Genomic DNA, 56,697 nt, shown 5'->3' with positions numbered 1-56,697 from the left:
CAGGTCGAGGTCGTCCGGGATGCCGGCGGGTACGGCTGCACCCCCGGTGAGTGCCCGTAAAAAGGAGGCTGACCAAGCTGCCACATCGTTTTCGGCGACCTTGCGGCGCAGCGACCGCATGCGCCGGGTGCGTTCCCGTTTGGGCATCTCGACCGCGCGCACAATGGCGTCCTTCGTGCCGTCAATGTCGTGCGGGTTGATCAGGATGGCCTGTTTAAGTTCGTCGGCCGCACCGGCGAATTCGCTCAGCACGAGCACCCCGTCAACGTCGAAGCGCACGGCCACGTATTCCTTGGCGACGAGGTTCATGCCGTCGCGCAGCGCCGTAACGAGCATGACGTCGGCGGCGAGGTACATCGCGACCATTTCTTCGCGGGGGTAGCTGTGGTGGTGGTAGCTGATCGCGGTGTGGCTGATGGTGGAGAAATCGCCGTTGAGCCGGCCGACGGCGAGTTCGATCTCGTCGCGCAGGGCCATGTAGGTGCTGACCCGTTCGCGGGACGGGCTGGCGACCTGCACGAGAGTGACGTCTTCGACGCTCAGGCGTCCGTCGGCGAGCAGCTCGCCGAAGGCCTTGATGCGGTGGCCGATGCCCTTGGTGTAGTCCAGCCGGTCGACGCCGAGCATGAGCGTCTTCGGGTTGCCGAGATCCTCCCGAATCTGCCGTGCGCGGGCCTGAATGTCGGGGCGTCTGGCCAGTTCTTCGTAGGCGGCCGCGTCGATCGAGATGGGAAAGTGTTTGGCGATGACGCGGCGAGTCTCCCCGCTCTGGCCGCTCTGGCCATTCTCACCGGTCGGCACGTCGATAACGACGCCACGGGTGGCATAGCCATAGAGGCGACGCACCGCTTGGGAGAAATTACCGGCATCCGCTACCCGTTGAAAGCCGATGACGTCGGCACCGAGCAGGCCGTGCAGAATCTGTTTGCGCCACGGCAACTGCGCGAAGATGCCATATGGCGGAAATGGAATGTGGTTGAAGAAGCCGATGACAAGGTCGGGACGGGCTTCGCGCAGCATGCGTGGCACCAGCTGCAGCTGGTAGTCGTGCACCCAGACCGTGGCGCCGGGGGCAGCGACGGCGGCCGCGGCGGCGGCGAAACGACGATTGACGGTGACGTAGGCGTCCCAGGTTTCACGGTGATAGCTCGGCGGCGCAATGACGTCGTGGTACAGCGGCCACAGGGTGTCGTTGGAGAACCCCTCGTAATAGTCCTCGATGTCAGCTTCATTCAGCCGCACCGGCACGAGCGAGATTCCATCATTCTCGAACGGCTCGAAGTCGCGATCGGCAACGCCCGGCCAGCCGACCCAGGCGCCGTGCGAGGAGCGCATCAGCGGTTCGAGCGCGGTGACCAGCCCGCCGGGCGAGGTGCGCCAGGTGACGGCACCGTCAGTACTCTCTTCATAATCCACCGGCAGGCGGTTCGAGACGACGACAAGCGTGTAGGTGCCGGCCGGGGCATCGACGGGCACTATGGGTGCTGCTGGGTCAGTCTGGGACCGTGTGGATTCGGCTGAAGAAGTAATGGATCATCCGTTCCGGGCACACCGGAGGTGTACACCTGTGTTGCCGACCAAGGTTATCAGCCGGTCCGCGCCCATTCCCGGGTAACCTAAAGCCGGAGGTTCACATGCGAAAGTTCGTATTCAATAGTGCGATGATCGGCGTGATTGCCGGTGGCTGGAACACCGTGCAGGCCACGCGGCACGGCCCCCGGGATTGGCGCCTCGCGATGCTGTGGCTCGGCTGGGCTCTGAGCGCCGCTGTCGCCGTCGGCACGGTCATCGAAGATGCCAATAAACGCAAGATTGAGAGCTGATTTCCGCTCGATAACGGCGTGTCCCCCGCCGCACAGTCGTTCTGTCACCGAAACTGGGGGAAGCAGTTTGTTGCTGGCTGCAGCAGAGTGATCGCGTGTTCGGAAGGGGCTTGTCATGTTTGGTCGTCGACGCCGACGTTTGGCCGCGAGTGCAGCGATGAGTATCGCTCCGGCTCCGGTACTGCGCGACGAGCAAATCTTCGAGCTGCTGCACGACAAGCTCAGTGCTCTGGTCGGCGAGCACGGCGCCTGGACCATGGTGGCCCGCAGTGCGGAAGACACCGAGGTCATCTTTCATGGCTTGAAAGCCAGGGAGATCGCGACCGAACTCACCGAGGCTATTACGACCGAGCAAGCCACGCTTCGCGGCGAGAGCACTGGTGAGCCGACCGCACTGTCCTGGACTCCGGCACCGATCACCACCTGGAGCGAACCCGCCGTGGCCCAGCCGGTGCCGGCCCCGACGAGCGAGGCCGAGGTGGCCGAGGTGGCCGCGGCATCCGCTGCCTGGATCGACAAGGCGTCGGCAACGCTCGCGTCGGCTCGCCTGGTCGCCTGACCCAGCTGCCCACCGCGCCGATCCGGAGCGAATTCTCACCCGGCTGCTGACAGGATGGCCTGATGGCACTCAATATCGAGGACTACGCGCTTATCAGTGACTGCCACTCGGCGGCGCTCGTCGGACGAAACGGGAGCATCGACTGGCTCTGCCTGCCGCGCTACGACTCCGCCTCGCTGTTCGGCGCGTTGCTCGGTGACGAGAACCATGGCCGCTGGCTGCTGGCCCCGGCCGATACGACGGCCACGGCGGTGCGCAGTTATCTGGGCGACACCTTCGTGCTCTCGACGGTGTGGACCACGGCGACCGGCCAGGTTGAGGTGCTCGATTTCATGCCGCACGGCGATGGTCGGGCCGACCTGGTGCGGCGCGTGCGCGGCATCAGCGGTGCGGTTCAGATGACCCAGGACCTGCGTTTTCGCTTCGGCTACGCCAGCACCGTGCCGTGGGTGCGGCAATTGAAGGGTGAGCGCGTGCGCGGCCTCGTCGCGATCGCCGGGCCCGACGCGATCGTGGTGCGCGGCCCCCAGCTGCGCGCCTCGGATCACCGCCACGTGTCGCACTTCGAGGTCACCGCCGACGAGACGGTCGACGCGCAGATGACCTGGTATCCCTCGCACCGCGAGGTTCCACCGGCCATCGATATTGATGCGGTCTTGGCATCGACCTGTGCCTGGTGGCAGAGCTGGGCGTCGTGTTGCAGCCACGAGGGTCCACTGCGCGCCGAAGTCGTGCGCTCCCTGCTCGTGCTGCGCGCCCTGACCCACGAGCGGACCGGCGGCATCGTGGCGGCGGCGACGACGTCGCTGCCCGAGCAGGCCGGCGGCACTCGCAACTGGGACTATCGCTACGTCTGGCTCCGCGACGCGTCGCTCACGCTCGAAGTGCTGCTCAGCCACGGCTACGAGGTGGAAGCCGACGGCTGGCGGGCCTGGCTGCTGCGCGCCATTGCCGGCGACCCGGGCGACGTACAGATTATGTACGGACTCTCCGGCGAGCGCTACCTGCCCGAGCGGGAACTGACCAGCCTGCCCGGTTACGATGGCGCCGCCCCCGTGCGCGTCGGCAACGGTGCCGTTGACCAGTTTCAGTCGGATGTGATCGGTGAGGTCATGGTGGCCCTGCACGCCGCCCGCGCCGCCGGGGTGCAGGAGACGGAATTCTCCTGGCCGCTGCAGCGTGCCCTCATGAGCTTTCTCGAGAAAAATTGGCGCCGCGCTGACCAGGGCATCTGGGAGGTGCGCGGGCAGGCCCGCGAATTCACCCACTCGCGGGTGATGGTCTGGGCCGCCTTCGACCGCGCGGTGCGCGGCGTTGAGGAGTGCGGCCTCGACGGTCCGCTCGTTCGGTGGAAGACCCTGCGCGACGACGTGCGCGCCGACATCGAGAGCCGTGGCTTTGACCTGAATCGAAACAGCTATGTGCAGTACTACGGCAGTACCGAAGTGGATGCCTCCCTCCTCGTCCTCCCGCAGGTCGGCTTCTGCGCACCCACCGATCCGCGTATGCTCGGCACCGTGGCCGCGATTGAGGCCGACCTCATGCGGGATGGGCTGCTGCTGCGTTACCGCACCCACGCCGCGGTCGACGGACTGCCACCGGGTGAACATCAGTTTCTGGCCTGTTCTTTCTGGCTGGTCGAGCAATACGCCAAATCGGGAAGACTCGAAGATGCCAATGCGCTCATGGGCCGCCTAGTCGGTTTCGTGAACGATGTCGGGCTGCTCTCCGAGGAATACGACGTGACCAACGGACACCAAATGGGCAACACTCCGCAGGCGCTCTCTCACCTGGCACTGGTTCGGGCAGCGGATGCGATCGTCGCCGGCCAGGGCTCGGCCGCACGGGTCCTGACCCGCTCGGCTGAAAAATCATGACCTCTACAGTTCGCGGCAATTTGTTGTAGGTATTCTTCAGCGGCCGGTGGGCACCGAATTCTAGATTTGAAACCATGACCGACACCGTTCGCCCAATTACCCGTTCTCGAAGTATTCTGCCCGCCCGCGATCTCGCCCAGATCGCCATTTTCGCCGCCCTCATCGCGGCGCTCGGCCTGGCCGGACCGCTCAACATCGGGCCGGTACCGATCACCCTGCAGTCGCTTGGCGTCATGTTCGCCGGGGCCATTCTCGGCCCGCGCAAGGGAACCCTCGCCGTGCTGTTGTTTCTCGTACTGACGGCCGTGGGACTCCCTCTGCTGGCGGGAGCGCGCGGCGGCATCGGTGTATTCACGGTGAGCCCGGCCGCGGGCTATCTCTACGGCTGGCTGCTCGGTGCCTTCATCACCGGCTATCTCACCGCCAGACTGCTGCCAAAGTATCCGTTCTGGCTGGCTCTCGGCGCCACAATTTTGGGAGGCATCGTCGCCGTTTATCTGGTCGGAATTCCGGTCATGGCTCTGAACCTCGGCCTGCCGCTCTGGACCACGCTGGGCCTGAACGTCGCATTCATCCCAGGCGACCTGATCAAGGTCGTGCTGACCGTGCTCGTCGCCGGCCAGGTGCACAAGGCCTACCCCGGGCTGATCGCGAGGCCGTTGGGCCGCCAACACCCGTGAGCCTCATCCACTTCGAGCAGGTCGGGCAGTCCTTCGGCGACCGCACGGTGCTGCACGATGTGAACCTCACCCTAACCGAGCATCGCATCGGCATTGTCGGCGCCAATGGTTCGGGCAAGTCCACGCTCGTGCGCATGATCAATGGGCTCGTCACGCCAACCAGCGGCGCCGTAACGGTCGACGGGCAGAATGTGGCCCGCCACGCCCGCGAGGTGCGCCGCAAGGTCGGGTTCATCTTCACCAACCCCGACAACCAGATCGTGATGCCCACCGTGCAGGAAGACGTGGCCTTCACCCTGCGCCGTCGCGGCCTGTCCGCGGCCGAGATCGCCGAGCGCACGGCGGCGGCCCTCGAACAGTTCGGGCTGAGCGAGCACGCCGAACATCCGGCACATCGTCTCTCCGGTGGCCAGAAACAATTGCTCGCACTCGCCGCCGTGCTGGTGGCGGAGCCGGCCACTATCGTCGCCGACGAACCGACCACTCTGCTCGACGCCCGCAATGCCCGGCGCATCTCCGAACTGCTGCAGACGCTCCCCCAGCAGATCATCGTGGTCACCCACCACCTGCACCTAGTCGAAGAATTCGATCGCGTGATCGTGATCGAAGAGGGCGCCGTCGTCGCTGACGGCGCGCCCGCCGAGTCCCTCGCGGCCTACCGCGCCCTGTTGCAGTGAGAAGCCGCGCATGATCGGCCTGTACAGCCCCGGTACCTCACTGATCCACCGAGCCCCCACCCTGTTCAAGTTGCTTCTGCTCTCGCTCTGCGTGCTACTGATCGGCACCTCGTCTGACCCCCGGATCGTTGGCGGCGCAGCCGCCGGAGTCGTGCTGCTGTTCCTGATCGCCCGGGTTCCCCCGCGCGCGGCCGTGGCCCAGATCGCGCCGATTCTGCTGATCTTGTTGGTTGCCGTGCCGATTCAGGGGCTACTTTCGGGCTGGACCGTCGCCGCGCTGATGGCCGGCCGCCTGATCGTTGCGGTGGCCCTGGCCGCCCTGTTCACGATGACGACCACGGTCACCGCGGTGCTCGAAGCATTCCAGACCCTGCTGCGTCCGTTTAATCGGTTCATCGACGCCGACCGGGTGGGGCTGTTGGTGGCCCTGACCATCCGCTGCATTCCGTTGGTCTCCGACATCGTGCGCGAGGTGCTCGAAGCCCGCACGGCCCGCGGTACTCAGGGCTCACTGTTGTCAATAGCCGTTCCGGTGGTCGTGCGCTCGCTCTACGCCGCGGATGCCCTGGGCGAGGCCCTGATCGCCCGCGGTCTCGACGACTGATGGGGTGCCCGGCGGCGCGCCGACTCATCCACTCAGCCGGTTCATAGGCGAACCGTGGCAGAGTAAGCACTTGGCAGTCTGCGCCACCAAGACATTCACCAATCAGTGCTTGCCCACAGCTCCGTTCTCGAAAGAGGCCCCGTGTCGAAAATTCCCGCGCTCCTGTCCATTGTGGGCCTCACGCTCGCGCTGACCGCCTGCGGAAGCAGCGATACCCCCGCGGCAACGAGTACCCCGGCCGCAGCGGATGCCGCCTTCAGCGAGTGCACCGCGCCCGGCGCTGTTTCCGATGCCGTCGACGTGACCGGCGACTTCGGCGCCGTGCCCGCGTTTAAGTTCGCCGAGCCGTTGAAGCCGGCGACAACCCAGCGCACCGTGGCGATCAAGGGAACAGGCACCACCGAGGCTGGCGCGGGCTCGTTGGTCGGGGTGTCACTCTCGGTGTACAACGGCACGACCGGCGCGACCGTGCAGGAGACGAAATACTCGCCCGACAGCCACAATGAGGTCATCGCGGTCGCCGGGGGGTTTATCCCCGGCCTTGCGCGGGCAATCAACTGCTCCAGTGAAGGTGACCGCATCGTCGCCGTCAGTACGGCCAAAGACGCTTTCGCAGACACCGGCACCACCGGGATTGCCGCCGGCGATTCGGTGGTGTTCGTCGTTGATGTCATCTCTGTCGCCGCCGACCGCGCCGACGGGGTAGACCAGCCGGCCGTGGCCGGCCAGCCCAGCGTGGAGCTCGCCGATGATGGCGCTCCGACCATCGCCATCCCAGACACCGATGCGCCGACCGAACTGCAAATCTCCACCCTGAAGCTGGGTGACGGCGCCGTCGTCGCCGACGGCGATACAGTCTGGGTCGAATACACCGGCGTCATCTGGGGCACCGGCGAAACCTTCGACTCCTCTTGGACCACCGTCGGGCCGGCCACCTTCGTCACCAATCAGGTCGTCACGGGCTTCAGCGCTGCACTCGTCGGCCAGACCGTCGGTTCGCAGGTCATCGCCGTCATACCGCCGGAGTTCGGTTACGGCGCAGAGGGCAACAAGGGCATTTCGGGTACTGACACCCTCGTATTCGTCGTCGACATCGTCGCCACGGCAGCAACGCCCGCCGCGTAACGCGCGCTCCCTGACACCGCCGGTTCCTGAGTGTCTGCCCAGCCGCGAATGGGAACGGCGTGAGAGTGTGGAGGAGAAGGAACGAACCAGTCCGGCCAGCGCCGGACGCCAACTCCACTACGAAAGAGGCTATTCACCTGACTTCCACACTCGCACCCACCACCGTCAAGCCGACGAGCAAGCCGACAAATATCGACGAGTATGTCGCCGCGCCGGCCGAGCCGCTGGCGAGCGTCGTCTCCTTGCTCCGCGACACGTTCGACCTGGGCCTGCCTGAGACGTCGACGGAACTGTGGCACGGGCATCCGGTCTGGCTCGACGACGAGCTGCCGGTAGCCGGATTCAAGGCCTACCCCACCTTCGTCACCGTGTTGTTCTGGCGTGGCCAGGCCATCACCGATAACTCGGGCAAGCTCAATGCCAGTGGATCCGCTGAGATGAGCGAGTACAAGCTGCGCGGAGTGGATGACTTCGACAGCGATCTCTTCAACGGCTGGCTGCAGCAGGTGCGCGAGCTCGAAGCCGCCTAGCCCATCCACAAACGAAGAACGGCCCGCGTCAGAGGACGCGGGCCGTTCTTCGTTCAGAATCCGTGACTAGCTGGTGAGGCCGTCCACGTACTCCTGGTTGTCTTCGATCCACTGGGCCACGATCGGCTCGTAGTCCTGGCCGTCATAGTCGACGAACATGGCGTTCTCGAGCGAGTACAGCATTTCGAGGTCCATCTTAAAGCCTTCAACCCAGCCGGCAGCGGTCGGGAAGTCGGTCTTGAAGTCGCTCTTGGCGTAGGAGTGGATGCTCTCCACACCACCGAGGGCGCCCTGCGGGTCCTCGAGGTTCTTCATCGGGAACACACCGTAAGCCCAGTGCGGCTCCCAGAGGGTCACAACGATGTTCTCGCCGTTTTCGGTGGCCGTCTTCAACTCGGTCAGCATGGCTGCCGTCGACGAGGTCAGGTATTCCATGTCCTCGAGGCCGTAGCCGGGGATAACGTTGTCGGTGGTGGCCAGGGTCAGTCCGGCGCCGGGCTCGATACCGATGATCTTATTGCCGAACAGGTCAGCGTTTGCGGCGAGGTCCTCGAGCGAATCGATCGGGGCATCCGCGTTGACCGCGATGGCGTTGCGCGATTCCTCGTTCCAGGCACCGAGGTCGACGATCTTGTCGCCGTACTCGTCGAGGTACTCGGCGTGGGTGACCGGCAGCCAGATGTCCATGCTCAGGTCGTAGTCGCCCTCGGACAGGCCGAGGTAGACCGGAGCAACGTCGGCGTACTCGAGCTCGACGTTGTAGCCCTGCGCGTCGAGAATGGCTTTCCACAAATGCGACGCGGCAATGCCTTCGTCCCAGCCGTTGAACACGGCAATGGACATGTCCTTGTGGTCGTCATTGCCGTTTCCGACGGTTTCGATCTCGGCCTCCTCAGCGGAGGCGCACCCGGCGAGGGCCAGCATGCTGACAGCTCCAAGGGCGAAGATCGTCTTGCTTCGTGACTTCGAACGGTTCTTCATATGTCTTCCTTTCGTGCCACCTGCTGTGGGTGACTGGGGTTGACTCGTGGTGCATACGGCGTGAGCCGCACTGTGGAACGGATGCGGATGCATCCGTAAATCTGTGAGCATCTGCGTCAGATGCGAGCCGGCTCGGGAACGCTGGCAGTGTCGGCACTCGACGCCGGCTCATCCGTTACCCGGCGCGCGCGCAGGGCGCGACGCACGCCGCCGATGAAGCCCGTCGAGTTGGCGCTGCCGAGCGACGCGGTGATGCGGTCGAGGAAGATCGCGAGGATCACCACGGCCAGGCCGGCTTCGAAGCCGAGGGCGATATCGATGCGGTTGAGGCTCGCGATGACCTGAGCGCCGAGACCACCCGCACCGACCAGGCCGGAGATGACGACCATGGAAAGCGAGAGCATGATGACCTGGTTGATGCCCGCCATGATGGTCGGGGTGGCCAGGGGCAGCTGGATCTGACGCAGGATCCGCCACGGTGACGCACCGAAGGCCTGGCCGGCCTCCACCACTTCCTTGTCGACACTGCGAATGCCGAGTTCGGTCAGGCGCACGCCGGGAGCCATCGCAAAGATGATGGTCGCGACGATGCCGGGAACCACCCCCACGCGAAACAGGAGCAGCGCCGGAATGAGGTAGACGAACGCCGGCATGGTCTGCATGAAGTCGAGCACCGGGCGAATGATGTTCGAAGCGAGTGTGGATTTGGCCGCCAGAATGCCGAGAGGAACGCTGAGCACGATGGCCAGTACACTCGCGACGAGCACGAGAGCGAGGGTGTCCATGGCGTAGTCCCACTGGTCGACGCCGAGGATGATGATCAGGCCCAGAACGCTGCCGACGGCAAACTTCCAACCGCGAATACCCAGGGCGAGAACGCCGAGCACGAGCATGATGGCCCAGAACGGTGGCTCTCCGAGCAGAAATTGAACCCCATCATAGGCGCCGGCGAATGCGGCGCGAATGAAATCGAAGATGAAGCCGAAGGTGTCAGTGATGAATTCGACAAAAGTCTCAACGTAGGAACCCAGGGGAAGTCGAAAGTCGTTCATGCGCGGACTCCTTCGGCATCGATGGGCATATCGTCGACGGTATCGCCGAGAATGTCGGTGATCGCTCGGATCGAGATAGTGGCCGGCGGCATCACCACGGGCAGCGCTCCCGTGTTGGTGCTGACGTTACCGATGGCGGCCAGCAGGGTCACCCGCGGAATCACGCCGAGCAGGCGGTTCTTCTCATCAACGACGGCGATGGGCAGTTCGCTCTCCACCGACGGTTCGACCAGGTCGACCAGGGCGGTTTCGGACAAGACCGCGGTCGCGTCATCTCGGATGATGCCGCGCAGGTCTGTCTCGCCCTTCTTCACGAGCTTCAGCACGTCGCGGTCACGCACGATCCCGGCGAAGCTGCGGTCGCGGTTGAGCACGAAAGTAACGGATGTCTGCAGGTCACGCATCGTACGCAGTGCGGCCCGGGGACCGGCAGTCTTGGTAATGACCGCACGCACGGGTTCCATCACGCTCGCGGCGGTGAGCACGCGGGCCCGATCGACGTCCTGCACGAACTGGGCAACGTAGTCGTTGGCCGGGTCGGTGAGGATCTCCTCCGGGGTGCCGATCTGCACAATACGGCCGTCGCGCATAACGGCGATGCGGTCACCGAGAAACATGGCCTCGTTGAGATCGTGGGTGATGAAGATGATCGTTTTGCCGAGCGCGGCCTGCAGTTCGATGAGCTGCTCCTGCATTTCGCGGCGAATCAGTGGGTCGAGGGCCGAGAACGCCTCGTCCATGAGCAGAACGTCGGTGTCGGCTGCGAGAGCCCGGCCCAGGCCGACTCGCTGCTGCATTCCACCGGACAGTTCGGAGGGCAGGTTGTCGGCCCAGCCCGCCAGTCCGACCAGATCGATGATCGTCTGCGCCTTGGCGAGACGGTCCGCCCGGTTCATGCCCTGAATCTCAAGGCCGTAGGCCACGTTGTCGATCACCGTGCGGTGCGGCAGCAGGGCGAAGTGCTGGAACACCATGGAGATGCTTTTGCGGCGCACGTCGCGCAGTTCCTTGGCGGAGACTCTCGTGATGTCGGTGCCGCCGACCGTCACGCTGCCTGAGGTGGTCTCCCACAGTCCGTTGAGCATTCGAATGAGGGTGGATTTGCCCGAACCGGACAGGCCCATGACGACGAAGATCTCGCCCTGTTTCACTTCGAAGGAGGCGTCGATGACGGCGGCCACTCCGAGCGACGAAATCTCGGCGCGGCTCTTGCCGGCTTTGAGCTTCTTGACGATCTCGTGCGGGCGGCGCCCGAAGGCTTTGTAGAGGTGGTCTGCCTTGACGGCAATGGTTTCGTGAATGCTCTCGGTCACGCGTTCTCCGTGCACGTCGAACGTAGTCGATTTCACGGCTGACGAAGCGAAATGCTCTCTTGTCGGACGGGTAGGCACCGAGCAGCCCAGACGCAGAAATTCGCACTTACGGAATCAGCGTGGGCGTGGAGCAATCATGGGATCGCATCCGTCGGAACCTCACCATACGAAAACGGCCGTTCCATCTCAAATGGTGGCTACGCCTGCGCGTCCTGGTGAAGGGTTGTAAGACCGTCAACAATCCTAACACACTCACTTTTCGGCGAGCCGAAAACAGGCGCGAAAAGGGGTGCCGCCCAGGAGAACTCCTCCGGACGACACCCTTAGCGCGCGTCTAGCGCTCGCTATTTTCCCAACTCGCTATTTTACGAGCGAACGTTCCAACACCTCGGACTGCGCGGCCTTCTCAGTGCTGCGCTGGGTCTCGGCGGCACTCACGTGGCCGTGGGTGAGCATAGTGCGCTCATCGAACGGTTCGAGCTTGTCGAGTACCCGGTCCACCTGCACCCGGTCCATCTCCTTGGTCCAGGATCCGATCATGACGGTCGCCACGGCGTTGCCGGTGAAGTTGGTCAGCGCGCGAGCCTCGGACATGAAGCGGTCGATACCCACAATGAAACCCACGCCGCCGACCAGTTGCGGGGCGTGGGCCTGCAGCCCGGCCGCCAGAGTGGCGAGACCGGCACCGGACACTCCGGCAGCGCCCTTGCTCGCGATAATCATGAAGACGAGCAGGCCGATCTGCTCGCCGAGCGCGAGCGGCTGGCCGAGCGCGTTGGCGATAAACAGCGACGCCATGGTGAGGTAGATCGCGGTGCCATCGAGGTTGAACGAGTACCCGGTGGGCACGGTGACCCCGACGACCGGCTTGGAGACGCCGAGGTGTTCCATCTTGGCGATCAGGCGCGGCAGGGCGGCCTCGGAGGACGAGGTCGACACGATCAGCAGGTATTCGCGGCCGAGGTAACGCATGAGCTTGAAGATGTTGACGCCGGTGACCAGCTTGAGCAGGCCCCCGAGAATGACCACGATGAAGATGATGCAGGTGATGTAGAAAGCCACCATGAGGGTGAACAGGCTGATCACGGCCTGAATGCCGGTGGCACCGACGACCGCAGCGATGGCACCGAAGGCACCGATCGGGGCGAGCCACATGACCATGATCAGAATGCGGAAGACCAGGGCCTGCACGTGCGCGATACCCTCGAGAATCGGCTTGCCGGCCGGGCCCATCTTCTGCAGTGCGAATCCGGCGATGAGCGCCACCAGCAGTGTCTGCAGAATGTTGCCGCTGGTCAGCGACGAGAACAGGGTGGCAGGAACGATTCCGAGCAGGAACCCCTGGGTGTCAGCGGATTCGGTGGCCTTGTACGTGGCATCCGACAGGTCGATACCGTCGCCCGGGTGGATCATGTTGCCAACGACCAGGCCGATCCCCAGGGCGAAGGTCGACATGATCAGGAAGTAGCCGAGGGCCAGGCCGCCGATCTTGCCGACGGTGGCCGCCTTGGCGATCGAACCGATGCCCAGGATGATCGTGCAGAAGATGATCGGCGCGATCATCATCTTAATCAGGGCGATGAATAGGTCACCGAGCGGCTTGAGCGAGACGGCGAAACCCTTCTCGCCGCCCCAGACCAGGCCGACGATAATTCCCAGAATGACCGCGACGATGACGGCCATGTAAAGGTAGTGCGAGGAGTCGATTCGCTTCTTCGGCTTGCTCGCCCTGTTAAGTTTGGTGCGGGATGATGGCGTCGATGTCATGTCAGACTCCTTTGTCTAGGCTTATCGGGGCCACGGCCGGCTCCGGCTACTGCAATGCGTTCCACAGTGGTCGATGCGGCTCGTTTGCACACGGTTGCGGTCATATTGTTCACGAGGCTCGAACCGAGAAAGGAGAACACAGTGCGCAGGGAATGGAGCATCGCCAGGCGGCTCTTTTTCGCGCACGCGCTGTTCATCGTGGTGCTCACGGTTTTTGTCGGAACGGCCTTCTTCGTCGACGCGCGGGATCGCGGCTACGTCGAAACCAGCAACCGGATGCTCGCGGTCGCCACCGCCATCGCCGACAGCCCTCTGGTGCTCGCCGCCAGCGAGTCGGCCGACCCGAGTTCGACCCTGCAGCCCTATGCCCTGGAATTAACCAGGGACGCCGGCCTCGACTTCATCACGATCATGGCCCCTGACCGCACCCGCTGGACCCACCCGACGCAGGCCGAGATCGGCAAGAACTACATCGGCGCGATCGAACCGGCGCGCTCCGGAACGGCCTTCACGGAAACCAGCACGGGAACGCTCGGGCCATCCGTTCGCGCCGTCGTGCCAGTGACGGATGCCGGCGGCGTTGTTCGCGCGCTGGTCGCGGTGGGTACCACCACCAGCAACATCACGATCGCCCTGAACGCCCGACTCCCTTCGGTGCTCGGGCTGGCGCTTGGACTGCTCGCGTCGGGGGCCGTGGTCACCTGGCTGCTGGGGCGCTATTTGCGCCGGGTGACGCTCGGCTGGGGGCCTGAGCACCTCGCGCAGTTGTTCGTGTACTACGACTCGGTGCTGCACTCGGTGCGCGAGGGGCTCGTACTCGTCGATCCGCACGGGGACCTCGTGCTCTACAACGACCAGGCGGCGACTCTGCTGGGAATTCCAGCGCGCCCTGCCACTGGCAGCGACGAGCGACCGTTGACCCTGACCGCGTTGAGCCTGCCGCCGAGCCTCGGCGAATTGCTGCGCAGCGGCCGCACGGCGCAGGACGAGATTCACGTCACCGACTCCCGGGTGCTCGTGGTCAGCCAGGAACCCGCCGTCGCGTCGTCCATCCCAATGCGGGGCGCCAAGCCGACACCGATGGGGTTCGTCGCGACGATTCGGGACCACACCGATCTGCAAAACCTTGGCAGTGAGCTGCAGTCGATGAAGACGTTGTCGGATGCGCTGCGGGCGCAGACGCACGAGCATTCGAACCGACTGCACACGATCGTGTCGCTCATGGAACTCGGCCGCACCGAGCAAGCCCTCGAGTTCGCTACCAAAGACCTGGAACTCAGCCAGCGGCTCGCCGACGAGATGGTCGGTTCGGTAGACGAACCCGTCATCAGCGCCCTGATCATGGGCAAATCGGCGCAGGCCAATGAACTGGGAATCACCCTCATCGTCACCGCGTCCGGTACTCTCGCCGAGTCCGGGCTATCGATTCAGGACCTCGTCACGGTGCTTGGCAATTTGGTCGACAATGCGCTCGACGCGGCGGCCGCTGGGGCAGACCCTCGTCGGGTGTCGGTCTCGGTGTCGTCGACCGAGCGGGCTGTCACGATCGAGGTCGCCGACAGCGGAGCCGGTGTGGCTCCCGAGGCGATCGACGATGTGCTGCGGCTCGGTTTCAGCACCAAGGGCGGCGGCGTTACGGACACCGGTGTCACAGCGCCCGGTCGTTCGGTGGGTGGTCGAGGCCTCGGCCTTGCTCTGGTTCGGCAGGCGGTGACTCGGCTCGGCGGTACGCTCACGATCGGGCGACGCGAGGGTGCCGTCTTCACGGTCGTTATTCCCGCCGCACATCAGCCTGAGGTCGACCATGTCTGAGACGTTCCTGCCGCCCATTCGCGTGCTCGTCGTCGAAGACGAACCGCTCGCGGCCGAGGCCCATGCCGTCTATGTCGCACGGCTCGACGGTTTCGAGCTTGTCGGCATGGTCGGTACCGGGCAGGACGCGTTTCGCTGGGTCGCGACGGCCGCTTCGGCCGGCACTCCGATCGACCTCGTGCTCATGGATATGAACTTGCCGGACAGTCACGGGCTCGACGTGAGTCGGCGCATTCGGGCGGCCGGTCTGGCGACGGATATCATCGCGATCACCGCCGTGCGCGACCTTGAGAACGTGCGCGGGGCGATCGCGGCCGGGGTTGTGCAGTACCTGATCAAGCCGTTCACCTACTCCACCTTCGCCACAAAATTGTACAGCTACCGGGACTTTCGTGCGAAACTCAACGGACAGGCATCCGTTGTGACGCAGTCAGCGGTCGACCATGCCTTTGCAAGTCTGCGGGCACCGACCGATATACCCAGACCCAAAGGCCTGGCAGAGTCCACCCTGAACCCGGTGGTCGCCTACCTGCAGGCGCAGGTGGAGCCGGTATCGGCGAGTGAGCTGATGGGGCCGCTCGGGTTGTCGCGCGTCACGGCCAGACGCTACCTGGAGTATCTCGCCGACACCGGCCTCGTGCTGCGCGCTCCCCGCTACGGCACGCCGGGGCGTCCCGAGAACGAATACAGTTGGAAGCGCGGACGCTAAACGCGTTCAACGGTGTGTGAAGACCGCGGGCCGCTTCTCGACGAAAGCGGCCATACCCTCGCTCTGGTCGTCGGTGGCGAACACCGAGTGAAAGAGGCGACGTTCAAAGTGGATGCCGGCCCCCAGCGTCGTCTCGTATGCCGCGTTCACGACCTCCTTGGCGAGCATGGCGATCGGCGCCGATTTCGCGGCGATCTCGGTCGCTGTGGCCAAGGCGTCGGCCAGGAGGTCGGCGGCCGGCACGATGCGGGCAACGAGTCCGGCGCGCTCGGCTTCGACGGCGTCGATGGTGCGACCGGTGAGAATCATCTCCATCGCCTTGGCCTTGCCGACCGCGCGGGTGAGGCGTTGGGAGCCGCCCATGCCGGGGATGACGCCGAGCTTGATCTCGGGCTGGCCGAAGGTGGCGGTGTCGGAGGCGATGATGAAATCGCAGATCAGGGCGAGTTCGCAGCCGCCGCCGAGGGCGTGGCCGGAGACGGCGGCGATGACCGGGGTGCGCACGGCGGCGAGGCGGTCCCAGCCGGCGAACCAGTCTTTGAGGTACATGTCCATGTAGCTCATCGTCGACATCTCCTTGATGTCGGCGCCGGCAGCGAAGGCCCGCTCCGAGCCGGTGATGATGATCGCGCCGATCTCGGGGTCGGCATCGAGCTGGGTCGCCGCACCGACGACATCCTGCATGGTGGCGAAGTTGAGGGCGTTCAGCGCCTTCGGACGGTTCAGGGTGATGACGCCGACCCGGCCGTGACGTTCGAGCAGGATGTTGTCGTAAATGTCGGCGGTCTCGGGCTGGGTGCTGTCGCTCACGCGGTGGCCTCTCGTTCGGTGGTCTGTCTGGTTTCGTTTGTGATCTTGTGCGGCAAGCGCAGTTCGCGATCTCCCAGGGGCGCGAAATGCGCCTGCACGTCGGCGTCGGAGACGCCTGCCAGCGTGCTCGGCTGCCACGCCGGGTTGCGATCCTTGTCGATCACCTGGGCGCGAATGCCCTCGATCACGTCGTGGCCGGCCACCATACGCAGCGACACCCGGTATTCCTGTTCGAGCACCTCTTCGAGTGTGGCGAGGTCGCGGGCGCGGCGGAGAGATGCGAGGGTAACGCTGAGTGCGGTCGGGGACTTGGCCAGGATCGCGTCGGCGGCTTCCTGGGCTGCCTCGACCGAAGATTTCTGCAATCGGTCGATGATCGTGGCCACGTCGTCGCCGGCGTAACAGGCGTCGATCCACGTGCGCTCGGTCGACAGCGGTGCTGGGGGCGCCGGGGAGGCGAGCTGCGCGATGGCGGCGGCAGCGGGCATCCGGGTGAGGGCATCGACCAGAGAATCGAGCTTGGCCGAGTCAATGAAGCTGTCGGCCAGGCCGAGGGCGATGGCGTCGGCGCCGGTCATGGTTGCCGCGGTGAGGGCGAGGTGGGTGCCGATCTCGCCGGGCGTGCGCGAGTAGAGGTAGGTGCCACCGACGTCGGGCACGAAACCGATGGTGGTCTCTGGCATTCCGAGCCGGGTGCGTTCGGTCACGACGCGGTGCGTGGCGTGGCCGGAGAGGCCGACTCCCCCGCCGAGCACGATGCGGTCCATCAGCGCGACGAACGGCTTGGGGTACCGCTTGATCTGGGCGTTCAAAGTGTACTCGTCGGCCCAGAAACAGGCGTTCTCGTCGGGATCGCTGCGGGCGTCGCGGTAGATCGAGACGATGTCGCCGCCCGCGCAGAGGGCGCGGTCGCCGCTGCCGGTGAGCAAAACGGTCTGCACGGCAGCGTCGTCAGCCCAGTCGGTGAGCGCTGCGGCGATACTGCGGATCATGTCGTGCGTGAGCGCGTTGAGGGCCTTCGGCCTGTTCAGGATGATGCGGGCCAGCGGTCCGTCGCGCTGCAGCAGCACCTCGCCGTCCGCTTGTACAGCGGATGCGTCGGCGCCAGCCGCCACCGCGCTCTCGCCACAGGGGGTGTCGATCGAATCAGTGCGGGGCATAGAGACCTTTCCGCGTCGCTGCGGTTGAGTTGTGGTGAACGTTGGCACAGTCTATCGAGGTGAATTTTCTGGCCAGCAACGGGCGAAGGTGTCGGAGTGCACCCCGAACCGACGAACCCGGTGAGGATCGCTTGCCCTAGAACGGTTGAGGATCGGTGCCGGTGTCGTCCCAGTCGGTGTTCGTGGTGGTGTTCCAGGGGTCGGGCACGGGTGGCGGTGGTGCGGCCGGCGGTGGTTGTGCTGGTGGTGGTGCTTGTTGTAGGTGAGGGCTGATTCGGGTGGCGGGGTCGGTGGCATAGTGCTTGCCCGCGGGGCTGGTCCAGTGCAGGGTTCCATCGGGGTCAGCGACGGCCTTCCAATCGCTGAAGTGCTTCAGGTCGTGGTGCGCCGGCGAAAGAAAGTGCAGGTTGGTGGCGGTGGTGGGACCGCCGAATTGCTTGTCGATGGTGTGGTCGAGGTCGCTGTGGCCGGCGGAGCGGTTACAGCCGGGGAACCGGCAGGTTCCATCCCGCAGCCGCAGGTACTTCTTCAGACTCGCCGGCACCCGGAACGGCGTGGCGCTGACGTCGAGGACAATGCCGGTGTGCGGGTGGGTGAGGATGCGCAGGAAACTCGTCGCCGTCCCGGCCAGGCGGCGGGCGGTTTCCGGGTCGATCGGCCCGTAGCCTTCAAGCTCGCCGGGTTCCTCGCGCGTGCCAACAGCTCGTCCCATCAGGGTGAGGACGGGGACGGTCACGTTGACGTTGGCGGTGAGGCCGGCGCCGAGGCCGCTGCCGGTAACACCCTGGGCGAGGAGGTCGACGGCGACATCCGCGCGCAACTGGCTGAGGGTGCGGGGCTCATCGGGGCCCTGCAGACTGATCGCGGCGTCGGTGACCCGGGTATAGATGCCCTGCAGGTCGTCGCCGGCGGCGCGCAACCAGAGCGTGGCCATGCCGTCTTTGTCCGGGAAGAACAACACCTTGCGGTCGGAGAGACATTTGGTGCGGTGCACGGTGATGCTGTCCGGGTGGAACCGTTCCCGGAGCTTGCGGGCCTTGCCGTCAAACTGCGTCGCGGTGAGTCGCTTCGCGTGCGGCAGCAACACCGCTTCCAGTTCGGCGCGAGCGGGCTGCGGCACGGAGTCGAGCTGCTCGAGCACTCGGCGGGCGTGCCGCAGCGAGATCTCCCCGGTGCGGAGCGCATCGAGGGTGCTCGGTCGGGACTCGACCAGCACNCGGTCGGGACTCGACCAGCACCCGGCTTTCCTGCAGGAGGCCGGAGGCGGTGCCGCCCGGGATGCGCAGCGCACACGCCATCTCCGCCACGAGGCCCTGCTGCGCGGCAAAGGTGGCGTCCCAGTCGTGCTCATGCTCGGGACCGGCCTGCGGGCGCCCGGTCTCGGCAGTGTTAGTGGTGTAGTCCCACGCCTCGGTGAGAACCTCAGCTTTACTCGCCTGCGCCCAGGCAATGATCTTCTCGAAGTAGAGCACCCGGTCAACGAACTGCGCCTGATGGCGTTGGAACGGACTCAGGTCGTCGGCCCGGCGGCCGTCGGCCGGTAGCGGCTGGCCCGGTTCGTCGTCACTGTCGTGCTCGGTGCGGAGATACTCCACGTAGAGGTACTCCTCGCGAAGGTCGTCATCGAACCGGTGCTCGGGAGGCACTGCGGCAAACACCTCGGTCAGGTCAAGGCCGGCCGGTAGAGGCGGACCGTCAGGCATCTCACGGCGATAGGAAGCCAGGCCGACGGGATGCGCTATGAAAGGCTCGGTATCGACGTCTTCGAGGGCGTCATACGGAGCGAACTGCCCGAGGCCCTCGCCGATCTCAACCCGCCAGTCTGCCTGGCACAGCGCCCAGAACGCATCAAACTCGGCACGCTCCTCGGGCGTTGAAGGCGGGTAACCGTGACAAGCGAAGAACGGATCGACGAGGCCCGGCTGGGGGGTGTCGCCGCTCTGGCTCATAGAACAAGTGTACCAAGCTCACCCCTCAAAGTCGAGGAATTTTCAGACATATTGGGAACTCTGAACGGAACTGCATTCGCATGATCAGTCCCGTTTTCGGCCAGCTCGACCCACGGGAACGGGCCAGGTTGTCAACGCCGGGTCAAAACAGGGCCGAAACAGGGCCAGAACAGGGCCAATAGGCCCGATACTCGCCCTGTTTTCGATCGGCGTCAACGGCCCCAACACAGGTGGGGAATGCGGTGATAACTTAATGCTCAGCAAGACCGTAGTTGCTCGAGGGAGGAGTACACCGTGGCGAGAACGATGCCCGGAGAGGTTGACGCCCCAAGCACGAATCCGCGAGGGCCACAGCTCTTCGAACCTCTGAATCAGACCAGAGCCGTGCCGAAAGAGCGGCGGATTCGGGTTAGGTTCGTCGCGGTCCTTTTGGGCATAAGCCTGATATTCGGTACTGCCGCCAGTTGCGGCGGCAATCTGGACCCCAGCAACGCCCCAACACATCCAGGAAGCGAGGGTGACGGAACCGACCCGCCCCCTCAGAAATCCGACTGTGAAGGCGCGCCGACCCTCGCACCCGGTGAACAACCACCTGTGCCTCCCAATGGTGCGCCGCTGCCACCGACATCCCCAACCTGCTGAGTGTCGCGGAATGATGGTTAGCAATCTAATGAAGCGGCGTCAGGCAAAAGAACCGCTGCCCAGTTCGGCTGAAGATCCACCGGCCGATCATGACCCGACTCAAGGGGCGAAGGGTGAGGCTCCGCTCAAGGTCGCGGTTTGGCTCTATTTCTCGTTGCTCATTGCTGTCCTCGCGGCTATCGGAATCCAGGGCGACATACTTCAACGACTAATCCGAAACGACCCGTCACTTTTTGCATGGGCAGCTATTACGACCATCATCGGCGCGGCTCTCCCAGTGCTTTTTGCCAGCAATCTTGGGCGTCAATCGCCAGTCAAAGTCATCGCAACATTTGGCGCATTTCTTGCGGTTGGCGGGATCTGTTGGGCGCTTTGGCTTGGAGCGCAGAGCATCACCGATCGTGAGGCACCATCTCTCGACTTTTCAGTAGAGAAAGTCGATGGTGGCGCAGTGCGTGTCATTGCGCACGCGTCGTCAACCTCTCTTCGGACCACGGAGACGATGCTCCTCCGTATTACTGCCATTCGAGGTGACGGTGTCTCCACAACCGACCCTTGGGACTTGTGCGCTTCCAGAGGGCGACTGATGACAACGACAGACCCCTCAGGATGGGTAGTCGCATGGCTGGAGAAAGGGCCCTCAGCGACGGGCGTCGCGGACATCAAATGGCAATCGGACATCGATATCACCGGGGTGCGGTACGTCTGTGCGTACACCATTCCCACGCCACGCAATGTTCGCGACAATTTCCAAAGCGCTAACAATCCAACACAGCGGCCGCCCGAAGACGTCCAGACCGGGCGACAATCTGCAGTAGCTATTATCGACTTGCAGCAGCTAGCGATTCCGACGGAACCTCTGGCCCCGCTGCCGAACACACTGCCGTAGGCAAGCGGCTGGCGCGCGAGGACGATCGTGCGCCCGACCATCGATTCGGGCGCAGAATGGCAAGCACCTCGCGGATGCCACGTTGGGGTCGGTCTGCGTACGCGTGGCCACGAGCAGGGCCCCGGCGCTGCCGACACTGGTCGGGGATTCGAAAGACCGCGCACGAAAAAACCCCGCCGAACTGCATCAGCAGTTACGACGGGGTTAAGTGGTGCACCCCCCGGGACTTGAACCCGGAACCCACTGATTAAGAGTCAGTTGCTCTGCCAATTGAGCTAGAGGTGCATGTGAAAGCAGCGGAATTACCCGCGGCAACGTGTAACCCTAACACCCCACGGGGGCTCGATGCCAATCGAGGCGGGAAAGCGAGCGTGACCGGCATCCGCTCGCGAAATTACTATCCTTGGAAGGGTGACCGAACCGCGAATCTACGCCCTCTCCGACGACCTCCAGCTCGGTCTGGCCCTCGCCGATGCCGCCGATGCCATCTCAAGCGCCCGCTTCACCGCGCTCGACCTGGTCGTGACGACCAAACCCGACCGCACCCCGGTAACGGATGCCGACCAGGCCGTCGAGCGCGCCATCCGCGCCCTGTTGGCCGAGCGCCGCCCCGATGACGGCATTCTGGGCGAAGAGTTCGGCACTGCCGGGTCGACCACCCGCCAGTGGATCATCGACCCGATCGACGGCACCGCCGGGTTCCTCCGCGGCATTCCGATCTGGGCCACCCTCATCTCCCTCGCCGTCGACGGCGTGCCCGTGCTCGGCGTGGTCAGCGCGCCCGCGCTCGGCAAACGCTGGTGGGCCGCCGTCGGCAGCGGCGCCTGGTCAATCGAGACCACACAAGCGGATGCCGTCCCCACCCGCCTGCGCGTCTCCGGCATCGAGACCCTCGCAGAAGCATCCATCAGCTATGGCAGCCTGCAGCAGTGGGACCAAGCCGGGCACCTCGACGAGCTCGTGACGCTCTCCCGTCAGGTCTGGCGCACCCGCGCCTACGGCGACATGTGGTCGTACATGCTGCTCGCCGAGGGCCACCTCGACGTGGCCGGCGAATTCGATCTGCAGCCCTACGACATGGCCGCGCTGGCTCCAATCGTGCAGGAGGCAGGCGGCACGTTCACCTCGGTCGAAGGCCAGCCCGGCCCGTGGCACGGCAGCGCCCTGGCCACGAATGGTCTGCTGCACGCGGCGACGCTCGCGGTGCTGAACGCCACACAGCCCCGTTAGACCGACGCACCCGGATCGTCGGGGAAAATGCCGTCGCGAGCATTGCGCGCATCGAGTCGGCGCTGCCGCCAGGCCCGGGGATTCAGCAGCAGAATGGGCTTCGGAATGCGCAGCGCGTACCCGGTCGGTAGAATCCAGCCGTAGCGTTTGGCCAGCAGCGACAGCCCGGCGCCGCTGAGAATGGCCACAACGGTACCGATCGCCACAAACCCGAGCTTGCTGAGAATGACCATTTCGGTGCTGGCGAGCACCGCGCTCGTAGCGTAGAGCGTGTTGCCGCCAAAAATGGACGGTACTTTGAGCAGGGAGATGTCCCGCACCATGCCGCCGCCGACCGCGGTAATGATGCCCAGCAGAATGGCCGGCAGCCAGCCGAGGCCGGCCTCAAGCGCTTTCTGCGCACCCACCGCCGACCAGCATCCCACGGCGAGCGCGTCGAGCAGCAGCAGCACGCGGCGGGTCCAGCGACCGTTGAACGTGACGAAGTAGGCGATGATCCCGCCGAGAATCGCGCAGATCAGGTAGGCCGGGTCGACCAGGGCGGCCGGCGTGCCCTGCTGCAGCAGGGTGTCGCGGATCATTCCGCCGCCGAGCCCGCTCATAATGGCCAGCACCACGAAACCGACGATGTCGAGGCGGGCGGTGCGGGCAGCGACCCCGCCGAGAATGGCGTTGGCGAGCACGCCCGCCAGGTCCACGATGCGGATTACCTCAAACAGCGTCTCCGACTCAGTGTCCACTTGCCCCATTCTCTCCCATTTCTGCGCTTCGATTGGCGCACCTACAGTTAGGGCATGAGGATCAACGCGTTTTCCGACGTCTGCCTGCGGGTCGTCATGCTGCTAGCAGCGGCGCCGGAAAGCGTCACGTTCACCTCGCGGGTCGTCGCCGCCGAGGTCGGCACGCCCTATAACCACGTCAGCAAAGCCATCATGCGACTGCGCGAACTCGGCCTGGTCGAGGTGATCCGCGGGCGCAGCGGCGGCGTGCGCATCAGCGCGCTCGGTCGTGACGCCACCGTCGGGGCGCTCTTACGCCAACTCGACACCCGCACCGACCTCGCGGCCTGCGACTCCATAAATGGTCCCTGCCCCTTGATCAGCGGATGCGGCCTCCGCGGCGCCCTGCGCCGGGCCCGGGAATCGTTCTATCGCGAGCTCGACGGCATCGTCATCGCGTCTCTGCCCCACGGAAAATCCGGTGGACCGGTTCTGGTTGAACTTGGTTTGGTGCGGTAGGACTAAAGTCCCTAATTTCTACGACTTGTAGAAAACACCCGTTTAATTGGTATACCAAATGCTACTTTTGATGAAGGCCCCCACAAACGGGTGCCGACACGCAGAAGGAGTATTCATGCTTTCGCCCCAGTCCCTCCCCCTCATCGAAGCCACCCTGCCGCTGGTCGGCGAGCGGATGCCCGAGATCGCGAAGAACTTCTACCACCGCATGCTCACCGCCCACCCCGAATTGTTCGATGGGCTGTTCAGCCGTTCCAACCAGAAGAACGGCAGCCAGCAGCAGGCACTGGCCGGCAGCATCGCCGTCTTCGCGACCCACATGGTGGCGAACCCCGACATCACTCCGGAGGCGATGCTCTCCCGCATCGCCCACAAGCACGTCTCCCTCGACATTCAGCCCGAGCAGTACGACATCGTCTACAAGTACCTGTTCGAGGCCATCGCCGACGAACTCAGTGACGTCATCACCGCCGAGATCGCCGCCGCCTGGACCGAGGTGTACTGGCTAATGGCCCACGCCCTGATCAAGATGGAGAAGGGCCTCTACGCCGGACTCGCCAGCGACAAGCCGCTGGCCCCCTGGATCGTCGTGAAGAAGGAACCGGCCGGAACCGATGCCATCACGTTCACCCTCGAACCGGCCGACGACACCCCCGTGACGCCCGCCCTGCCTGGCCAGTACGTCAGCGTCACCGCCGTCATGCCCGACGGTATCCGCCAGGTGCGTCAGTACTCCCTCTCGGCCGGCACCGCCACGACCCGCGTCTTCACCACCAAGCTCGACGCCGACGGTGAGGTGTCCCCCGTGCTGCACCGCGATGTACAGGTCGGCGACACGCTCATCCTCTCCGTGCCGTGCGGCGACATCACCCTCGACCATGGCACTGGACCGCTGATCCTGGCCTCGGCCGGAATCGGCTGCACACCCAGCGCCTCCATCCTGCGCTCCCTGGTGGACACCGGCTCGAAGCGTGAGGTACTCGTACTGCACGCCGAGAGCAACCTCGAACGCTGGGCGCTGCGCGACCAGATGAACGAAGACGTCGCCCTACTGGAGGCGGCCGAACTCGAGCTCTGGCTGGAGATCCCGAGCGCGGGCCACCACGAGGGCTTCATGTCGCTGGAGAACGTGACGATCCCGGAGGATGCCTCGGTCTACCTGTGTGGACCGCTCCCGTTCATGCGCAGTCTTCGCGCCCAAGCGCTGCAGTCTGGCGTGCCGGCCGACCGCATCCACTACGAGATCTTCGGCCCCGACCTGTGGCTCGCTGGCGTCTGACCGCCCGCACGATTCAAGCCTGGCGACCCCGCTAGGCTTGAATCGTGGACGCTAACGGTAGTACCGAGATAGAACGCAAGTTTGACGTGGACGAACTGGCCCTGCTACCGCGGTTGAACGACCTGCCCGGCGTGCAGGCGATCGCCGAACCGGTAACCCACGACCTCGAAGCCATCTATTTCGACACGAACGACCTCGTGCTGGCGCGTGCTCACATCACCCTGCGCCGCCGCACCGGCGGCGACGACGCCGGCTGGCACCTCAAACTGCCGCAGGGCGCCGGACGCCGACGCGAAATCCACGCGCCGATCGGCAAACACCTGCAGGACGAAGCGGATGCCGTACCCGAGTCACTCTCCGAGCTCGTGCGGGTCTACACCCGCGACTGTCCGCTCGTTCCCGTGGTGCACCTCAGTACCACCCGCGTCGTGCACGCCCTCATCGGCGCCGGAGGCGAAACCCTCGCGGTGCTCTGCGACGACCGGGTGCGCGCCGAACGTCTCATTCACCAACCGGCCTCGGCGGCGTGGCGCGAATGGGAGATCGAACTCGTCGACGGACCGGAGGATCTGCTCGACGCTGGCCAGGCTGTGCTCGCAAGCGCCGGCATCCTCCTGTCAGTGCACGCCTCGAAACTGGCACGCGCCCTCGGCGACCGGTTTCCGGCCGAAAGCAGCACCAAGCAGCGTCGTCCCACCCCGAACGGCCCGGCCACCAACGTTCTGCTGGCCAGCCTGACCGAGCAGATCGGGGTCATCCGCCAGCACGACCCGCAAATTCGCCAGCACACTGCCGATTCCGTGCACGCCATGCGCGTGGCCACTCGCCGGCTGCGTTCGGTGCTGGCCACCTATCGTTCCCTGGTCGATCCCTCTGTCGTGCAGCACCTCCGCACCGAACTCGGCTGGCTGGCCGCCGTGCTCGGCAGCTCCCGCGACGAAGAGGTGCTGCAACGGCGCCTGGCCGAGCTGCTCGATCGCGAATCCCCCGCGCTGCTTCTCGGTCCGATTCGCGAACGCCTCGAATCCCGCTCCGAAACGGATGCCCACTCCGCGCAGCACACGCTCGTCACCACCCTCGACAGCCACCGCTACTTTCGACTGCTCGACGCCCTCGACTCCCTCGTCGCCACACCGCCGTTCACCGCCGCGGCCGACCAAGACGCCCGGGTGGTCGTGCCGGCCCTCATCACCAGGGAGTGGAAGAAGTTGAGGCGCGCCGTGCGCCTGGCCACCAAGACCGTCTCCGGACCGGAACGGGATATCGCCCTGCACGCCGCTCGAAAGCGCGCCAAGCGGCTGCGCTATGCGGCCGAGACGGCGCATCCGCTCAGCCCCAAACGCTCTGCCCGCGTGAGCCGCTTCGCCCAGAAATTGCAGGCTATCCTCGGTGACCAGCACGACAGCGTCATCGCCCGCGATCGCCTACTCAAGCGCGGCGGGGTCGAGGCCTACCTGCGCGGCGAGAACACCTTCAGTTACGGCCGGCTGCACGCTCTCGAGCAGCAGCGGGCAGCGGATGCCGAGGCGCGCTTCTGGCGCACCTGGCGTCGCCGCCCCTAGGATCGGAACTAAATACGCCGACGCCGCCATTTTCGTCGCACGAGTCACGCCATAAGCGATCTGAGCCATCCGAGGAAAGCAAGGTTTCATGACTGTCTCACCACTGATCTGGGGCGTCACCATCGCCGTCATCCTGGCCCTGCTCGCCTTCGACTACTTCTTTCACATTCGCAAGGCGCACGTCCCCTCTCTGAAGGAGGCCGCGCTGTGGTCCTCCATCTACGTCGGCCTGGCCATCCTCTTCGGCATCCTGGTCCTGTTCTTCGGCGGAAGCACGATGGGGTCGGAGTACTTCGCCGGCTACATCACCGAGAAGGCACTGTCGGTGGACAACCTGTTCGTGTTCCTGATCATCATGGCGAGCTTCCGGGTTCCACGCGAGGACCAGCAGAAAGTACTGCTGTTCGGCATCGTCTTCTCCCTGATCGCCCGGACCGGGTTCATTTTTCTAGGCGCGGCACTAATCAATTCCTTCGCCTGGGTGTTCTACCTCTTCGGCCTGATCCTGCTGATCACCGCCGGCAATCTGCTGAAGCCCGAGGCCGACAGCGACACGCATGCGGACAACTTCATGATTCGCCTGGCCAAGAAAAGCTTCCACACCACCGAGCACTACGACGGTGACAAGCTGTTCACCATGCACGAGGGCAAGAAGGCCCTCACGCCCATGCTTCTGGTCATGGTGGCGATCGGCGGCACGGACATCCTGTTCGCCCTCGATTCCATTCCCGCGATCTTCGGGCTGACCCAGAATGTCTACATCGTCTTCACCGCTACCGCGTTCTCCCTGATGGGCCTGCGCCAGCTGTACTTCCTGATCGACGGGCTGCTCGACCGACTCATCTATCTCTCCTACGGCTTGGCGCTCATTTTGGCCTTCATCGGCGTCAAGTTGGTGCTCCACGCCCTGCACGAGAACAACCTGCCCTTCATCAACGGTGGCGAACACGTTCCAGTCGTGGAAATCAGCACCGGCCTGTCCCTCACCGTAATCATCGGGGTGCTCATCGTCACCGTCGTGGCCTCCCTGCTGAGCAAGGCGGGCAAAGCCCAGACCGCCATCAACAACGCGCGCCGCCATGCCGTCAGCTACCTTGACCTCGACTACACCGCTGATGCTGCCGAGCGCGAGCGGATCTACCGCCTCCTGACCGAGGAGGAAGCGCAGGTTCTGGCCATGGACCTCAAGTACCGCAACAAAGCCAAGGACATCGAGCGGATCCGTGAGCAGGTAGCGGAAGCACACCGGCAGCATGACGAGTATCTATCCCGGTAGGGCCCGTCGCGCCACACGCCGATGGCGGTGCGACGGCACCAACCGGGAGCACCGTCAGTGACCATTGAGGGTGCGAACCACCCGAATCCGGTACCTGACACGAGCAACTGTGTTGTGGTCGGGCACGATGGATCAGCCGGTGCCGACACCGCGTTGGCCGCGGCCATGGAACTGGCCGACCAGCTGTCCCTCCCGGTCGTCCTTGTGCGAGCCTGGTCCATCGCGACCGCTCCACGCCCAGCCCAGTGGGAATTCGGCTACGTCTCATCGTTCGAGGAGTATGCGGACGCGGTCTACGACGAGCTTGAGCGGGATTCGCGCACCATCGTCGGGTTGTTCCCCCTGGTTCCGGTGATCTGCCATCCCGCCCACGCCGCTCCGGCGAAGGCCCTCATTGCGCTCTCGCAGAACGCCCGTTTGCTGGTCGTCGGAACCCGCGGGCTCGGTGGCCTCGCGGGGATGCTTCTTGGCTCCGTGAGCGAGCAGTGTGTGCGGCATGCTGCGTGTCTCGTCCTAGTCGTACCGCCACAGACCTGAGGCAATTCACGAGCGCACGGTCACTGCAGAAACGGTATCGGTCGCCGACCTCGTCAGGCGTCCCAGTCCCACGGGGTACCGTCAAGGTCGCCGCGCAGCGTTCCGGCGGCCTGATCGACGGCCTCGCCGAAGCCCGCTTCTGGACAGCGTGGTCGGGGCGCCCCTGAAGCGGCACGTCGCTGGAATCAGACCTGGCCGGTCGAGACCAGCGGCGGGCTGGCAAGCGTGCTGCGATTAGCCCGGTCGGCGAGAACGATGGCGATCACACCGAGCAGAATAATACCGCCGATCCGCACCAGGCCGTCCAGTCCGATCAGGGCCCAGACCACCAGGTTGGGCCCGGTCAGGGTGGCCAGGCCCGCGCCCAGCAGCTGGGACAGCAGCCAGGTTGCGGTGGCCGCGGCTACCACCCAGGCCGGCACCCAGTTGAACGGAGCCGGCACGACGCCGATCCGGGCGATCTGCATGACGGCGACCAGCGCGAGGGCGAATTGCACGTACGAGTCCGCGTAGGAGAAGGCCATCAAAATGGTCGGAGCGGGATCGTTTGAGAAGAAGTCGCTGATGACGACGCTCAGCACCGCCCCGAGAAACAGCCAGAGCGCCAACAGGGCGAGAGCGGTGGTGCCCACAGGGCGACGCGCTGTGATGCTGCCAACGCCCCGCACCCCGAAGGCGAACACCAGCAGGGCCGCGGAGAACAGAGCCGGTCCGATCAGTCCGATATAGGCGAATAGCGCGGGCTGGGAGATCACGGTGACGACGACCGAGGCCAGCAGCAGTCCCCCACCGACGAACCAGGCGAGGGAGGCCGGGGACATTGAATTATCACGAAGCTGTGAGCCTGCCATACGTTCGAGTCTACTCAGACTCAGCTCCAGAGGGCCACATGCACCTTGCTGCCCCGGCGTGCGACCCCGCGGGAGCCGCCGGGCGCGAGCATGGCAGCGGTCGCCTCGGCGGTCGTCACGAACCGTTGCAGGGTACGGGCCGCGGCCGGTGCCCGACCGTGATCGAGGGTGCTGGCACACCACAACCCGGCAATGGGAGTGTTCGGCACCGGCAGCACCACGAGCGACCCGGCAGCAACCTCGGCCCGCACAATGTGCATGAAGGCGAGCATGATGCCCTCGCCGTCGCGAACCGCGGCGAGGGCATCCGTTTCGCTACTCAGCGGCACGATCTCGGGCACACCGAGCGCTGAGGCGAGAAAGGCTGCCGCCAGCCAGCTGCTTTCGGCCGTGAACTCCTCAACGCCGGCCGGTCCGGTGAACCACGGCTCCCCCAGCAATGCGGTCAGCGACGGTGCCCCCCGGGTGAGCGGATGCTCCGGCGCCGCCACCAGCACCCGCTGGTAGCGCAAAAATGGCACCACTTCCAACTGGTTTCCCTGCGGCGGACGAGCGCCGAGAGCCACGTCGTAGGCATGGTCCTGTAGCAGCGACCCGACATCATCGGCGGACTCGACCACCACGTCGATGCCGCAAAAATGCCCGGGCACCCGGCGGGTAAAGGCGTCGAGCAGCCGTCCGGCCGCGTGCTCGGCGAAACCGGCAGTGGCGACGACCCGGAGGTTCGCGGTGGATTCCTCGGCGTGCGACACCTCCCAGCGCACCTGGTCGGCCAGGCCCACGATCTCCTGGGCGTGATCGGCGAGCGCCCGCCCGCCGGCAGTCAGGGCGATGCCGGCTCCGGCACGCACGAACAGGGCATCACCGAGGTCGAGGCGCAGCGCGGCGAGCGAGGACGACACCGCCGGTTCGCTGATTCCGAGGGCGGCCGCGGCCGCGCGGAGCGACCCGAGTCGGGCGACCAGGGCAAAGGCCCGTAGCTGATTCAGCGTCATTGCCACAGCTCATAACCTTTCCCTTAGGTCGATATTGACAGCTTCGGGGGCGGGAGAGCAAGCTGTGGCACACACCAGTGTCGCGCAACGATGCGCGGTGCCATGGAACCTTCTTTCGTGAGGAGAAGCCCGTGCAGATTCCGGCTCCGTTCGATTATGTTCGCGCCAGTTCGGTCGATAACGCTCTCGCCCTGCTCGACCGTCACGGGGCAGAATCCCGGGTCGTCGCCGGCGGACACAGCCTGCTTCCCATGATGAAATTGCGCCTCGCCCGCCCGGACTGGCTGATCGACATCAACGACCTGTTCGAGCTCGACTACCTGCTCATTGACGGCCAGACGTTGCGCATCGGCGCCATGACCCGGCACACGACCCTGCTGGAATCCGACGACGTCCAGCGCCTGTTTCCCATCATCACCGACGCCGAACGGGTCATCGCCGACCCGATCGTGCGCAACCGCGGAACCATCGGCGGTTCGCTCTGCCAGGCCGACCCGGCCGAAGATCTCTCCACGGTCTGCCACGTTCTCGAAGCGGTGGCCGTCGTGCGCGGCCCAGCCGGCGAGCGGATGCTGTCCATGGCCGACTTCCACCGCGGCCCCTATGAGACGGCCGTCGCCCAGAACGAACTGCTGATCGAGGTACGCGTGCCCATTCGTGCCGGCTCGAGCAGCGCCTACGAAAAGGTCGAGCGCCGCGTCGGCGACTGGGCCGTCGCCGCGGCCGGCGCTTCGGTCACCCTCGACTCCGCCGGCGCGATCAGCCAGGTGGCCGTCGGCCTCACCGCCGTCGGACTCGAGCAGAACGTCACCGAGGTCGAAGCGGTGCTGGTCGGCCAGACTCCTACCGAAGAACTATTCACCGAGGCCGGGCGCCTCGCTTCCCTCGCCTGCGATCCCCTCGCCGACCAGCGTGGCCCGATCGACTACAAGCGGCACCTCGCCGACGAACTGACCCGTCGGGTACTGCGGGCGGCCTGCCGCCGCGCCGCAGCATCCGCTTCCGAGATCACGATTTAGGAGTTGACCCCTCATGCATATCAACATGACCATCAACGGAACCGACGTAACCCGCGAGATCGAACCGCGAGTTCTGCTCGTGCACTTCATTCGCGACGACCTGCGCCTCACCGGAACGCACTGGGGCTGCGACACGAGCAACTGCGGCACCTGCGTGGTGCTGATGGACGGCCAGCCGGTGAAATCCTGCACCGTTCTAGCCGCCATGGCCGACGGCCATAGCATCACGACCGTGGAGGGACTCGCCAACGGCACCACCCTCGACCCGGTGCAGCAGGGCTTCATGGAAGAGCACGGCCTGCAGTGCGGTTTCTGCACCCCCGGCATGATGCTCACCGCCCGCGCGCTGCTCGACCACAACCCGCACCCGGAACCGCTCGAGATCCGCGAGGCCATCTCGGGCCAGATCTGCCGCTGCACCGGCTACGCCACCATCGTGCGGTCCATTCAGTGGGCCGCCGAACATCCCGTCGGAACTGCCGAGACAGCCGCCACGACCGAAGAAGAAGCGGTGCACGCATGACCATCCTCGAGGACCGACCGTCGAACCCGGCCGCCGGCGACCACGATCGGCCCATCGGCCACGGCCGTATGCAGCGCAAGGAAGACCCGCGGTTCGTGCGAGGCAAGGGCCACTACGTCGACGACATCGTGCTGCCCGGCATGTTGCACGGTGCCATTCTGCGCGCTCCCGTCGCCCACGCCCGGCTGGTCTCGATCGACACAACCGAGGCCCTCGCCCACCCCAAGGTGCTCGCGGTGATCACCGGCACCGACCTGCAGGCGCTCGGCCTGGCCTGGGCACCCACCCTGTCCATGGACGTGCAGGCCGTTCTGGTCACCGACAAGGTGCGTTTTCAGGGTCAGGAGGTCGCGTTCGTCGTCGCCGAAGACCGCTACGCCGCCCGCGACGCCCTCGAGCTGATCCAGGTCGAGTACGACGTACTGCCGCCGGTTGTCGACGCCCGCAAAGCGATGGATGCCGACGCTCCCGTCATTCGCGACGACCTCGAAGGTCGCACCGACAACCACATCTTCGACTGGGAGGCCGGCAATAAAGCCGAAACCGATGCCGTTTTCGCCAGCGCCGACGTCGTGGTGACGCAGGAGATCGTGTACCCGCGCGTGCACCCGGCGCCGATGGAAACCTGCGGGGCCGTCGCCGACTTCGACCCCATCGACGGCCGCCTCACCCTGTATGAAACCACGCAGGCCCCGCACGCCCACCGCACCCTGTTCGCGATGGTCTCCGGCATCCCGGAGCACAAGATTCGCGTGGTCTCCCCCGACATCGGCGGCGGCTTCGGCAACAAAGTCGGCATCTACCCTGGCTACATTCTCGCCGTGGTCGGCTCCATCGTCACCGGCAAACCGGTGAAATGGGTCGAAGACCGCTCCGAGAACCTCATGAGCACCTCGTTCGCCCGCGACTACATCATGCAGGGCGAGATCGCGGCGACCAGGGACGGCAAGATCCTGGCGCTGCGAACCAACGTGCTCGCCGACCACGGTGCGTTCAACGCCACCGCCCAGCCCACCAAGTATCCGGCCGGCTTCTTTCACATCTTCACCGGCAGCTACGACCTTCAGGCCGCGCACTGCACCGTCACCGGCGTGTACACCAACAAGGCCCCGGGCGGCGTGGCCTACGCCTGTTCCTTCCGGGTCACCGAGGCGGTCTACCTGGTCGAGCGGATGGTCGACATCCTGGCGCGCAAACTCGAGATGGATCCCGCCGAGTTAAGGCTGAAGAATTTCATCAAACCCGAACAGTTTCCCTACCCGAACAAGACCGGCTGGGAGTACGACTCGGGCGACTACGAACCCACCATGCGGCTGTCGATGAAGATGGCCGGCTACGACGAACTGCGCCGCGAACAGAAGGAGAAACGCGAACGCGGCGAGCTCATGGGCATCGGCATCTCCTTCTTCACCGAAACGGTCGGTGCCGGACCGCGCAAGGACATGGATATTCTCGGCCTCGGCATGGCGGACGGCGCCGAACTGCGCATCCACCCCACCGGCAAGGCCGTCGTGCGCATCTCGGTGCAGAGCCAGGGTCAGGGCCACGAGACGACGTTCGCGCAGATCGTGGCGGAGGAGATCGGCATCCCGCCGGAGGATATCGACGTCGTGCACGGTGACACCGACCAGACCCCGTTCGGCCTCGGAACCTATGGCAGCCGGTCCACCCCGGTCAGTGGCGCCGCCGTGGCCCTGGTCGCCCGCAAGGTGCGGGAGAAGGCCAGGTTCATCGCCGCGGCCATGCTCGAAACCCGGCCGGAAGACCTCGAATGGGAGAAGGGTCGTTGGTTCGTCAAGGGCGACCCGAGCATCGGCAAGACCATGGCCGAGATCGCGATGGGCGCCCACGGGACGGTCGCACTGCCAGAAGGCATCGACGGCAACCTCGACGCCGAGGTCACCTACGACCCGCCCAACCTCACCTTTCCGTTCGGCGCCTATATCTGCGTCGTCGATGTCGATCCTGGCACCGGGCATGTCAAGGTGCGCCGCTTCATCGCCGTCGACGACTGCGGCACCCGCATCAACCCGATGATCATCGAGGGCCAGATCCACGGTGGCCTCACCGACGGTGTCGGTATGGCACTGATGGAATTCATCGAATTCGACGCCGAGGGAAACTGCCTTGGCGGCTCGTTCATGGACTACCTCATCCCCACGGCCATGGAGGTGCCCGACTGGGAGACCGGCTTCACCGTCACCCCGTCGCCGCACCACCCGATCGGGGCCAAGGGCGTCGGCGAATCCGCCACGGTCGGATCGCCTCCCGCCGTCGTCAATGCCGTCGTCGACGCCCTCGCCCCGTTCGGCGTCGTGCACATGGACATGCCCTGCACGCCAGCCCGGGTCTGGGAGGCCATGCAGGGCCGCACGAGACCTCCGGTTTAGCATGCCCACCGTTCACCCGACCCTGGAGCGGCTCCTCACCGAACGCCGCGAACCGTTCGTGCGCGCAACCGTGGTGCGCGCTGCGCGCCCCACGAGCGCACACGCCGGCGACACGGCACTCGTGCGTGCCACCGGCGAGATCGACGGGTTCGTCGGGGGAACGTGCGTGGAGGCATCCGTTCGCCTGTACAGCCTGCAGGTACTCGAAAGCCGCCAGCCGCTGCTGCTCAAAGTCGTATCGGGCGTGCCGTCGAGCGTCGTGGAAGACGGCGCGGTCGAGGTCTCGAACCCTTGTGTCAGCGGCGGGGCGATCGAGATCTTTCTCGAGCCGCGCATTCCCCTGCCGCGCCTGGTCGTCGTCGGGTCGACGCCCGACGCCGAGGCACTCGCCGCCCTGGCGCCCCTCATCGGCTTCGATCTCGTCCAAACGGATGGCGCCTCCGCGGCCCCCGAGGCCGGCGACGCCGCCCTGATCGTCGCATCGCACGGCCGGGACGAGGAACCGGCGCTGTTGGCGGCGCTGGCTGCCGGGGTGCCGTACGTGGCGCTCGTGGCGAGTCCGAAGCGCGGTGCTGCGGTGCTCGCGTCGCTCGACGTGTCACCAGGGCAGCGCGCGCGGGTGTTCAGCCCGGCGGGCCTTGACCTCGGGGCCCGCACGCCCGGAGAGATCGCGGTGTCGATCTTCGCGCAGCTGGTGCAGGAACGGGCCGGGCGCTGGCATCCGCTCGCGGCGGTGGTCGAAGCGGCGGCGGCCACTGCGATCGACCCGGTTTGCGGTATGTCAGTGGCCGCGCTGCCCACCTCGCTGCAGGTCGAGCACAACGGACAGACGGTGTATTTCTGCGCCGCGGGCTGCCGCACGGCCTTTCTGGCGAATCCGGAGCGGTATGCGACCGCGGGTTAGGGCTGTTGCCTCGCGCCGGGGGTGCCAGCGATGAGTGCGGACGCCGTGGCTGAGCTGGTGCCGTCCGTCGCCGCACTGCAGCGCGCCCTCGACGCCGAAGACTATCTGGCTGATGAGGGCCTCGTGACGGCCGTGTTTTTGGCCGTGCGCATGCGGCAGCCGTTGCTGCTCGAGGGCGAACCCGGGGTCGGCAAGACCGAGATCGCCAAGGCGCTCGCCCGACTGCTCGACACCGAGCTATTTCGGTTGCAGTGCTACGAGGGAATCTCCGCCGGCGAAGCCCTCTATGAGTGGAACTACCCGCGGCAGCTGCTCGGCATCCGTGTGGCTGAGGCGCGCGGCGTTGAGCTGGCCGACACCGTGCTGTTCGGGCCGGACTATCTGCTGCGCCGCCCGCTGTTGCAAGCGATCGAGCACGCCGGGCCGCGCCCGGCCGTGCTGCTGCTCGACGAGATCGACCGGGCCGACGCCGAGTTCGAAGCGTTCACGTTCGAGCTGCTCGCCGAAGCGGCCGTCACCATTCCCGAGCTCGGAACCGTGCATGCCACCCACCCGCCGATCGTGATTCTCACCAGCAATCGCACCCGCGACCTGCACGACGCCCTCACCCGGCGCTGCCTGTACCACTGGATCGACTATCCAGGGCCGGAGCGAATCGCGCAGATCGTGCGCCGCCGGGTGCCCAGCAGTTCGCAGACCATCGCTACGGATGCCGCGGCCGGGATCACTCGGCTGCGCTCGCTCGACCTCGTCAAACCGCCCGGAATCGCCGAGGCGATCGACTGGGTGAGTGCCCTCGGGGTGCTGGGTATCGAGCAGCTCAGCGCCCGGGCGGTCGAGCAGACCTGGGGTTCCGTGCTGAAGAACCGGGACGACCTCGACCTCGCGTCCGCTCGCGGCGCCGCCTGGGTCGCCCAGGCCACCGGTGCTGCCGGTGCCTGAGCGCGTCCGGCACCCTTCGGTCGAAGCGGCGGCCCTCGCCGCCGGCTTCAGCACCGCCCTGCACCGAGCCGGACTGCCGGTGTCACCCGACCGGGCGGCCCGCCTGGCTGAGGCGCTGCGACTCGTCCCCCCGATCGACCACGCCGCTCTGTACTGGGCCTGCCGCATCGTCTTCGTCTCCCAGCAGCAGCACCTCAATCGCTTCGACGCGGTGTTCAGCGCCGTGTTCGACGGGCGGCTCGACCCGGCCGAAAGCCGCGGCGACCCCAACGCTCCCCCGGCGATCGGCTCCGAAACCCACACGAAGGCCGCCCCGCCGACCAATCGTCCGGCCGGCGCTCCCGAGCCTGGCGCCGAGCGCCCTCCGTCCCCATTGCCCGGCTCCGACTCGAGCGACAGCGATACGGCCGGGCCGGAGCGCGACGCCATCCTCGCCATGGCCGCGAGCGACGAGCACCTGCACGAGATGGCCTTCGCCGACCTCGCGCCCGAGGAATTGGCCCGGTTGCGTCAGCTGGTGGCACGCATCGTGCTGTCGACGCCGACCCGCCTCAGCCGCCGCACGCATCCGTCACCGCACAGCCGCGACCGGCTCGATCTGGCCCGCACAGTGCGCGCCGCGCAGCACACCGGTGGCGACCCGATCACCCTGCATTACTCCCGCCGCCGCCCGAAACCACGAAGGCTGGTGCTGCTCTGCGACGTATCCGGCTCGATGGAGCCGTACACCAGGGTGTTCCTGACGCTGCTCCAGGGCGCGGCATCCGGCGCCAGGGCCGAAGCCTTCGTGTTCTCCACCCACCTCACCCGGCTGACCCGCCAGCTGGCCCTGCGCGACCCGGACCAAGCGCTCGCCCAGGCGGCCGCCACCGCGACCGACTGGGCCGGCGGCACCCGGCTGGCCGCGAGCATCCGTCGATTCATCGACGATTTCGGGCGACGGGGCCTGGCCCGCGGCGCCGTGGTCGTGGTGTTCTCCGACGGCTGGGCGCAGGACGACCCGGCCGACGTCGATACCCAGATGGCACGCCTGCGCCGGCTCGCGCACCGCATCGTCTGGGTGAATCCGCGCAAGGTCGCCGTTGACTATCGGCCGCTCGTCGGCGGTATGGCTGCCGCGCTGCCCTACTGCGATGCCTTCGTCAGTGGCCACAGCTACGCCGCCCTCGCCGAGGTGGCGGCCGCTATTCGCGGCGACTTATTGACGGGCAACCCATCGGCATCCGCTCGCCCACGTTTCACCCACCATCGACCATCCCGCACGACCCCGCACATGACCCAGCAGAGGACACCCTGATGCAACTCGACAGCACCTTCACCGTTATCGCCCCCGTCGACACGGTCTGGGACACCCTGATGGACTTCGAACGTGTCGCCGGGTGTGTGCCGGGCGCCCAGATTCTCAACAGACTCAGCGATGACAATTACCAGGTGGGCATGAAAGTCAAGCTTGGCCCGGTCACCATGCAGTACCGCGGGCAGATGAACGTCGACGAACGCGACGCCGAGGCGCATCGCGCCGTGTTCTCCGGCAAGGCGCAGGAAACTCGCGGGCAGGGCACGGCCCAGGCCACGGTCACGCTCGTGCTGGTCGAAACCGACGGCGTGACCCAGGGCACGGTCAGCGCCGACCTGTCGCTTTCGGGCAAGGCGGCGGCCATGGGCAAGGGCGTCATCGGCAGCGTCACCGAGCAGATGATGGGGCTGTTCGCCGGCAACCTGCAAAACCTGATCGAGGGCGGGGCATCGGGCGCCGAAACGGATGCCATCACTCCCGTCGGCGAGCACGTCGACGACCCGGAGACCCTCGCCCAGGCAGCCCCGCGGGCCGTCGCCGACCTGAGTGATATTCCGCCCGGGGACGCCCCCGCCGCCGATAGGCTCCCGGACGTCACCGCGGATGCGCCGGTTTCCGCGAGGCAATCGAGCCTGCCGGCGCGCCCGGTGCCACCGCGCGCCACACCCGCTGCTGAGCATCACCCGACGCCGCACCGAGCAGCGCCGGCACCGAGCCTCGACGCTTTGAGCCTGGTCAAGGGCGTCATCGCCGACCAGTTAGCGGATCCGGTGAAACTTTTGGGGCTGCTCGCCACGGTAGCGTTCATCGCATACCGAATTGGTCGGCGTGCGTCCGGCCGCTAACGACAGCCGACCTCAACCGATGGGAGCCAGGAATGCGTGAAGTTCTCAGTACCCTCTTCACCGGTTGGCAGAACGGTGCCACCGCGGGCCTCGCGACGGTCGTGCGCACCTTCCAGTCCGCGCCGCGCCCGGCCGGCGCCTCAATGCTGGTCAGCGACGACGGCACCGTCGCCGGCTCGGTCTCTGGCGGCTGCGTCGAGGGCGCCGTCTACGAACTCGCTACTCAGGTCGCGCAGGACGGCGTGCCAGTACTCGTGCGCTACGGCATCAGCGACGACGACGCCTTTGCGGTTGGACTCACCTGCGGCGGCATCCTCGACGTCTTCATCGAGCCCGTCTCGCGCGAGACTTTCGCGCTGCTTGAGAGCGTGCACGACGACGTGGACGCCGGCCGACCGGTCGGCGTCGCGACGGTGATCGAGCATCCGGATGCCGCTTGGATCGGCCGACACCTGGTGGTGCGTCCGCACGGTTTCGAGGGCGACCTCGGATCCGACCGCGCCAATCACGCCGTCGGTGACGACACGCAGGGGCTGCTCGCGGCCGGTCGCAACACCACTCTCACCTACGGCCCCGACGGCGAGCGGCGCGGAGAGGGCATGCGGGTGTTCTTCGCGAGCTACGCGCCCAGGCCACGCCTGCTCGTCTTCGGCGCGATCGACTTCGCCACCGCCCTGGCCCGGCTCGGCACGTTCCTCGGCTACCGGGTCACGGTCTGCGATGCCCGCGGCGTGTTCGCCACCGCCGCCCGTTTTCCCGGCGTCGACGAGGTCGTGGTGAGCTGGCCCGACCGCTACCTGCGCGAACAGATCGCCGCCGACCTCATCGACCCGCGCACGGTCATCTGCGTCCTCACACACGACCCAAAGTTCGACGTGCCCCTGCTCGAGGCAGCCTTGCACGGCCCGCCGGTCGCGTATATCGGCGCGATGGGCTCCCGCCGCACCCACCTCGACCGACTGGAACGCCTGCGTGCGGTGGGGGTGACCGACGCCGAGCTGGCCCGCTTGCGCAGCCCGATCGGCCTCGACCTCGGATCGCGCACACCGGAGGAGACCGCGGTCTCGATCGCCGCCGAGATCATCTCGCTGCAGTGGGGCGGAAGCGGCGAGCCATTGCACACGCTCGTCGATGCCATCCACCACGACGACCTCGTCGACCCCAACCCGCCGCCGGCGTCCTCTGCGGCGCCCGACGGGCAGACCTTGGTTGAGGCATGAGCATTCTGGATTCCGTCACGTCGGTGCTGCTCGTGCACGCGCACCCCGACGACGAGACGATCAGCACGGGAGGCCTCATCTCGTATCTCGCGAACCGCGGCATCCGGGTCAACCTGGTCACCGCGACGCGCGGTGAGCGTGGAGAGGTCGTCGCCGGGCCGCTCTCGGCGCTCGCTGGTACCGCTGCCCTGGCCGAGGAACGCGAACACGAACTCGAGCGCGCCACCCGCACGCTCGGCGTCAACGCGGGATTCTGGCTCGGCGCGGCGCCGGCCCGAGCCTCCGGGCTGCCCGAACGACGCTACCGCGACTCGGGTATGGAGTGGATTCGCCCCGGTTTGGCCGGTCCGGCAACAGACTCCCAAGCGGATGCGTTCGCCCGCGCGTCGCTCGACGAGGTCACGGCCGACCTCGCCGCCGTTTTCCAGCACGTGCAACCGAGCCTCGTCATCAGCTACGACCGCACCGGCGGCTACGGGCATCCCGACCACGTGCGCGCGCACGACGCCGCCCTCGCCGCCAGCCGCAGCCTCGCCATCCGCTACGCCGAAATCATCCACAGCCCCGAAGCGGATGCGGAATGGTTCGATCTCGCCTCCCAGCTGGGCACCGTTGTGGCGGCCCTCCGCTGCCACGCGAGCCAGCTCACCATCGACGGCGACGACATTGTGCACTCCGGCGGCCAGCGCGACCCCATCCGCCCATCGATCGGACTGCGCCTCCGCTGAACCCCAGCACGATCAGTAGCCCCGGATTCATACACTTAAACGACTCAGGCCGCCCAATGGGCGGCCTGAGAGAAGCAACAAAACAGCGTGTGACAGCTCGACGGTGGAGATGCGGGGAATTGAACCCCGGTCCACTGCTGTGGTCATATGCCTTCTACGGGTGTATCCAGTGAAATCGCTTTCTCGGCCCCGGAATTTGCCACTGGCATCTACTCCGACAGGCCCAGCCTTCGTTTAAGTCCCTCTACACCCCGTGGCTCAATGTAGAAGCAATCTCTCTAAATGGCGTCAGGGTCCGGGTAGAGAGCATTCCCGGTCTGGCGGACTTCTTTAGTGCTTTCGCTTAGGCAGCGAGAGCGAAGTCAGTGCGCTTTGAATTGGCACTTATTGTTTTGCAGAGATCGTTAACGAGATAACCCTGCATCCTCGACCCGCTTCTCACAATTGCGCAAACAATGTCGAAACCGATCATCCCCATACACATCGCGCGCTTTCACAATCGAAAAACCCGGCGATGGAGTCGTCACACGCTGTTGAGTTACCAATCTGCACCAGTTTCGGTGCAGCCCTCCACTCTACACCAGAAGGCCGGAGGCTGCTAGTCACCGAGGTGGCGCTGCGCCGACATGGCGCGATCTGATTCGCGCTTGTCGGTGCGCTCTCGCAGCGTCTGGCGCTTGTCATATTCTTTCTTGCCCTTGGCCACGGCAATCTCTACCTTGGCCCGACCATCCGCGAAGTAAATCCGCAGCGGAATGAGCGTGTACCCGCCTTCCTTGGTCTTGTGGCTGATCTTCACGATCTCCTTCTTGTGCAGAAGGAGCTTGCGCTTGCGGCGCGGCGGGTGATTGGTCCACGATCCGCCGGAATATTCCGGAATGTGCACCGCATCCAGCCAGGCCTCGCCGCCCTCGATAAAGGCGTAGCCGTCGACCAGGGTTGCCCGGCCCGCGCGCAGAGACTTCACCTCGGTGCCGCTCAAGACCATCCCGGCCTCATAGGTGTCACTAATGAGGTAGTCATGTCTGGCCTTGCGGTTGGTCGCCACGACCTTTTCGCCACGTTCCCTGGGCATGTCTTCACCTCAATTCATATTCAGTGCAGATGAACTGCGAGCGGATGCCGCCGGCCGATCCGGCAGACAGCCCACCAGTCTAGCGGGTGGCGGCCGCCCTGCGGCATCCGCTTGTGGGTTAGACCTTGAGGTAGCGCGTGATCGCGAAGTTGGCCGAGAACGCGGCCAGCACCGCACCGACCACGAGCAGGATGGGCACGACGACGAGCGCATCGTCCATGCCGACCAGGGCGAAGCCGGTGAGTCTGGCGCCGAGATAGCCCTGCACAAAGAAGTACACGAGCGCCACGATCGCCCCTCCCGCAAGCAGCGAGCCGAGCAGGGCAGCGAACACGCCCTCCAGAATGAACGGCGTCTGGATGAACCGGTTGCTCGCACCCACCAGCCGCATGATTCCGAGTTCCCGGCGCCTCGAGAACGCCGACAAACGGATGGTCGTTGCAATCAGCAGCGCCGCCGCTATCAGCATCAACCCGGCGATACCGATGGCCGTATAGCTCGCCACGTTGAGCACCGAGAAAATCTGGTCGAGGTATTTACGCTGGTCAGCGACATTTTCAACGCCAGCGACTCCCGACAGGCTCTCCACCAGCACCGCGGACTGGGACGGATCCTTCAGGTTCACCCAAAAGGTCTGGTTGAGCTGGTCGGCCGTGACATAGTCCGCGACCGGGTTACCGGCGAACTGCTTCTTGAAGTTCTCGAACGCCTGTTCGTGCGTCTCGAAATAGTAGTTGTCGATGAACGACGCCAGGGTCGGCGACGTCAGCTGAGCCTCGACCGCGGCGATCTGCTCCGGTGAGGCGTCGCCGCCGGTGCAGGTTTCACCGGGCGAGATGTCGGAGCACATGTAGATGCCGACCTGGGCCTTGTCGTACCAGAAGTTCTTCATCTGGCCGATCTGCATCTGCATGAGAATGGCCGCACCCACGAAGGTGAGCGAAATAAAGGTGACGAGCACGACGGAGACGACCATCGAGGCGTTGCGTCGCAGTCCGTTTGCGGCCTCGGACAGCACCAGACCGACCCTCATCGGGTCGGCCCCACGTTCTGCTCGCCCGTTTGGTCGGGTTTCTCCCCCGGCGCCCGCAAACCGAGTTTCTCGGCGAGGGTGAGCTGCTCTGGGGCATCGTTCGGGGCGACCGGAAGCACCGGGCGGGTCATCGCCGGCACCTCGTCGTCGGCAACGGGCACCGGTGCAACGCGGGCCACGGCGACCGCCTCCGGCTCTACTGCCGACGCCGCAGCGACGGCGGCTGCCGCAGCCTGGTGCAACGACACGCTGGTCTCCGGGACCGGCGCAGACGGATGCGTCAACGCTGGTTCGGGTGCAGCGGCCGGCCGCGCATAGACCGGCAGGGCGGGCGCCGGGTCGCTGGCGGGGGCATCCGCTGTCGGGGTGGGAAGAACCACCGGAATGGAGGCGGTGGCGTAGCCGCCCTGGCGCTCGTCACGCACGATTTCACCGCCCACGAGTTCGATCACTCGGCGCTGCATCTTGTCGACGATGCCGGCCTCGTGGGTGGCCATGATCACGGTGGTGCCGCCCGCGTTGATGCTCGCGAGCAACGACATGATCTCGGCGCTCGTGGTGGGGTCGAGGTTTCCGGTGGGCTCATCGGCCAGCAGAATCTGCGGCTTGTTCACGATGGCGCGGGCGATGGCCACGCGCTGCTGCTCACCACCGGAGAGCTCGTGCGGCAGGCGCTGCGCCTTTTCGGCCAGCCCGACCATTTTCAGGGTGTCGGGCACGGCTTCCTGAATGAAGCCGCGGCTCTTGCCGATCACCTGCAGGCTGAACGCGACGTTGTCGAACACAGTCTTGTTCGGCAGCAAGCGAAAGTCCTGAAAGACCACGCCCATGTTGCGGCGAAAGTACGGCACCTTGCGATTCGAGATCGACCGCAGGTCCTGGCCGAGCACGTGGATGCTGCCGCTGGTCGGCTTTTCCTCCTTGAGCACGAGCCGCAGGCAGCTCGATTTGCCCGATCCGGAGGCGCCGACCAGAAAGACGAATTCGCCTCGCAAAATCTCGACGTCGATCGAGTTCAGTGCCGGCCGAGAGGTGCCGGGGTACTTCTTGGTTATGTGATCAAAACGGATCATAGCTCTTAGAGCCTAGGCATCCGCGGGCGTTTTCCCTACAGCGACATACCCGAGGCGCCGAAGCCTCAGCAACCTTTTAGTCTTCCGGGGCCTTTTTGCGCCAGCGGATGCCGGCCGAGATGAATCCGTCCAGGTCACCATCGAAGACGTTGCTGGGGTTGTTCACTTCGTACTCGGTGCGCAGGTCCTTGACCATTTGGTAGGGCGCGAGTACGTAGCTGCGCATCTGGTCACCCCAGCTCGCCGTGATGTTGCCGGCGAGTTCCTTCTTGGTCGCGGCCTCTTTCTCGCGTTCAAGCACCAGCAGGCGGGACTGAAGCACCCGCATGGCGGCGGCGCGATTCTGAATCTGGCTTTTCTCGTTCTGGCAGCTCACCACCGTGCCGGTCGGCAAGTGGGTGATGCGCACGGCGGAGTCGGTGGTGTTGACCGATTGGCCGCCGGGACCGCTCGAGCGGAACACGTCGACACGGATGTCGCCGTCGGGCACTTCGATGGATTCGGTCTGTTCGATCAGCGGCACGACCTCGACCGCGGCGAACGAGGTCTGGCGTTTGCCGGCCGAGTTGAACGGGCTCATCCGCACCAAGCGGTGGGTACCGGCCTCGACGCTGAGCGTGCCGAAGGCGTAGGCAGCGTCGACTTCGAAGGTCGCGCTCTTGATGCCGGCCTCTTCCGCGTAGCTTATGTCGAGCACGGTCGTGCGGTAATCGTGCTGTTCGGCGTAGCGCAGGTACATCCGCAGCAGCATCTCGGCGAAGTCGGCCGCGTCCACTCCCCCGGCGCCGGCACGAATGGTAATGACGGCGTTGCGTTCGTCGAACTCACCGTTCAGCAGGGTCTGTACCTCGAGCTCACCGAGCAGCTTCTGCAGGCTCGCGAGTTCCAGCGCTGCCTCATCGGCCAGCTCCTGGTCGCCCTGGCCATCGTTGGCCATCTCCACGAGCACCTCGAGGTCGTCGAGACGAGCCCCGATACTCTCGATGCGCGCGAGTTGCGACTGCCGGTGGCTGAGGTCGCTCGTCACCTTCTGGGCATGCTCGGTGTCGTCCCACAAGTCGGGCATGCCGGCCTCACCGCTGAGGTCGTCGATCTCCGCGCGCAGTCGATCAATGTCGATCACCGAGCGGATGTCGCCAAACGTGGTCCGCAGCGCGGCGATCTGTACTGAGAAATCCAAGTCAATCATGTTCCGTTCAGCCTACCGGGCGAAGTTGCGGTGGGGCCGGGCTCCCGGGGTAGCATCGAAACCGATGAGCAACGACGAGCGCCCCTTCAGCCTGCGCTCGGTCGCTCTGGTGGCGTTTCTGCCGACCCTGCTCTTCTCGATCGGTGAGGGCTCGATCATCCCCCTCATTCCGGTAGTCGCGAGCAATCTCGGAGCGTCGCTCGCCATCGCCGGCGTCATCGCCGCGATGGTCATGCTCGGCGAACTCGTCGGTGATATTCCCAGCGGATGGATCGTCTCGCGCATCGGGGAGCGCAACGCGATGATCTGGGCATCCGCTCTCACTATCGGTGCCGTGATCGTGTGCATTGTCGCTCCCAACCCGCTCGTACTCGGTCTCGGTATCTTTCTGGTGGGACTGGCCACGGCGATCTTCGCACTCGCCCGCCACGCCTTCATGACCAACTATGTGCCGCTGGTCTATCGGGCGCGGGCGCTTTCAACCCTCGGCGGCGTGTTTCGGGCCGGTTGGTTTGTGGGCCCCTTTCTCTCGGCCGGGCTGATCCACTTCACCGGTGGCACCCAGGCCGTGTTCTGGGTGTTCATCGTCTGCTGCGTCGGCGCGTCGGTGCTGCTGCTGCTGCTGCCGGATCCATCGAAAACATTTGCCATCCCCTCCGCTGATGAGACTAAATTCGACGCCACCGACACGAGCACGGGCGCAATCAGCAGCACCGGAACGGCGCGGCCGGCCGCGCCCGTGCAGGGACTGTTCCAGACCATTTGGAGTCACCGTGAAGTGCTCCTGCGGCTCGGCACCGGCGCCGGTCTGATCGGGGCGATGCGGGCCAGCCGCACGGTCATGCTTCCGCTCTGGGCGGTCAGCATCGGCATCAGCGCCCCGGATACCGCGCTCATCATCGGCATCGCCGGCGGCATCGACTTCGCACTGTTTTATGCCAGCGGTCAGATCATGGACCGGTTCGGCCGTATCTGGAGCGCCCTGCCCTCCATGATCGGCCTCGGTGCCGGCCATCTGGCGCTCGCGTTTACCCATGACCTGCCGAGCAACGTCGAGTGGTTCATCGGCGTGGCCATGTTCCTCTCGCTGGCCAACGGCATCGGCAGCGGCCTGCTCATGACGCTCGGCGCCGACCTCGCGCCGCGGCCGAATCCGGCACCGTTCCTGGGCGCCTGGCGGTTCACAGCCGATTTCGGCAGCGCCGCGGCACCGCTCGCGGTAGCGGGCATCACCGCCCTGGTTTCGCTCTCGGTCGCCAGTGGGGTGATGGGAGCCATCGGCCTCTGCGGCGCGGTTCTGCTCCGCCGCTACATTCCCCGGTACGCGCCACACCGGCCCCGCTGAATCACGGCGCACCCACCCCAAACCGCCATCCCCAGGGGCATAACTCCTGCAATTTGTGGGCCAGCCGGAATACTTGCGCGTGCGGTGCATCCGGCCATCCGCAGGCACGATTTGCAGGAGTTATGCGCCCGGCGCCGTCAAGCGCGACGCACCAGTGCCAACTGGGCGGAATGTTCCCGGCGACCTTTGCGTTAGGGGGGATATGCCCCTCATCGGAGAATACGAACCAAGCACCGCCCAATGGGTGCGCGACCAGGTCGACCAGATCGAGAAGTCCGGCGGCACGGAGGGCACGACCCTGCGCGGCATGCCCGTCATCGTGCTGACTACCGTTGGTGTGAAGAGCGGCAAGCTGCGCAAGGCGCCGCTCATGCGCGTTGAGCACGACGGCCAGTATGCCGCCGTCGCCTCGCTCGGCGGCAGCCCCAAGAACCCGGTCTGGTACGCGAACGTTGTGGCGCACCCGGAGGTCGAGCTGCAGGACGGCGCCCAGAAGTGGGACATGCGCGCCCGCGAGGTCACCGGCGACGAGAAGGCCGCCTGGTGGGAGCGGGCCGTTGCCGCGTTCCCCGACTATGCCGGCTACCAGGTCAAAACCGACCGCGAAATTCCGGTCTTCGTGCTCGAACCCATCGCCTGAGGGTGGCGAAGGCCAGCACCCGCAAAGGGCCCAGCACCCGCAAAGCGTCCATCGACCGCATAACTCTGCCCGACCTGACCGACGATGACGGCGCGCTGCTGCGCTCCGGCGACGGCCGGGAAGCCGAGCGCTACATGGACGTCAACCTTGACGGTCGGGACCTGACCGGCATTTCGTTCGGGGAGTGCGACTTCACTAAGGTGTCGCTGCACGAGGCCAAGCTGCGCGGGGCATCCTTTGCGGAATGTCTCATGACCGACCTGCACGCACCGGTATTCAGCGCGCCGCGCTCCAGCTGGCGGGACGTGCGCATCGAGCACGCCAGGCTCGGCTCGGTCGAGGCCTATGAGGCGATACTACGTTCAGTGCACATCGACGGGTCCAAACTCGACTTTGTGAACCTGCGCAACGCGACGCTGACCGATGTGCTCATCAGCAACTGCATCATCGAGGAACTCGACCTCGGCAGCGCCACCGTGCAGCGCCTCGAACTGCAGAACTGCCGCATTGGCACGCTCGATGTTGGCGGTGCCAAGCTCACAGACGTGGACCTGCGCTCCAGTGACTTCTCGTCCGTGCACGGCCTCGAAGGACTGCGCGGCGCCACGATCGACGACGCCCAGCTCAGCCTGCTGGCTCCGTTACTCGCCGCCCACCTCGGCCTGCGCGTCGAATAGTCGCGTCGGAAGCACGCGTCGGCGAGCGGATGCCCAGGCTCAGGGAATGGCGGTCGCGGTCAGCTCGAGGTCGGACGTCGGTCGATCTCGCTGGGTCGCGATCGCCGCACCGGCCGACACGCACACGACGACGATGGCAATTTGCTGCAGCAGGGTGAAGGTCTCACCGAGCACGAGCGCGCCGAAACCGGCCGCGATAACCGGGCCGAAGCTCGTGATGATCGCGTAGAGGCGGGGGCTGATCCGACGCAGAATATACGTGTCGAGGGTGTACGGAAAGGCCGAAGAAACCACGCCAACGAGCAGGAGCAGCCCGACAACGCCCCAGGTGAAGGCCGACAGGTCGAGGGTGAACAGCGCAATCGGAACCACGATCACGAGGCTGACCAGGCTCGCGATCGAAATGCCTTCGAGGCCGGCGAATTCGCTAGCCACGCGGCGGGTCAACAGAATGTAGCAGAACCACGAGGCCGCGGCGGTCAGGGCTAGCGCAATGCCGAGCACATTCAACGTGCCGTCCGACCAGGTCAACAGGAACACTCCCCCGGCGGCGGCGGCCGCGCAGACGAAGTCCAGGATGCGTCGGCTGGTGACGAGGGCGAGTGCAAACGGACCGAGAAATTCAATCGTCGCCGCGACGCCGAGTCCGAGCATGTCGACGGCCTGGTAGAAGCTGAGGTTCATGACGGCGAGCACGACGCCGAGGGCCAGTGCCGGCCAGATTCGGGCCCAGGTCAGGTTTTTCAACCGGGGCCGGGCGAGCGGCAGCACAACGATGACCATGACGATCTGTCGGGCCGCGACCACGATCGGCGAACCGACGACCGGAATGAGCAGTCCGGCCAGTGACGAGCCAAAGTTGATGCTGACCTCGGTGGCGAGCTGAGCTCCCGCACCGCTCAGTTTGTCCCGCCTGGTACGCACACTGCTCCTGCCGGCGCCGTCAGGGCACCTACCGACAGTACCGCTCGCGGCATCCGCTTTCGAAATGCGGGCGCCGGCGCCGTCTAGAGCTGCAGCGGAATGAACTGGTATTCGCTGGTCAGATGCTCGTGCCGGCAGACGCCGCAGTACAGCACGCCCGACACCCGCATGGCGTCGACCCGCGAGGAACACTGGATCACCTTGGGGCCACAGCACGGTGAAATCACCATGAAGCCCCCGGATTCGGCCGGGTCATGACCGCTCAATCCACGATCGTGATGCACGCCCTCGCACGGGAGAAGGGACTCGAAGTCGAGCTGCGCCACAATATCGCGGTCCAGTAATGCATCCATGATTTCACAGCCGATCTCTGGATCTCAGCCGCCATTCTGGGCCACGTCACCCAGTGGCGACCAGCCCGGATGAACGACGACCCGAAGTCGCCAGCATTCCCAACCGGGACCGGGGCTGGCACGAGTGGCGACTGCGGTTCACAGCGTGAAGCCCCCTACGGGGTACGAGGCTTCCATCGTCGGCTACGTGCCTGTGCATCGTACGCTTCAATTCTGAAAGTACCAGTGCGACTTTCTCCACCTCACGCGAGAGCGGAAAAAATGCTGCTTCACGGATGCTGAAGCAACACTTTTCCCGCTCTCGCGACCCTGGCACGGTACTAGTGGAAGACCGCGCGGGAGACCACCGTCACCTCTAGCGGTACCCCGTCGGGAACGACGATGGTGAGCACCGGCGGGCGCCACCACGATCGCAGCGTCACCGACGCGCTCTGCCCGTCAGCGGATGCCGCGCTCGTCACGGTCAGCACCTCGAACGAGTCGTGCGGAACGAGCCGCAGGTACTCATCGACCGCCGCGGACACGTCGTCCGAGCGCAGCGACGGCCGCGGCCCCACCACGCCGACCTGAACCGCATCGAGCGTGAACGCCTCGGACCCGGCGAGTGCTGCACCGTCGGCGAGACCGAGCAGCCGTTTGTGTTCGAGATAGAGCGACGTCGCTGACAGGGCCACGAGAACGAGGCTCAGCGCCAGAAAGCCGTAGAAAATAATGAGCAGGAGTGTGGATCCGTCCTCGTTCGAGGCGGGCGAAAGGCGTCTGGTCATCCGAGGCCGGCAAACCGAGACACGAGTTGCGTCGACGCCGCTGTCATGGGCACGGTCGCGCTCTGGTTTAAGGCAAGCAGGTCGGGCACCAGCGGAAGCTTTATGCCGATGCGCACGGTGACCGTCACGAGCCCCTGGCGGGTCAGACAGCGGCTCGTTCCACCGGAACAGTCGATCTTCACGTCGGCATCCCCAGCCGAGAGGCCATAGTCCTCGAGCGCGAACGCGACGGCTCGGCGCGCTCGCACCGCGGCTGTGGCTTCGTCCGGGGACTGCACGTAGACCCTGGCCGCCTGCCGGGCGGCGCCCTCCACGGCGAGAGCACCACCCTGCAGGGCTGACAGTGCAAGCACCAGATAAACGAGCGGGACCAGCAGAATCATACCGGCCGTGATGAACTCCAGCGAGGCAGAGCCAGCCTCAGAGCGGCTACTCCAACGATTCGACCGCAGCATGAGCGACCACCTCCAATCCGCGCGGAGCACCGAGCAGCCCCATGAGCGGCAGCGGTGCGATCACCCGCACTTCGACACTGGGAAACCCGGCACTCGCTCCGTACTGGGCCACGACATCAGTGGCATAGGTCGCGCCAATGGCCGTCGTGATCAGATCGCGCGTGCGCTCTGCCCCCGCGGACAGGCTGCTGTCGGCGAGCGTCGCGTAGCGGGCACCCTCGGCTGCAGCGTCGAGCACGGTGTTGCGAATGTGCAGCGCGAGGGCCAGCTGCATGACCATGAGCGTCAGAAAGGTCAGCAGCGACACCACCATGACAAATTCGGCCACGGCGGAGCCCGCCTCGTCCCGCAGCCGCTGAGGGCAGGGCCAGGCGAGGCGTCGCATCCGCTTACCCAACTGGTACACGCCGACCGGTCAGAAACTGCTGACGCGATCCATGGCCTGCTGGAACACGCCGCTGAGGGCGGGGCCGGCGAGTCCCCAGATTATGAGAACCAAACCGGCCGTCATGAGGGTGATCAGCACCCAGCCGGGCACGTCACCCGTTTCATCACGGAGCAGACCCTGGAGGCGAAGCATGATTCGGTTCATGGCATTCTCTTTTCTGGTGGGAGGGAGGTACGGGCGGTGCGCTTAGAAACCGGCCTGCAGAACTACCAGCCCGGGAAAGACTGCGAACAGTACGGTCATCGGCAGAATCAGAAAGACCAGCGGCACGAGCATGGCGACTTCCTTCTTGCCGGCCAGCTCGAGCAGTGTGCGCTTGGTTTGGTCGCGGGAATCCTGCGCCTGCGCCCGCAACACCTCAGCCAGCGGCGACCCGCGGTCCAGCGCACCGGTGACCTGGTCGACAAACCGGGTCACCTCCGGCAACTGGATGCTTTGCGACAGTGACTGCAACGCCGCCCCGATCGGCACCCCGGTATGCACGTCGGCTACGACCCCGGCGAATTCTCGCGACAACTCCCCCGAGCTGGTGCGCGATACCCGAAGGATCGAATCCAGGATGCCTTCCCCGGCCGACAGGGCCAGGGTGAGGAATTCCAGAATGGTCGGCAGCTCGCTGCGCATGCGCGCCAGGCGCGCGGTCGCTGCGCGCTGGAGCAGCCAGTCCCGCAGCATCGCTCCGCCGATCGCTGCGACAAACGGAACGACCAGACGGGCAGGCAGCAGAAGCTCTGGCAGGGCAACGATGGTGATTACCGTTCCGATGGCGAACGCCAGCAACGCCCAGACCAGTTGCACGGAGCGAAACTCCAGCACCGTTTTCACCGACCCGGACTGGTGCAGGCGCCGGGCAACGGTGTCGCTGCCGCCGAGAAGGCTCGACAAGCCCCGAGTGAGGGCGCCGAACAGCGGGGCGAACAGGCTGCCGAGCACGGGAATCGGGTTCACCGTTCGCCGGGCCACAATGCGGCGCGCTTCCGGGGAAATATCGAGGATGTAGGGCACTACGCGGTCAATCAGTCGGGGCCGAGTCAGCCGCGGCGTCAAGCTCACGAGCGACCACAACCCGACCCCAAGGCCGGTTCCGCACAGTACGGCCCAGCCCAGGGCAGACGAACTCAGAACGGCGCTCATCGGCGGTACCCGCTGACTACGAGAACCATCGACGTTCCTCCGGCAGGCGGCCGAGGGCGATCATCACCCGATAGGCGATGACCGACAGTGCCAGGCCGCTCGCGATCACCACAATGCCAGCGGGCGAGTTGTAGGCGATGGCGGCTTCGGGGCGGGAGGCGAGCAGAACCAGAATTATCCACGGCGCTGCAACGCCGAGGCGGGCCGCATTCACCACCCAGGACTGGCGGGCTTCCACCTCGAGCCGCACTGCGGCATCTTGGCGCAGCCAGGCGGCGAGACTGCGCAGCACGAGGGTGAGGTCGCTTCCACCGACTTCCCGCGCCATCCGCAGGGTTTCCAGGATGCGATCGGCGACCGGGTCGGCGAGGGAACGTTTGAGTTCGTCAACGCAGTACGTGAAATTGCCGGTGGCGCGGTATTCGCGCTCGAACTGTGTGAACGCCGTGCGCGTCGCTAGCGGCCCGGCCTGGGCGAGACTACTCACGCTGTCGGGCAATGCCAGCCCGGAACGCAGCGCCGACACCAGATGGTCGACGACGTCGGGCCAGACCGTGCGGTTGGCTCGGCGTCTGGCCGCCGCCCGCCACGACACGATCAGCCACGGCATCAGCAGCCCGGCCAGCCCGGCGACCGCGCTGAGCGCGAGAACCGCGAAGATTCCGTGCACCAGGGCAGCGGATGCCACCCCCACGATCACCGACAGCGATAGGAACGCCGGCACCGGCACCGACCGCATGCCGCCCTGAACCAGGCGCACCCGCATACGTTCCCCCACTCCCGCACGTTTGGGCGTGGCACCGGCCGGCCAGAGGAACGGGGCGAGCACCAGCACCAGGCCGCTTCCGAGCAGGCACCCCAGCACGAGAGTCATGCGGCCCCCTGCCGCAACACCGACGCCGGGTCGACGCCGGCCGCACGAAACTTGGCGAGCTTGGTGGGGTGCGAACCGGTCGGCTCGAGGTGCCCGTGCGGGGAAAGAAACAGCGGGCTCGCCTCAATGGTCGACCCCGCCAGCTGGCCACTCGGGGCGATGATCTCGGTGACGCGCCTGCGGCCGTGCCGATCGATTTCGCAGTGCACGACGATGTCGATGCAGCCCGCCACTGTCGGCAGCACGAAGGAGGAGTCAATGTTGCGGCCGGCCAGCAGCGGCAGGGTCGAGAGTTTTGCGAGCGCGTCCCTGGCACTGTTGGCGTGGATGGAGCACATGCCGGGCAACCCGCTGTTCAGGGCGATCAGCAGGTCGAGGCTCTCCGCCTCGCGCACCTCGCCGACGACGAGCCGGTCGGGCCGCATACGCAGCGACTCCTTGATCAGTCGGCGCAGGGTGATCTCTCCGGTGCCTTCCAGGCTCGGCTGACGGCACTGCATGGCGACGACATCGCGGGCGGACAGATCGAGTTCGAAGGTCTCTTCCACCGTCACGATGCGTTCGCCCGGCCGGGTCGACGAGAGCAGGGCGTTCAGCATCGTGGTTTTGCCGGTCTGGGTGGCACCGGAGACCAGAATGTTCTGCCCGCCCAGCACGCAGATGCGCAGAAAATCGGCGGCCTGCTGGGTGAGCGCGCCGAGGCCGACGAGTTGGTTGAGATCCCTAATGCGGCGGGTGAACTTGCGAATATTCACCGCCCAGTATTTGCGCGTTATGTCCGGGATCACCACGTGAAGACGGGAACCGTCGGGCAGGGAGGCGTCGACGAAGGGCGACGACAGGTCCACGCGGCGACCTGAGGCTTGCAGCATCCGCTCGACCAGGTCGCGCACGTTCTGCTCTGTGAGTAACAAAGTGGTGAGCTCTGGCACCCCGTCCCGCGCCACGAACACCCGGGCCGGACCGTTGATCCAAATTTCCTCGATCTCCGGATCATCGAGAAACGGCTGCAAGACTCCGAACCCGGTGAGCGCGGCCACGACCTCGCGGGTGGCCTGATGCTCGTCGGCGATCATCGGGGCGCTACCGCCGAGCGCCCGCTCACTGTAGCGGCGCAGTTCATCGCGCACATACTGCTCGACGAGCGCGTTGTTCGCTGCCAGGTCGACTCCCTCGCGGCGCACGCGCAGTCGCACTTGCTCTGTGATGATACGAACGGCTTCGGTCATCCCCGAATGATGGCCTGTTTTGAGAAATCTCGGGCAAGTTGTGCACAGGGCTTGTTTTTCTGCTCTCTGAACAGCAAAAATGATCGCAACGGATGCTGGGCATCCGTTGCGATCATCCGTCGGGGCGCGGCCAGCCCAAAGTTCCGGCTCCGCGCTAGCGCGCCGACCAGCCGCCGTCCATCGTGTAGCTGGATCCGGTGACCATTGCGGCGTCGTCGGAGGCGAGCCAGGCGACGAGTGAGCCGACCTCTTCCGGTTCGACCAGCCGCTTGATCGCGCTCTCGGTGAGCATGATCTTGCTGAGCACCTCGGCCTCCGGAATACCGTGCACGAGTGCCTGGTCGGTGATCTGCTTTTCGACCAGGGGCGTGCGCACGTAGCCGGGAGCCACACAGTTGCTGGTGACCCCGTGGGCGCCGCCCTCGAGCGCGGTCACCTTGGACAGCCCTTCAAGTCCGTGCTTGGCCGCCACGTAGGCGCTCTTGAACGGCGAGGCCCGAATACCGTGCACCGACGACACGTTGATGATGCGTCCAAAATTCGCCGCGTACATCTGCGGCAACACGGCCCGAATCAGCAGGAACGGCGCCTCCAGCATGAGCGTCAGGATGTTGTGAAAATCGGCCGGCTTGAAGTTCTGGATCGGATTGATCCGTTGAATGCCCGCATTGTTGACCAGAATATCGACGCCGCTCATCGCGGTGGCGAGCGTGTCGTCGGTCAAGGCGTCGGTATCCATCAGGTTGACGGTCCAAATGGACCCGCCGACCTCCTCGGCCAGGGCGGTAGCACCCGCCGTGTCGATATCGGCGACGACGACGTGCGCGCCGCGGGCGGCGAGCGCCCGAACGACAGCGGCACCGATGCCGCTCGCACCGCCGGTGACGAGGGCGCGACGCCCGGCCAGGGGTTGTCCTTCGGTTCGGCTGTTCGAGCCGGCGTTGGTGAGATCAGTCATGGTGTTCCTTCGGTTGCGCGATCACTGCGGGGGCAGGTCGGCGAGAGGCGGGGTGCCATCGGCACCCCGCCTCGCGACCCGCGTTACTGAAGCCGGGTTATTGAAGCCGGGTCAGTTGTCGGTGCTCACGGGCTCGAGCCCGTGCTTGCGGGCATCCACGGCGTCGACCTCGCGCAGCGACACTCCCTTGGTCTCCTTAAGAGTGACTACGGCGACTACCGTGATCGCGCAGGCGACCATGATGTAGATCGCGACCGGAACCCAGGTATTGTACTGCTGCAGCAGTGCGGCGGCAATGATCGGGGCCATCGAGCCGGCCAGAATCGACGTGACCTGGTAGCCGAGCGACACCCCCGAGTAACGCATGCGGGTCGGGAACATCTCGGCCATGATGGCGGGCTGGCCCGCGTACATCAGGGCGTGGAAGCACAGTCCCACGGTGACGGCGAGAATGATGAGCACGGGGTTCAGCGTGTCAAACATCGGGAAGGCGAAGAACGCCCAGCTGGCACCGAGCACAGCACCGGCCAGGTAGACGGGCTTGCGGCCGATGCGGTCGGAGAGCCGGCCGACCTGAGGAATCACGATGAAGTGCACGAGGTGAGCGATGAGCAGGGCGATCAGCAGCTGCCCAGTGTCGTATTCGTGCACGGTCTTCAGGTAGACGATCGTGAAACTCACGATGATGTAATACAAGATGTTTTCGGCGAACCGCAGCCCCATGGCTCCGAGGATGCCCTTCGGGTACTTGCGCACTACCTCGAGCACGCCGTAGTTGACGGCCTTCTCGGCCTCAACCTGCGCGCGGGCCTCGAGAAAGATCGGGGCCTCGCTGACGTGGGTGCGAATGTAGTAGCCGATCACGACGATGATCGCGGAGAGCCAGAAGGCCACACGCCAACCCCAGCTGAGGAACTGCTCGGGCGGAAGGATCCAGGTCATGGTGAGCAGCACGAGCGTAGCGAGCAGGTTACCCACCGGCACGGCGGCCTGCGGCCAGCTCGACCAGAAACCGCGGGACTGGTTCGGGCTGTGCTCGGCGACCAGGAGTACGGCGCCGCCCCACTCACCACCGACGGCGAAGCCCTGGATGAAGCGCAGGGCCACGAGCAGGGCCGGAGCCCAGTAGCCGATCGTGTCGAAGCCCGGCAGGCAGCCCATCAAGAAGGTGGCCGCACCGACCATGATGATCGTCACCTGCAGGGTGTGTTTGCGGCCGAGTTTGTCCCCGATCTGACCGAAGACGATGCCGCCGAGCGGGCGGGCGATAAATCCGACGGCATAGGTGAGGAACGCGGCGATGATGCCGTCGAGCTCACTGCCGGCGTTGGGGAAGAAGACCGTGCCGAAAACCAGGCTGGCGGCGGTCGCGTAGAGGAAGAACTCGTACCACTCCACCACCGTGCCGACCATGGAGGCGGCGACGATCTTTTTGAGGCCGGATTTCTCGGTTTCGCTGCCGGCGGTGCGCGTAGCCTTGCCGGAACCGGCAGCCCCAACGCGTTGATTGACACTCATTGTCTATCTCCTTTGTGTCCTCAATGACACGTGCTTGGCGTGAGAGTTGCGCGGAAAGATTTTCGGCCGTCTTAACAAAAGCACGACCTGACTGAGTATTCACGCACAACGGGCGGGCAACAAGAGCCAAAACGACAGAGCGGGTGTGCATAATTGCAGATATGACCTTTCCAGCGATCGGTACCGCTCCCAATCCCGACGATCTGCTCATCTTTCTGGCCGTCGCCCGCACCGGCCGGTTCACGACCGCGGCAGAGAGCCTCGGCCTGAACCACACCACAGTGTCGCGGCGGATTGCCGCCCTCGAAAAGGCCCTCGACGGTCGCCTGCTGGCGCGCGCCGTTGGCGGCTGGGAGCTGACCGAGCTCGGAGAACGCGCCCGCACCGCAGCCGAGGGGGTGGAATCCGCGGTCACCTTGCTGCGTGGTTCCGACGCCGAAGCCCAACAGATCTCGGGGGTGGTGCGCATGTCGGCGACGGACGGCTTCAGCGCCTACATCGCGGCTCCGGCCGTGGCCATCCTGCAGCGACGGCATCCACTCTTGCGGGTGGAGATCGTCACGGTCACCCGCCGTGCCCTACAGCACCGTTCCGGGCTGGACATTGAAATCGTCGTCGGTGAGCCCCAGGTGCACCGGGCGGAGTCGATTCTGCTCGGCTACTACAACCTGGGCATGTACGCCTCGCGTCAGTACTTGAAGACCCACGGCACACCGACCACCATTGCCGAGCTGACCGAGCATCCGCTGGTCTATTTCGTGGATTCCATGCTGCAGGTCGACGACCTCGACGCGCCGAGGCGGCTCGTACCGCAGATGCGGGAGTCGCTCAGCTCTACCAACGTCTTCGTGCACGTCGAGGGAACCAGAGCCGGCGCCGGAATCGGATTTTTGCCCTGCTTCATGGCCGATCAGCACAATGATCTGGTGCGTCTGCTGCCGGAAGATTTTCAGGAACGGTTGCCGTACTGGATGGTTCTGCGCACCGAGTCGCTACGGCTGCCGGCAGTGGCGGCGCTCGTCGCTGCGCTCCGCGCCCAGATGAAGTTCTATGCGGCGGCGCTGCTCGGCAACGCCTCCGCCATCTAGATGAGTGAGTCCTAATGGTCGTAGGCGATGAGGGATCGTTTGTTGGGAGTTCCGAGGAGCCAGTTGTGCCAGATTCCGGCGGCGAGGGCGAGTAGGCGGCCGGCGACGCGGGAGTAGACGCC

The 56,697-nt window shown here is 65.6% G+C and carries 56 protein-coding genes, 1 tRNA gene, 1 other RNA gene and 1 pseudogene (1 of these 59 only partly in view); 30 read left to right on the top strand and 29 right to left on the bottom strand.

What is annotated here, in order from left to right; translation table 11 throughout:
* Positions 1–1,476: the 5' portion of a bifunctional alpha,alpha-trehalose-phosphate synthase (UDP-forming)/trehalose-phosphatase gene (locus tag CJ028_RS07760; RefSeq protein ID WP_338064132.1), read on the bottom strand. The gene continues 753 nt to the left of window position 1, outside the view; only the first 1,476 of its 2,229 coding nucleotides appear in the window; it begins with the start codon at positions 1,474–1,476; the stop codon falls past the left edge of the window.
* Between the two features lie 158 nt (positions 1,477–1,634).
* Between CJ028_RS07760 and CJ028_RS07755 the strand changes: the two genes are divergently transcribed.
* The 8 genes from CJ028_RS07755 (at position 1,635) to CJ028_RS07720 (ending at position 7,875) form a co-directional block, all read left to right on the top strand.
* Complete coding sequence (locus tag CJ028_RS07755) at positions 1,635–1,823, top strand: hypothetical protein (RefSeq protein ID WP_105034695.1); 189 nt, start codon at positions 1,635–1,637, stop codon at positions 1,821–1,823.
* Between the two features lie 157 nt (positions 1,824–1,980).
* Complete coding sequence (locus tag CJ028_RS07750; RefSeq protein WP_105034694.1) at positions 1,981–2,382, top strand: hypothetical protein; 402 nt, start codon at positions 1,981–1,983, stop codon at positions 2,380–2,382.
* Positions 2,383–2,444: 62 nt separating this feature from the next.
* On the top strand, positions 2,445–4,259 hold the full coding sequence (locus CJ028_RS07745; protein ID WP_105034693.1) for a glycoside hydrolase family 15 protein: 1,815 nt from the start codon (positions 2,445–2,447) through the stop codon (positions 4,257–4,259).
* Positions 4,260–4,333: 74 nt separating this feature from the next.
* Complete coding sequence (locus CJ028_RS07740; protein WP_105034692.1) at positions 4,334–4,939, top strand: biotin transporter BioY; 606 nt, start codon at positions 4,334–4,336, stop codon at positions 4,937–4,939.
* Entirely contained in the window at positions 4,936–5,616 is a 681-nt protein-coding gene (locus tag CJ028_RS07735) for an energy-coupling factor ABC transporter ATP-binding protein (RefSeq protein WP_105034691.1), read from the top strand. The genes CJ028_RS07740 and CJ028_RS07735 overlap by 4 nt, the downstream gene beginning before the upstream one ends.
* Positions 5,617–5,626: 10 nt before the next feature.
* Positions 5,627–6,220, top strand: coding sequence for an energy-coupling factor transporter transmembrane component T family protein (locus CJ028_RS07730; protein ID WP_105034690.1), 594 nt, complete (start codon positions 5,627–5,629; stop codon positions 6,218–6,220).
* 141 nt (positions 6,221–6,361) lie between these two features.
* Positions 6,362–7,345, top strand: coding sequence for an FKBP-type peptidyl-prolyl cis-trans isomerase (locus CJ028_RS07725; protein WP_105034689.1), 984 nt, complete (start codon positions 6,362–6,364; stop codon positions 7,343–7,345).
* Positions 7,346–7,404: 59 nt separating this feature from the next.
* Positions 7,405–7,875: a DUF1801 domain-containing protein gene (locus CJ028_RS07720; protein WP_129590420.1), complete on the top strand. Its 471-nt coding sequence runs from the start codon at positions 7,405–7,407 to the stop codon at positions 7,873–7,875.
* A gap of 66 nt (positions 7,876–7,941) precedes the next feature.
* Here the strand turns inward: CJ028_RS07720 and CJ028_RS07715 are convergent, their stop codons facing one another.
* From CJ028_RS07715 to CJ028_RS07700, 4 genes are all read right to left on the bottom strand, one after another.
* Positions 7,942–8,856: a glycine betaine ABC transporter substrate-binding protein gene (locus CJ028_RS07715; RefSeq protein WP_105034687.1), complete on the bottom strand. Its 915-nt coding sequence runs from the start codon at positions 8,854–8,856 to the stop codon at positions 7,942–7,944.
* 116 nt (positions 8,857–8,972) lie between these two features.
* Complete coding sequence (locus CJ028_RS07710; protein WP_105034686.1) at positions 8,973–9,908, bottom strand: ABC transporter permease; 936 nt, start codon at positions 9,906–9,908, stop codon at positions 8,973–8,975.
* Positions 9,905–11,221, bottom strand: a complete 1,317-nt coding sequence (locus tag CJ028_RS07705; protein WP_240607145.1) for a quaternary amine ABC transporter ATP-binding protein — start codon at positions 11,219–11,221, stop codon at positions 9,905–9,907. The genes CJ028_RS07710 and CJ028_RS07705 overlap by 4 nt, the downstream gene beginning before the upstream one ends.
* Positions 11,222–11,581: 360 nt before the next feature.
* Positions 11,582–12,988 (bottom strand): cation:dicarboxylate symporter family transporter, encoded by a 1,407-nt coding sequence (locus CJ028_RS07700; protein ID WP_105034685.1) that lies wholly within the window; start codon positions 12,986–12,988, stop codon positions 11,582–11,584.
* Positions 12,989–13,129: 141 nt separating this feature from the next.
* Between CJ028_RS07700 and CJ028_RS07695 the strand changes: the two genes are divergently transcribed.
* Together CJ028_RS07695 and CJ028_RS07690 are read left to right on the top strand one after the other, a co-directional pair.
* Complete coding sequence (locus CJ028_RS07695) at positions 13,130–14,800, top strand: sensor histidine kinase (protein WP_105034684.1); 1,671 nt, start codon at positions 13,130–13,132, stop codon at positions 14,798–14,800.
* Between the two features lie 7 nt (positions 14,801–14,807).
* The gene (locus CJ028_RS07690) at positions 14,808–15,509 is read left to right on the top strand and encodes a response regulator (protein WP_105034718.1); all 702 of its coding nucleotides are present in this window, start codon (positions 14,808–14,810) and stop codon (positions 15,507–15,509) included.
* Positions 15,510–15,515: 6 nt separating this feature from the next.
* Here CJ028_RS07690 and CJ028_RS07685 read toward each other — a convergent pair whose 3' ends face one another.
* The 3 genes from CJ028_RS07685 to CJ028_RS07675 all read right to left on the bottom strand — a co-directional run bounded on the left by CJ028_RS07685 (position 15,516) and on the right by CJ028_RS07675 (position 18,620).
* A complete protein-coding gene (locus tag CJ028_RS07685) occupies positions 15,516–16,319 on the bottom strand; it encodes an enoyl-CoA hydratase (RefSeq protein WP_105034683.1) in 804 nt (267 codons plus the stop codon).
* On the bottom strand, positions 16,316–17,479 hold the full coding sequence (locus CJ028_RS07680) for an enoyl-CoA hydratase/isomerase family protein (protein WP_105034682.1): 1,164 nt from the start codon (positions 17,477–17,479) through the stop codon (positions 16,316–16,318). Before CJ028_RS07680 ends, CJ028_RS07685 begins: the two co-directional genes overlap by 4 nt.
* Positions 17,480–17,615: 136 nt before the next feature.
* Positions 17,616–18,620: an HNH endonuclease signature motif containing protein gene (locus CJ028_RS07675; RefSeq protein ID WP_240607144.1), complete on the bottom strand. Its 1,005-nt coding sequence runs from the start codon at positions 18,618–18,620 to the stop codon at positions 17,616–17,618.
* Positions 18,621–20,080: 1,460 nt separating this feature from the next.
* Between CJ028_RS07675 and CJ028_RS20635 the strand changes: the two genes are divergently transcribed.
* On the top strand, positions 20,081–20,959 hold the full coding sequence (locus CJ028_RS20635) for a hypothetical protein (RefSeq protein WP_129590419.1): 879 nt from the start codon (positions 20,081–20,083) through the stop codon (positions 20,957–20,959).
* A gap of 209 nt (positions 20,960–21,168) precedes the next feature.
* Here CJ028_RS20635 and CJ028_RS07665 read toward each other — a convergent pair.
* Positions 21,169–21,244 (bottom strand) — tRNA-Lys (locus CJ028_RS07665).
* Between the two features lie 126 nt (positions 21,245–21,370).
* Here CJ028_RS07665 and CJ028_RS07660 point away from each other — a divergent pair.
* Positions 21,371–22,189, top strand: coding sequence for an inositol monophosphatase family protein (locus CJ028_RS07660; protein ID WP_105034679.1), 819 nt, complete (start codon positions 21,371–21,373; stop codon positions 22,187–22,189).
* On the opposite strand, the gene CJ028_RS07655 is transcribed toward CJ028_RS07660, so the two are convergent.
* Positions 22,186–22,929 carry a trimeric intracellular cation channel family protein gene (locus tag CJ028_RS07655; RefSeq protein WP_105034678.1) on the bottom strand — a complete coding sequence of 248 codons (744 nt, stop codon included), beginning with the start codon at positions 22,927–22,929 and terminating at the stop codon, positions 22,186–22,188. The genes CJ028_RS07660 and CJ028_RS07655 overlap by 4 nt on opposite strands.
* A gap of 54 nt (positions 22,930–22,983) precedes the next feature.
* Between CJ028_RS07655 and CJ028_RS07650 the strand changes: the two genes are divergently transcribed.
* The 5 genes from CJ028_RS07650 to CJ028_RS07630 all read left to right on the top strand — a co-directional run bounded on the left by CJ028_RS07650 (position 22,984) and on the right by CJ028_RS07630 (position 28,081).
* Positions 22,984–23,427 (top strand): RrF2 family transcriptional regulator, encoded by a 444-nt coding sequence (locus CJ028_RS07650; RefSeq protein ID WP_105034677.1) that lies wholly within the window; start codon positions 22,984–22,986, stop codon positions 23,425–23,427.
* Positions 23,428–23,542: 115 nt separating this feature from the next.
* Positions 23,543–24,706, top strand: a complete 1,164-nt coding sequence (locus CJ028_RS07645) for a globin domain-containing protein (protein WP_105034676.1) — start codon at positions 23,543–23,545, stop codon at positions 24,704–24,706.
* 44 nt (positions 24,707–24,750) lie between these two features.
* Positions 24,751–26,268, top strand: coding sequence for a CYTH and CHAD domain-containing protein (locus CJ028_RS07640; protein ID WP_105034675.1), 1,518 nt, complete (start codon positions 24,751–24,753; stop codon positions 26,266–26,268).
* 88 nt (positions 26,269–26,356) lie between these two features.
* Positions 26,357–27,544 carry a TerC family protein gene (locus CJ028_RS07635; RefSeq protein ID WP_105034674.1) on the top strand — a complete coding sequence of 396 codons (1,188 nt, stop codon included), beginning with the start codon at positions 26,357–26,359 and terminating at the stop codon, positions 27,542–27,544.
* Positions 27,545–27,601: 57 nt separating this feature from the next.
* The gene (locus tag CJ028_RS07630; protein ID WP_240607143.1) at positions 27,602–28,081 is read left to right on the top strand and encodes a universal stress protein; all 480 of its coding nucleotides are present in this window, start codon (positions 27,602–27,604) and stop codon (positions 28,079–28,081) included.
* Between the two features lie 185 nt (positions 28,082–28,266).
* Here CJ028_RS07630 and CJ028_RS07625 read toward each other — a convergent pair whose 3' ends face one another.
* Positions 28,267–28,932 (bottom strand): hypothetical protein, encoded by a 666-nt coding sequence (locus tag CJ028_RS07625; protein ID WP_129590418.1) that lies wholly within the window; start codon positions 28,930–28,932, stop codon positions 28,267–28,269.
* Positions 28,933–28,952: 20 nt separating this feature from the next.
* A complete protein-coding gene (locus CJ028_RS07620) occupies positions 28,953–29,927 on the bottom strand; it encodes a LysR family transcriptional regulator (protein WP_105034671.1) in 975 nt (324 codons plus the stop codon).
* 131 nt (positions 29,928–30,058) lie between these two features.
* On the opposite strand from CJ028_RS07620, the gene CJ028_RS07615 reads away from it, so the two are divergent.
* Genes CJ028_RS07615 through CJ028_RS07575 form a run of 9 tightly spaced genes read left to right on the top strand, consistent with a single transcriptional unit; the run spans position 30,059 to position 39,795 of the window.
* Complete coding sequence (locus CJ028_RS07615) at positions 30,059–30,946, top strand: FAD binding domain-containing protein (RefSeq protein WP_105034670.1); 888 nt, start codon at positions 30,059–30,061, stop codon at positions 30,944–30,946.
* 13 nt (positions 30,947–30,959) lie between these two features.
* The gene (locus CJ028_RS07610; protein WP_105034669.1) at positions 30,960–31,469 is read left to right on the top strand and encodes a (2Fe-2S)-binding protein; all 510 of its coding nucleotides are present in this window, start codon (positions 30,960–30,962) and stop codon (positions 31,467–31,469) included.
* Positions 31,466–33,859: an aerobic carbon-monoxide dehydrogenase large subunit gene (locus CJ028_RS07605; protein ID WP_105034668.1), complete on the top strand. Its 2,394-nt coding sequence runs from the start codon at positions 31,466–31,468 to the stop codon at positions 33,857–33,859. The genes CJ028_RS07610 and CJ028_RS07605 overlap by 4 nt, the downstream gene beginning before the upstream one ends.
* 1 nt (position 33,860) lies before the next feature.
* The gene (locus CJ028_RS07600; protein WP_105034667.1) at positions 33,861–34,763 is read left to right on the top strand and encodes an XdhC family protein; all 903 of its coding nucleotides are present in this window, start codon (positions 33,861–33,863) and stop codon (positions 34,761–34,763) included.
* Positions 34,764–34,793: 30 nt separating this feature from the next.
* Positions 34,794–35,705, top strand: coding sequence for an AAA family ATPase (locus CJ028_RS07595; protein WP_105034666.1), 912 nt, complete (start codon positions 34,794–34,796; stop codon positions 35,703–35,705).
* Complete coding sequence (locus CJ028_RS07590; protein WP_240607142.1) at positions 35,698–37,002, top strand: vWA domain-containing protein; 1,305 nt, start codon at positions 35,698–35,700, stop codon at positions 37,000–37,002. Before CJ028_RS07595 ends, CJ028_RS07590 begins: the two co-directional genes overlap by 8 nt.
* Positions 37,002–37,847 carry an SRPBCC family protein gene (locus tag CJ028_RS07585; RefSeq protein ID WP_105034664.1) on the top strand — a complete coding sequence of 282 codons (846 nt, stop codon included), beginning with the start codon at positions 37,002–37,004 and terminating at the stop codon, positions 37,845–37,847. The genes CJ028_RS07590 and CJ028_RS07585 overlap by 1 nt, the downstream gene beginning before the upstream one ends.
* Positions 37,848–37,879: 32 nt before the next feature.
* A complete protein-coding gene (locus CJ028_RS07580) occupies positions 37,880–39,067 on the top strand; it encodes an XdhC family protein (RefSeq protein ID WP_105034663.1) in 1,188 nt (395 codons plus the stop codon).
* Positions 39,064–39,795 carry a PIG-L family deacetylase gene (locus CJ028_RS07575; protein ID WP_105034662.1) on the top strand — a complete coding sequence of 244 codons (732 nt, stop codon included), beginning with the start codon at positions 39,064–39,066 and terminating at the stop codon, positions 39,793–39,795. Before CJ028_RS07580 ends, CJ028_RS07575 begins: the two co-directional genes overlap by 4 nt.
* A 101-nt stretch (positions 39,796–39,896) precedes the next feature.
* Here the strand turns inward: CJ028_RS07575 and ssrA are convergent.
* From ssrA to prfB, 5 genes are all read right to left on the bottom strand, one after another.
* Positions 39,897–40,271, bottom strand: a transfer-messenger RNA (tmRNA) gene (ssrA, locus tag CJ028_RS07570).
* Positions 40,272–40,393: 122 nt separating this feature from the next.
* Positions 40,394–40,870: an SsrA-binding protein SmpB gene (gene smpB / locus CJ028_RS07565; RefSeq protein ID WP_092108491.1), complete on the bottom strand. Its 477-nt coding sequence runs from the start codon at positions 40,868–40,870 to the stop codon at positions 40,394–40,396.
* A gap of 118 nt (positions 40,871–40,988) precedes the next feature.
* On the bottom strand, positions 40,989–41,903 hold the full coding sequence (ftsX, locus tag CJ028_RS07560) for a permease-like cell division protein FtsX (RefSeq protein ID WP_105034661.1): 915 nt from the start codon (positions 41,901–41,903) through the stop codon (positions 40,989–40,991).
* The gene (ftsE, locus tag CJ028_RS07555; RefSeq protein WP_105034660.1) at positions 41,900–42,976 is read right to left on the bottom strand and encodes a cell division ATP-binding protein FtsE; all 1,077 of its coding nucleotides are present in this window, start codon (positions 42,974–42,976) and stop codon (positions 41,900–41,902) included. Before ftsE ends, ftsX begins: the two co-directional genes overlap by 4 nt.
* A gap of 76 nt (positions 42,977–43,052) precedes the next feature.
* Positions 43,053–44,165: a peptide chain release factor 2 gene (gene prfB, locus CJ028_RS07550; RefSeq protein WP_105034659.1), complete on the bottom strand. Its 1,113-nt coding sequence runs from the start codon at positions 44,163–44,165 to the stop codon at positions 43,053–43,055.
* Positions 44,166–44,229: 64 nt separating this feature from the next.
* Between prfB and CJ028_RS07545 the strand changes: the two genes are divergently transcribed.
* The 3 genes from CJ028_RS07545 (at position 44,230) to CJ028_RS07535 (ending at position 46,827) form a co-directional block, all read left to right on the top strand.
* Positions 44,230–45,510 carry an MFS transporter gene (locus tag CJ028_RS07545; protein ID WP_105034658.1) on the top strand — a complete coding sequence of 427 codons (1,281 nt, stop codon included), beginning with the start codon at positions 44,230–44,232 and terminating at the stop codon, positions 45,508–45,510.
* Positions 45,511–45,712: 202 nt separating this feature from the next.
* A complete protein-coding gene (locus CJ028_RS07540; protein ID WP_105034657.1) occupies positions 45,713–46,150 on the top strand; it encodes a nitroreductase family deazaflavin-dependent oxidoreductase in 438 nt (145 codons plus the stop codon).
* 2 nt (positions 46,151–46,152) lie between these two features.
* Positions 46,153–46,827 (top strand): pentapeptide repeat-containing protein, encoded by a 675-nt coding sequence (locus tag CJ028_RS07535; protein WP_240607141.1) that lies wholly within the window; start codon positions 46,153–46,155, stop codon positions 46,825–46,827.
* Between the two features lie 39 nt (positions 46,828–46,866).
* Here CJ028_RS07535 and CJ028_RS07530 read toward each other — a convergent pair whose 3' ends face one another.
* The 11 genes from CJ028_RS07530 to CJ028_RS07485 all read right to left on the bottom strand — a co-directional run bounded on the left by CJ028_RS07530 (position 46,867) and on the right by CJ028_RS07485 (position 55,487).
* A complete protein-coding gene (locus tag CJ028_RS07530; protein WP_105034656.1) occupies positions 46,867–47,751 on the bottom strand; it encodes an EamA family transporter in 885 nt (294 codons plus the stop codon).
* Positions 47,752–47,834: 83 nt separating this feature from the next.
* Positions 47,835–48,104 carry a hypothetical protein gene (locus CJ028_RS07525; RefSeq protein ID WP_105034655.1) on the bottom strand — a complete coding sequence of 90 codons (270 nt, stop codon included), beginning with the start codon at positions 48,102–48,104 and terminating at the stop codon, positions 47,835–47,837.
* Between the two features lie 320 nt (positions 48,105–48,424).
* A complete protein-coding gene (locus tag CJ028_RS07520; RefSeq protein ID WP_105034654.1) occupies positions 48,425–48,871 on the bottom strand; it encodes a pilus assembly protein TadG-related protein in 447 nt (148 codons plus the stop codon).
* Positions 48,868–49,326, bottom strand: a complete 459-nt coding sequence (locus tag CJ028_RS07515; RefSeq protein WP_105034653.1) for a hypothetical protein — start codon at positions 49,324–49,326, stop codon at positions 48,868–48,870. Before CJ028_RS07515 ends, CJ028_RS07520 begins: the two co-directional genes overlap by 4 nt.
* Positions 49,301–49,654 carry a TadE family protein gene (locus CJ028_RS07510; RefSeq protein WP_338064131.1) on the bottom strand — a complete coding sequence of 118 codons (354 nt, stop codon included), beginning with the start codon at positions 49,652–49,654 and terminating at the stop codon, positions 49,301–49,303. The genes CJ028_RS07515 and CJ028_RS07510 overlap by 26 nt, the downstream gene beginning before the upstream one ends.
* A gap of 87 nt (positions 49,655–49,741) precedes the next feature.
* Positions 49,742–49,918, bottom strand: a complete 177-nt coding sequence (locus CJ028_RS21075; RefSeq protein ID WP_166789937.1) for a hypothetical protein — start codon at positions 49,916–49,918, stop codon at positions 49,742–49,744.
* Between the two features lie 42 nt (positions 49,919–49,960).
* Entirely contained in the window at positions 49,961–50,908 is a 948-nt protein-coding gene (locus CJ028_RS07505) for a type II secretion system F family protein (RefSeq protein WP_105034652.1), read from the bottom strand.
* Positions 50,909–50,924: 16 nt separating this feature from the next.
* On the bottom strand, positions 50,925–51,782 hold the full coding sequence (locus CJ028_RS07500) for a type II secretion system F family protein (protein ID WP_105034651.1): 858 nt from the start codon (positions 51,780–51,782) through the stop codon (positions 50,925–50,927).
* Entirely contained in the window at positions 51,779–53,011 is a 1,233-nt protein-coding gene (locus CJ028_RS07495) for a TadA family conjugal transfer-associated ATPase (RefSeq protein WP_105034650.1), read from the bottom strand. Before CJ028_RS07495 ends, CJ028_RS07500 begins: the two co-directional genes overlap by 4 nt.
* A gap of 154 nt (positions 53,012–53,165) precedes the next feature.
* Positions 53,166–53,969 carry a 3-hydroxybutyrate dehydrogenase gene (locus CJ028_RS07490; RefSeq protein WP_105034649.1) on the bottom strand — a complete coding sequence of 268 codons (804 nt, stop codon included), beginning with the start codon at positions 53,967–53,969 and terminating at the stop codon, positions 53,166–53,168.
* Positions 53,970–54,080: 111 nt separating this feature from the next.
* Complete coding sequence (locus CJ028_RS07485; protein ID WP_105034648.1) at positions 54,081–55,487, bottom strand: MFS transporter; 1,407 nt, start codon at positions 55,485–55,487, stop codon at positions 54,081–54,083.
* A 161-nt stretch (positions 55,488–55,648) separates the two neighbouring features.
* On the opposite strand from CJ028_RS07485, the gene CJ028_RS07480 reads away from it, so the two are divergent.
* Positions 55,649–56,575, top strand: coding sequence for a LysR family transcriptional regulator (locus CJ028_RS07480; RefSeq protein WP_105034647.1), 927 nt, complete (start codon positions 55,649–55,651; stop codon positions 56,573–56,575).
* A gap of 11 nt (positions 56,576–56,586) precedes the next feature.
* Here the strand turns inward: CJ028_RS07480 and CJ028_RS07475 are convergent.
* Positions 56,587–56,697: pseudogene (locus tag CJ028_RS07475) on the bottom strand (IS982 family transposase); the annotation flags it as partial.

It is taken from the genome of Cryobacterium aureum (assembly GCF_002954245.1).
Classification (GTDB): domain Bacteria; phylum Actinomycetota; class Actinomycetes; order Actinomycetales; family Microbacteriaceae; genus Cryobacterium; species Cryobacterium aureum.
Note: the sequence above shows the minus strand (reverse complement) of the source record. Positions and strands in the feature narration are given on the sequence as shown.

Coding starts and splice junctions, on each gene's coding strand:
- CJ028_RS07545 (WP_105034658.1), top strand. CDS start 44,230: ATGAGCAACGACGAGCGCCCCTTCAGCCTGCGCTCGGTCGCTCTGGTG.
- CJ028_RS07595 (WP_105034666.1), top strand. CDS start 34,794: ATGAGTGCGGACGCCGTGGCTGAGCTGGTGCCGTCCGTCGCCGCACTG.
- CJ028_RS07500 (WP_105034651.1), bottom strand. CDS start 51,782: ATGACTCTCGTGCTGGGGTGCCTGCTCGGAAGCGGCCTGGTGCTGGTG.
- CJ028_RS07715 (WP_105034687.1), bottom strand. CDS start 8,856: ATGAAGAACCGTTCGAAGTCACGAAGCAAGACGATCTTCGCCCTTGGA.
- CJ028_RS07745 (WP_105034693.1), top strand. CDS start 2,445: ATGGCACTCAATATCGAGGACTACGCGCTTATCAGTGACTGCCACTCG.
- CJ028_RS21075 (WP_166789937.1), bottom strand. CDS start 49,918: ATGAACCGAATCATGCTTCGCCTCCAGGGTCTGCTCCGTGATGAAACG.
- CJ028_RS07645 (WP_105034676.1), top strand. CDS start 23,543: ATGCTTTCGCCCCAGTCCCTCCCCCTCATCGAAGCCACCCTGCCGCTG.
- CJ028_RS07580 (WP_105034663.1), top strand. CDS start 37,880: ATGCGTGAAGTTCTCAGTACCCTCTTCACCGGTTGGCAGAACGGTGCC.
- CJ028_RS20635 (WP_129590419.1), top strand. CDS start 20,081: ATGATGGTTAGCAATCTAATGAAGCGGCGTCAGGCAAAAGAACCGCTG.
- ftsE (WP_105034660.1), bottom strand. CDS start 42,976: ATGATCCGTTTTGATCACATAACCAAGAAGTACCCCGGCACCTCTCGG.
- CJ028_RS07740 (WP_105034692.1), top strand. CDS start 4,334: ATGACCGACACCGTTCGCCCAATTACCCGTTCTCGAAGTATTCTGCCC.
- CJ028_RS07755 (WP_105034695.1), top strand. CDS start 1,635: ATGCGAAAGTTCGTATTCAATAGTGCGATGATCGGCGTGATTGCCGGT.
- CJ028_RS07710 (WP_105034686.1), bottom strand. CDS start 9,908: ATGAACGACTTTCGACTTCCCCTGGGTTCCTACGTTGAGACTTTTGTC.
- CJ028_RS07620 (WP_105034671.1), bottom strand. CDS start 29,927: ATGACGCTGAATCAGCTACGGGCCTTTGCCCTGGTCGCCCGACTCGGG.
- CJ028_RS07540 (WP_105034657.1), top strand. CDS start 45,713: ATGCCCCTCATCGGAGAATACGAACCAAGCACCGCCCAATGGGTGCGC.
- CJ028_RS07505 (WP_105034652.1), bottom strand. CDS start 50,908: ATGAGCGCCGTTCTGAGTTCGTCTGCCCTGGGCTGGGCCGTACTGTGC.
- CJ028_RS07520 (WP_105034654.1), bottom strand. CDS start 48,871: ATGACCAGACGCCTTTCGCCCGCCTCGAACGAGGACGGATCCACACTC.
- CJ028_RS07680 (WP_105034682.1), bottom strand. CDS start 17,479: ATGCCCCGCACTGATTCGATCGACACCCCCTGTGGCGAGAGCGCGGTG.
- smpB (WP_092108491.1), bottom strand. CDS start 40,870: ATGCCCAGGGAACGTGGCGAAAAGGTCGTGGCGACCAACCGCAAGGCC.
- CJ028_RS07600 (WP_105034667.1), top strand. CDS start 33,861: ATGCCCACCGTTCACCCGACCCTGGAGCGGCTCCTCACCGAACGCCGC.
- CJ028_RS07605 (WP_105034668.1), top strand. CDS start 31,466: ATGACCATCCTCGAGGACCGACCGTCGAACCCGGCCGCCGGCGACCAC.
- CJ028_RS07525 (WP_105034655.1), bottom strand. CDS start 48,104: ATGGATGCATTACTGGACCGCGATATTGTGGCGCAGCTCGACTTCGAG.
- CJ028_RS07480 (WP_105034647.1), top strand. CDS start 55,649: ATGACCTTTCCAGCGATCGGTACCGCTCCCAATCCCGACGATCTGCTC.
- CJ028_RS07490 (WP_105034649.1), bottom strand. CDS start 53,969: ATGACTGATCTCACCAACGCCGGCTCGAACAGCCGAACCGAAGGACAA.
- CJ028_RS07730 (WP_105034690.1), top strand. CDS start 5,627: ATGATCGGCCTGTACAGCCCCGGTACCTCACTGATCCACCGAGCCCCC.
- CJ028_RS07750 (WP_105034694.1), top strand. CDS start 1,981: ATGAGTATCGCTCCGGCTCCGGTACTGCGCGACGAGCAAATCTTCGAG.
- CJ028_RS07495 (WP_105034650.1), bottom strand. CDS start 53,011: ATGACCGAAGCCGTTCGTATCATCACAGAGCAAGTGCGACTGCGCGTG.
- CJ028_RS07610 (WP_105034669.1), top strand. CDS start 30,960: ATGCATATCAACATGACCATCAACGGAACCGACGTAACCCGCGAGATC.
- CJ028_RS07575 (WP_105034662.1), top strand. CDS start 39,064: ATGAGCATTCTGGATTCCGTCACGTCGGTGCTGCTCGTGCACGCGCAC.
- ftsX (WP_105034661.1), bottom strand. CDS start 41,903: ATGAGGGTCGGTCTGGTGCTGTCCGAGGCCGCAAACGGACTGCGACGC.
- CJ028_RS07635 (WP_105034674.1), top strand. CDS start 26,357: ATGACTGTCTCACCACTGATCTGGGGCGTCACCATCGCCGTCATCCTG.
- CJ028_RS07485 (WP_105034648.1), bottom strand. CDS start 55,487: ATGAGTGTCAATCAACGCGTTGGGGCTGCCGGTTCCGGCAAGGCTACG.
- CJ028_RS07625 (WP_129590418.1), bottom strand. CDS start 28,932: ATGGCAGGCTCACAGCTTCGTGATAATTCAATGTCCCCGGCCTCCCTC.
- prfB (WP_105034659.1), bottom strand. CDS start 44,165: ATGATTGACTTGGATTTCTCAGTACAGATCGCCGCGCTGCGGACCACG.
- CJ028_RS07700 (WP_105034685.1), bottom strand. CDS start 12,988: ATGACATCGACGCCATCATCCCGCACCAAACTTAACAGGGCGAGCAAG.
- CJ028_RS07585 (WP_105034664.1), top strand. CDS start 37,002: ATGCAACTCGACAGCACCTTCACCGTTATCGCCCCCGTCGACACGGTC.
- CJ028_RS07515 (WP_105034653.1), bottom strand. CDS start 49,326: ATGCTGCGGTCGAATCGTTGGAGTAGCCGCTCTGAGGCTGGCTCTGCC.
- CJ028_RS07650 (WP_105034677.1), top strand. CDS start 22,984: ATGAGGATCAACGCGTTTTCCGACGTCTGCCTGCGGGTCGTCATGCTG.